Raw genomic sequence first — 57,671 nt, 5'->3', positions numbered from 1 at the left:
CGGTCCTCTCGAAATTCGACCTCGACTTCACTTTCGTGGAGGACCGCAGCAGTGCCGGGCTCCCCCTCGGCATCAGGGGAACGGTGCTGTTCGCCACGAGCCTGTTCGACCGGGCGACGGCGCAGCTGATGGCGGATCGGCTGCAGCTGGCCCTCGAAGCTGCGGCGGCGGATCCGGACTCTCCCATCGGATCGCTGCGGGTATTCGAGTCGGTGGAGGCGGAGCGGGCCTGCCTGGCACGAGCCGAGCAGCTACGGTCCGCGCTCGCGGCCGGCGAGGACGGAGCCGAAGAGGAGGCGAAGACGAAGGCCGAGCGGTCCGAGCGGCTCGGTACGCGGGGCCCTCGCTCGGCACAGGAGGAAATCCTCTGCGGCCTCTTCGCCGAGGTACTCGGCACTCCCGTCGTCGGAACGGAAGACAACTTCTTCGCCCTCGGCGGGCACTCCCTCCTCGCCACACGCCTCATCAGCCGCATCCGCACCGTACTCGGCGCAGAACTCGGCATCCGCGACCTCTTCCGCAACCCCACCGTGTCCGCAGTCGCCCAACGACTGCGTACAGCGACAGACGACGCCCGCACAGCTCTCACGGCACGAGAACGCCCCGAGGTGCTCCCGCTCTCCTCGGCACAACACCGCCTGTGGTTCCTCGAACGATTCGAGAAGCAAGCCACCTACAACGCGCCCTTCGCCTACCGGCTCCACGGCCACGTCAACGTGCAGGCCCTCCGAGCCGCAGTAGCAGACGTCGTCAGCCGCCACGAGGCACTCCGCACGATCTTCCCCACAGTCGAGGGCGAACCGCAGCAGCTGGTCCTGGACACCGACGACTTGCCCATGGACTTCACGGTGCTGGAGTGCCCGGAGGAGCAGCTCGCGGAGCGGATCGCGGAGGCGGCTTTCGCGGCGTTCGATCTGACGACGGCGCTCCCGATTCGGATCGCGCTGTTCCGCCTCGGTGAGAGCGAGTCCATGCTCGTCCTCACGCTGCACCACATCGCGAGCGACGGCTGGTCCGAGCGGCCACTGTTCGAGGACTTGGCCACGGCGTACCGGGCGCGGTGCGCGGGTGAGGCTCCGGTGTGGGAGCCGTTGCCGGTGCAGTACGCCGACTACACCCTCTGGCACGAGGAACTCCTGGGCGAGGTGCTGGACGACCAGCTCGCCTACTGGCGGCGGACCGTGGCCGGCATGCCCCAGGAACTGGACATCCCCACGGACCGGCCCCGGCCTCCTGCGGCGAGCCACGAGGGCGGTCTCGTCGAGTTCGAGCTCAAGGCCGGCCTGCACGCCCGCCTGGAAAACCTGGCCCGCAGGCAAGGCGTGACCCTCTTCATGGTGCTGCAGGCAGGCCTCGCCGCGCTCCTGTCCCGGCTCGGCGCCGGCACCGACATCCCCCTCGGCACCGTCGTCGCCGGACGGTCGGACGAGGCCCTGGACGACCTCGTCGGCTTCTTCGTCAACACCCTCGTCCTCCGCACGGACCTGTCCGGCGATCCGTCCTTCACCGAACTCCTCACGCGCATCCGCGACACCGACCTCGCTGCCTACACCCACCAGGACATTCCCTTCGAGCGCCTCGTCGAGGAGATCAACCCTGACCGGTCGGCGGCCCGGCACCCGCTCTTCCAGGTCATGCTCGTGCTCCAGAACAACGCCGAAGGAAGCATCGCGCTCGATGACCTGACCGTGGAGTCGGAGTCGGTCGGTTCGATTCCGGCGAAGTTCGATCTGAACTTCGCCTTCGTGGAGCAGCAGGATGCTGCCGGGCATCCGTCCGGAATCCGTGGGGACCTGTTGTTCGCGACGGATCTCTTCGACCGGTCGTCGGCGCAGGCGATGGCGGATCGGCTGGTGCGCCTGCTGACCGGTGCTGCCGCTGACCCCGAGGCGACCGTGGGATCGGTCGAGCTGCTCGGCTCCGACGAGCGGAAGACGATCGTGTCGGTGTGGAACGACACGGACCGGGTGGCGCCGGAAGTTCTGGATCGGACGCTCCACGAGGTCTTCGAGGAACAGGTACGGCACACTCCCGAGGCCGTTGCGCTGGTCTTCGGAGACGAGCGCGTGACATACGCCGAGCTGAACGAGCGGGCCGACCGGCTCGTGCCGTGGCTGGTGGACGCGGGCGCGGTCATCGGCATCCATCTTGAGCGCGGGGTGGACATGGTGGTGGCACTCCTGGCCACCCTCAAAGCCGGCTCCGGATACACCTTGCTGGACCCGGAATTCCCCGCCGAACGGGTGGCGAGCGTCCTCTCCGAGGCAGATGTGCGGTTGGTGATCACCCGCACCCGACTCCACGGGGCGTTTTCTGCTCTCGGCGCCGCGACCGTGTGCGTCGATGCGCTGACCGAGCAGCCCGGCACGGCAACCCGAGTCCATGATGTGCGTGCGGATGATGTGGCGTGCGTGATGTTCACTTCGGGCTCGACAGGGCGCCCGAAGGGTGTCGCCTCGTCGCACCGTGCCCTGCTGGGCACCTACCTCGGCCAGGACTACGCCGACTTCGGCCCCAGTGAAGTGTTCCTGCAATGCTCACCCGTCTCCTGGGACGGCTTCGCACTGGAACTCTTCGGTGCCCTTCTCCACGGCGCGACATGCGTCCTCCAGCCCGGACAGAGCCCCGAACCCGCCGCCATCGAGCACCTGGTGGCCGAGCACGGCGTCACCATGCTCCAGCTCTCCGCAAGCCTCTTCAACCACCTCGTCGACGAGTACTCCGACGCCTTCCGCGGCATACGCATCGCCTTCACCGGCGGAGAAGCCGGATCGGTCGCCCACGTAGCCAAGGTGCTGGAACTCTTCCCCGGCCTGCGCGTGGGCAACGGCTACGGACCCGTCGAAAGCATGGGCTTCACCACCTGCCACACCATCACCACCCACGACCTCACGGCAAGCCAACTCCCCATCGGCCGCCCCGTCGGCAACAAGCGGGCCTATGTCCTGGACCGCAGACTGCACCCGGTCCCGGCGGGCGTCGTAGGCGAGGTGTATGTCGCCGGCGCAGGACTGGCGCGCGGGTACGTAAGCCGTCCGGGTCTGACGGCGGAGCGCTTCATCGCCTGCCCCTTCGGCGCCCCCGGTGAGCGCATGTACCGCACCGGAGACCTCGCCCGCTGGACCACCGACGGAACACTCGAATACATCGGCCGCGCCGACGACCAGGTCAAGATCCGCGGCTTCCGCATCGAGCCAGGGGAAATCGCCGCGGCCCTCACCGGCCACGAAGCCGTCGTCCAGGCCGCCGTCATCGCCCGCGAGGACCGGCCCGGCGACGTACGACTCGTCGCCTACGCCGTCCCCGCCGAGCACCACACACCCGACCCCGAAGAACTGCGGCGCTACACAGCTGCCCTGCTCCCTCGCCACATGGTTCCCACCGCAGTCGTCCTCCTCGACGCCCTGCCCCTCACCGCGAACGGCAAGCTCGACCGCCACGCCCTCCCCGTACCCGAGGTCCGAAGTGAGGTGGGTGGTCGCGGGCCGCGTTCCGTTACGGAGGAGATCCTGTGCGGGATCTTCGCGGAGGTTCTGTCGATCCCGGCTGTGGGTATCGACGACGACTTCTTCGTCCTGGGCGGTCACTCGCTCCTGGCGACGCGGCTCATCAGCCGGATCCGCACCGCACTCGGCGCAGAACTCGGCATCCGTGACCTCTTCGACGCCCCGACCGTCGCCGGCCTGGTGCAACGACTCGACGGCGCGGCCGCCGCACGCCCAGCCCTCCGCACAGCACAACGCCCAGAGCCCCTGCCCCTGTCCTCAGCCCAGCACCGCCTCTGGTTCCTCGAACGCTTCGAACAGCAAGCCACCTACAACGCACCCTTCGCCTACCGACTCCACGGCCACATCAACGTGCCCGCCCTGCAAGCAGCGCTCAACGACGTCATCACCCGCCACGAAGCACTCCGCACCACCTTCCCCGCCACCAACGGCCAACCCCGGCAGCACGTGCTGTCTCCCCAGGAGGTACATCTGAAGCTCACGGTGGCGGCGTGCGGAGAGGAACAGCTCGCGGAGCGCATCTCGGAAACAGCGTTCGCCCCGTTCGACCTGGAGACGGAAATCCCCCTCCGAGCCACGCTGCTCACCCTCATCGCCAAAACCACCATCACGTCCGAGCCCGAGACCGAGACCGAGACCGAAACCGATCCTGAATCCGTGCTCGTCCTCGCCCTCCACCACATCGCCAGCGACGGCTGGTCCGAGCGACCGCTCCTCAACGACCTCGCCACCGCATACCAAGCACGCTCCACAGGAAACCCCCCGCCCTGGGAACCACTGCCGGTCCAATACGCCGACTACACCCTCTGGCAGCGGGACCTGCTCACCGAAATCGTCGACGATCAGCTCGCCTACTGGACGAAGACGCTCGCCGGCGCACCCCAGGAACTGGCACTCCCGACCGACCGCCCACGCCCTGCCGCAGCCAGTCACGCGGGCGGGCTGGTGGAGTTCGCACTCGATGCCGACCTGCACACCCGCCTGGACGGCCTGGCCCGTAGGCAAGGCGTGACCCTCTTCATGGTGCTGCAAGCCGGCCTCGCCACCCTCCTGACCCGCCTCGGAGCCGGCACCGACATCCCCCTCGGCACCGTCGTCGCCGGACGCACCGACGAAGCACTCGACGGCCTCGTCGGCTTCTTCGTCAACACCCTCGTCCTCCGCACCGACACCTCCGGCAACCCCGCCTTCACCGAGCTCCTCGCACGCGTCCGCGACACCGACCTCGGCGCCTTCGCCCACCAGGACGTCCCCTTCGAGCGACTGGTCGAGGAGATCAACCCCGACCGGTCAGCGGCACGCCACCCTCTCTTCCAGACCATGCTCGTCCTCCAGAACAACACCGAAGGAACCGTGGACCTGGAGGGGCTGGCCCTGGAAGCCGAGCCGTTCGGGGCGGGCGCGCCCAAGTTCGACCTCGACTTCACCTTCTCCGAGGGGCGCGACGCCACCGGGACTCCGACGGGGATCAGTGGTTCGGTGGCGTTCGCCGCGGACCTGTTCAGCCGGGCGTCCGCCTGCTCGATGGCGGACCGGCTGCGGCTGATCCTCGAAGGCGTAGCGGCGGATCCGGAAGTCCCCATCGGCGCCGTCGAGCTGCTGGGTGCCGGCGAGCGGGACCGCATCGTCACCGGCTGGAACGACACCGTTCGCGCCCTGCCGGACGCCCGGCTGCTGCCCGAGGTCTTCGAGGGCAATGCGCAGCGGACGCCGGGGGCGACCGCCTTGGTGGCCGACGGTACGGCCGTCACCTTCGCGGAGCTGAACGCGCGGGCGAACCGGCTGGCCCGGTTGTTGCTCGGCACGGGGGTGGGCCCCGGTGGCCCCGTGGCGGTGCTGCTGCCGCGCTCGGCCGAGCTCGTCGTGGCGCAGCTGGCCGTCATGAAGGCCGGTGCCTGCTACGTCCCGGTCGATCCGGAGTACCCGGCCGACCGCATCGGGCTGATGCTGGCCGATGCCGTGCCGTCCGTCCTGCTCACCGACGTCCACGGGGCCGAGAGACTGACACCGGTTCCCGGGGAGCCGACCGTGCCGACCGTGGTGCTGCGGCTGGACGACCCCACTGTCCGCGACTCCGTGGACCGGCAGCCGGGCGGCAACCTCGCGCCCGGCGAGCGCACCGCGCCGCTGAGCCCCGGCGACCCTGCATACATCGTCTACACCTCGGGGTCGACGGGCCGTCCGAAGGGCGTACTGGTCGAGCACCGGGCCCTGACCAACCTCTTCCACCAGCACATCGGTGCCGTGTACGCGGACGCACACGAACATGTACACTCACCGGCGGTTCCGGACGGGCGTCCCCTGCGTGCCGCGCTGACGGGGGCGACGACCTTCGACGCCGCGTGGAGCCCGCTGCTCTGGATGGTGGCCGGTCACGAGCTGCACCTCGTGGACGACGAGACGCGCCGTTCGCCCGAGGCCCTGGTCGCGTACGCCGCGGCGGCGGGCATCGACTACATGGAGATGACACCGACGTACTGCCGGCAGCTGCTGGAGCTGGGGCTGCTCGCGGACGACCGGCCTTCCCGCCCCTCCTTCCTGGAGATCGGCGGCGAGGCGGTGGACGAGGCGCTGTGGTCGGAGCTCGGCCGGGCATCGGGCACGGTCACGTACAACACCTACGGCCCCACCGAGTGCACGGTCTACACCACGTACGCGCGGGTGGACGGGCACGAGCGCCCGGTCATCGGACGGCCGCTCGGCAACCACCGGGCCTACGTGCTGGATGCGGGGCTGGGTGTGGTGCCTGCCGGTGTGGTCGGCGAGCTGTACATCGCGGGCGCGGGACTGGCGCGCGGGTACGTGAACCGTGCGGGTCTGACGGCGGAGCGTTTCGTCGCCTGTCCCTTCGGCGCCCCCGGTGAGCGCATGTACCGCACCGGAGACCTCGCCCGCTGGACCTCTGATGGCGTCCTGGAATACATAGGCCGCGCCGACGACCAGATCAAGATCCGCGGCTTCCGTATCGAACCCGGCGAAATCGCCGCCGCTCTCACCGGCCACGAAGCCGTCGTCCAGGCCGCCGTCATCGCCCGCGAAGACCGGCCCGGCGACGTACGACTCGTCGCCTACGCCGTCCTCGGGCAAGAGCCCGGGCAGGAACCCGGGCAGGACACTGCGCTCGCGGTCGGACCGGCTGATCTGCACCGGTACCTGTCCGGGCTGCTGCCGCGGCACATGGTTCCGGGGGCGGTCGTCGTCCTGGACGCGTTGCCGATGACCCCGCACGGGAAGCTCGATCACCGCGCGCTGCCGGCACCGGAGGCCGGGGGCGAGCCGGGCGGGCGCGGTCCGCGCTCCGTCGAGGAGCGGGTGCTGTGCGAGGTGTTCGCCGAGGTCCTGTCCGTCCCGGCCGTCGGCATCGATGACGACTTCTTCCTCCTGGGCGGGCACTCCATCAAGGCCGCCCAGCTGGTCAGCCGGGCCCGTACGGCGCTCGGCGCGGAGATCGGCATCCGTGACCTGTTCGACGCGCCGACCGTCGCGGGCCTGGCCGAACGGCTGGCCGCCGGGGGCGGTCACGACCCGCTCTCCGCGCTGCTGCCCCTGCGCAAGGGGACGAATGGCGGAGACGGGGACCGGGACCGGGACAGTAGTGGGAACGGGAACGGGGGCACGGCATCCGCGCCGCTCTTCTGCGTCCATCCCGCGGCCGGCATCAGCTGGGTCTACTCCGGGCTGCTGCGTCACCTGGATCCGAGCCGAGCCGTCTACGGCCTCCAGGCCCGCGGTCTCACCGATGAGACCGCGGCGCCGCGGAGCGTCGAGGAGATGGCGAAGGACTACCTGGCCTCGATCCGGTCCGTGCAGCCGCACGGCCCGTACGCGCTGCTCGGCTGGTCCTTCGGCGGCATCGTGGCGCACGAGCTGGCCGTCCGCCTGCAGGAGGAAGGTGAGGAGGTGACGGCCCTCGTCCTGATGGACAGCTACCCGAACGGGCCCGCCGACGCTCCCGCCGCTACGAGCCCGGAACTTCCGGGCCTGCAGAACCCCCGGGACCCCGCCACCGTGCTGGCGGTCTTCGAGTCGCTGGGCCACGATCCGGACGCGGCCGCGGCGCCCGACAGCCCGCTCGCGCTGCTGGGCGCGGGGAAGCTGGAGGCGGTGACGCGCGTCTTCACGGAGAACGCGGCGATGCAGGACGCCTTCACGCCCCGGACCTTCCGGGGGGACGTGCTCCTGATCGAGGCCACCGAGGGAAAGCCGGAGGAGGCGCTCAAGCCCGACGCGTGGGCGGCCCATGTGACGGGAGAGGTGCACGTGTACCAAGTGGCGGGGCTCCACGGTGAGCTGACCCAACCTGTTCACCTGGCCGCCTTCGGCCCGGTCGTCGCCGCCTGGTGCGGCGGGGAACGGCAGCCGTAGCGAGGCGGGCGGTGGTGCCGTCGGCCGGCTGGGGCGTCCGGTCAGCCGGCCGACGGCCCGGGGCGGTATCCCCGGTTCCCGTCGAGGCGGTACCCCGTGCCCGGGTCTCGGTAGTGTCCCGGGGCCGGGTCGAGGCAGTGGCCCGGGTCCGGGTCCGGGTCCGGGTCCGGGTCCGGGTCCGGGTCCGGGTCGCGATGGTGTCCCGGGCCCCCGCCCAGGCGGTGTCCCGCCTCCCGGTCCGGACGGTGTCCCGCCTCCCGGTCCGGGCGGTACGACGCACCCCCGTCATGGCGGTGTCCTGCATCCTGGCCCGGGCGGGATCCCGGGTCCGGGGCCGAGGCCGGGGGCGGGGCCGCAGTCGCAGCCGGGGCCGGGGCCGGATCCGGACGGTGGCCCGCTTCGTGTCCGGCGGTGCCGAGCCCCAGTTCGTACTGGAGACTGGCCGCCGCGGCGAAGTGTTCCTCCGCCGCCCCGTCCCCGACCGCGCGCAGGGCCCTGCCGAGCACCCGGTGGCTGCGCGCCATGAGCAGGTTCTCCTGGGCCAGGAGGGCCGCGGAGAGGGCCTGGGAGGCCTCCTCCAGGGCGGCGGCGGTGTCCCCCGTGGCCAGCAGGGTCTCGGCCAGCCGGTAGCGGCACTCCGCCTCGGTCCGGATCCGGCCGCTGACCCGTATCCGCTCGAGGACGTCACCGTAGAGCCGCGCCGCGTGCGTGTACTGCCGCTCCTGGAAGTAGCTCTCGGCCTCTGCCAGGCGTACGGCGAACAACGACTCGCGGTCGCCGCTCCTGGTGAACTCGGTTGCGAGGGCCCGGCATTCCTTCCTGATGCGGGTGAGGTCCATGCGGCGGCGGGGGTCGCGGACCTCGATGCGCAGCAGGACCGTGCGCCTCCGCTGCACGAGTCCGTGGTCGCCCGTCGTCTCGGCCAGGGACACCGCTCGTCGGCCGTAGTGGCGTGCGGAGTCGAAGTGGCCGCACTGCAGGTGCAGGTCGGACAGCATCGACAGGGCGAACAGGACGCAGAGGAAGCGCCGGGCGCCGTCGGTGAGGGTGGGCGAGTCCCCGAGGTAGTCGAGTACCCGGGTCAGGTAGTGCTCGGCGCGGCTGGACGAGGCCCGGTTGCGGTGGAGCACTCCGGCCGCGTAGTAGGCCGTGCCGGTCACGTCCTCGTCGCAGCAGCGTTCGGCCGCGGGGACGAGCTCCATGGCCGCGCGTACCGCGACCGCCAGGGGCAGCGTCTCCTCGAAGGCGGGGAGCAGGGCGAGGATGTCCACGCCGTGGGCGACGGCGTCCGGGGAGCCGGTGGTCGCGGCCTGTTCGGCCAGTGCGGCGAGTGTCGGCACCTCGCGGCGCACCCATTCGACGGCCTCGGCCCGTACGCTCAGGTCGGCGCCCCGGGAGCGTCGTGGATGGGCTTCGCGCGTCAGCGGGCCGCCCAGCGGGTGGGTGGCCCGTACGGCGTTGACGATGCAGGCGGCGGCGTGGTCGACCGCCCGGAGGACGGCGTCGAGGCGCTCGTCCTCGGTCAGTTCGGCGTGCGCCTTGCATCGGGCGTAGACGCCGACCAGGTCGTGGTAGCGGAAGCGGCCGGGGGCCGGTGACTCCAGCAGCGCGGCGTCCACGAGGGTCTCCAGGACCGTCTCGGCGTCCAGCTCCGGCAGGCACAGGACCGCTGCCGCGGAGGAGACGCCCCAGTCGAGGCTGTGCGGCAGGGAGAGCATCAGGAACGCCCGGGTCTGCTCCGGATTCAGCTGGGCGAACGACAATTCGAAGGCCGCTTCGACGGACAGGTCCTCCACGCGGAGCTCGCGCAGCAGCCGGACCTCGTCCGAGAGCCGGGAGACCATTTCCGCGACCGTCCAGGACGGCCGGGCCGCCAGCCGGGCCGCGGTGACCCTCAGTGCGAGCGGCAGGTGGCCGCACGCGCGCGCCAGGGCCGAGGCCGACTGCGGTTCGCGCTCCATCCGGGCCTGCCCGGCGAGCCGGCTCAGCAGGGCGAAGGCGTCCGCGCCGCTGAGCCCTCCCAGGGGAAGCCGGAGCGTGGCGGGTATGGAGGCGAGGGCGCGGGCCGTGACGAGGACGGCGGTGTGCGGCGCACCGGGCAGCAGGGGCCGGACCTGTTCGGCGCCGGCCGCGTTGTCCAGGACGATCAGCATCGAGCGGTCGAAGGCGAGGGTACGGAAGAGGGCTGCCCGGTCGTCGACCCGCGGGGGTATGCGGCCGGGCGGGACGGCCAGGGCGCTCAGGAAGCGTTCCAGGACGTCCGCCGGATCGTTCGGGGCCCCGTCCGCTCCGCGCAGCTCGGCGTACAACTGGCCGTCGGGGAAGTGCGATGCCACGGCGTGCGCGGCCCGAAGGGCCAGCGAGGTCTTCCCGACCCCTCCCATTCCGGTCACGACGGCCACAGCGTGGTCATCACCTTCGGTGAGCGCCGTGGTCAGCCGGGTGATCTCCTCGTCGCGTCCGACGAAGTCGGCGGGCGGCGGCGGGAGCTGGCGGGGGACGGTGTCGTCGGTCTTTTGGGTGTCGCCGGTTGCCGGGTCGGGCCTGCGGATGCCGACCGGTGCCGGGGCGGGGATCTCCAGGAGCGCGGGGTCCCCGGCGAGCACCGCCGCATGGAGCTCCTTGAGCTCCGATCCCGTGTCGATGCCCAGCTCCCCGGCGAACACCGTCCGGGCCCGGTCGTACGCGGCGAGGGCCTCGGCGCTGCGGCCGGACCGGTAGAGGGCCAGCATCAGCGTGATGTACAGCCGTTCCCGGTAGGGGTGGATCTCCAGGGCGGCGAGGACGCCGGGGATAGCGGCCATGTGCCGCCCGCACTGGAGCATGAGTTCCAGATGGCATTCGGTGGCCGTCGCCCGCTGTTCCTCCAAGGCGCGTCGCTGGGCGTCGGCGTAGGGGCCGGGCACGCCGGCGAGCGTCGATCCCTGCCACAGGCCCAGTGCCTCCTCCAGGAGGGTCACGGCCGTCGCGGGCGCTCCTCCCGTGATGGCCGGCCGGGCCTGCTCGACGAGGTCGACGAACCTCAGGGCGTCGACGGCCTCGCTCGGCAGCCGCAGCCGGTAGCCGCCGGCGACCGATTCGATGACCGACGCCGCACGGCCCGCCTCCGGCCGGACGGCCCCGGCCTCGCTGCCGGAGGCGGCGGAGGTGACGGAGGCGGCGGACGGATCGGCGGCGTCGATCCGCGATCGCAGGCGGTGGACGTAGTTGACGATCACGCGGCGTGCGGTGACGGGCGGTTCGTCGTCGTAGAGGTCGTCGACCAGCTGGTCGACGGACACGAGGTGCCCGGCCCGCAGCGCCAGGGCGGTGAACACGGCCTGCGGCCCAGGGGCCCCCGGGGAGACGGCCGATCCCCCGGCAGGAACCCATCGCACCGGCCCCAGCACCTGCACACGGGCCCCACGCGTAACTGGCACCACCACAGGACACCCCTCAATAACCCATCACGCATTAGCCGTTGAACGGCTCCTTTTCCTCATGTGACCACGCTGTACGTGCAGAAGCCATGCTTCTCGACGTCATGATCCGTAGATGCGACCGCTTTCGGCCACCGCGGCGGAGGGAGTACCGATCGGACGCTCAACACTCCCAGCGGAATAATGTTTTCGCAGTTCCCTCGCAAGAGGCATTCGCGCCACCTCCTGCTGCACCGCCATGATGAACCCGACGTCGGATATCTTTAACTCGACGACCGACCAGAACAGTTGTGATAGGGGACGGATCCCCGAATGGAGAGCCGGGGGAATCCTCGGATAAGGCAAAATCCGCATTGATCAGGGACGCCCTGTGCGGAACTCCTGAGCAGGGCGGCGAGTTCTCCGCGGCCCGCAAACGACGGCGGAACAGGACAAGGGCGCCGACAGCTCCGGGATCAGGGGCGGGGAGTGCCATTGACGGGCGACGTAGGCACAGGCGTAGGTAGAGGCGCAGGCATAGGCGCAGGCATAGGCGCAGGCGCAGGCCGGTTCAGCCGCCAGACCACCTCGATCCCGCTGCCTGAGGGAGCTACGGGCGGCGTTGCCCGTTCCCGCAGGACTTCGGTGAAGCCCAACCGGCGCGGAACGGCGGCGCTGGAGGTGTTGGCCAGGTCGTGCGCGATTTCCAGGTACTCCACGTCCGGCAGGGTGAACATCTCGGTGGCCAAGGCCGCCGTCGCTCTCGTGGCGATGCCCTGGCCAGTGGCGGCGGGGTGCAGCCAGTACCCCATGCGCCGACCCTGGGGTTCGGCCCCGCGGTAGGTCTGGCACATGCCGAGAAGAGTGCCGTCTTCGTCGATGGCGTAGTTGTACACGTCACCGCTCGCCCACTTCGACTCGGCCTTGGTGAGGAAGTCCCGGGTGCTCTCCTCGCTGTGCGAGGCGACCCACGGCTCCCAGGGGCGCAAGTGGTCCAGCGACTCCTCGATCAACGTGAGGGCCGGAGCGAAGTCGCTCAGCCCCCGCCAGCGTCGCAGGACGAAGTCTCCGCACTCGATGATCTGCCTCGGTCGCTCCATGACGGCCATGATCGTACGTTTTCGGCGGCTGCGGGCGGCTGCGGGCGGGGGCCTTGTGTACGAGGTCCCCGGGGCAGCCCGTGGCAAGGTCTTTCAGGTGTCCGTGGCGCGTGCCCCGGCATCGGCGACGGCATCGACCACGGTGCCTCCGGCCTCGGGGCTTCAGTAGGCGGGACTGCCCGACGGAACGGGCGCGACCGTGCGGTCGCCGAATGCGGTCCACGGGAGCCAGCCGCTGCCGGGCCGGGCCTGTACGCGGGTGCGTATCCGTCCTTGGGTGGTGACGGCGAAGACGTGGATCCGTCCGGTGGCGTCTGCCGTGGCCGTGGGCAGGGCGGCGAGCTGGACGCCCGGCTCGCCGAAGTCGTCGGCAGGGTCCCAGCTGCCGCCGGGGGTGGCCTGCCGGCGGTGGCTGAGCAGGGCTCCGCCGGGCGACAGGGCGAAGGCGTCGAGCCTGCCGTCGGCGTCGGTGACGAGCGCCGGGGCGGTGGCGGTCCAGCCGAACATCGGCTGCCAGGCGTCCCAGCCTCCGCTCGGCACGGTCTGGCGCCGGGAGAACGTCGCCACACCGGACGGGGCCGTCGCCGCGACGGTGAGCCTGCCGCTGCCGTCGCGTGCCACGCGCGGCGCGGTGCCGGCCGCGGTGCCGAAGCGGCTCCACTGCGCCCAGGCGCCGTTGGGCGTCTCCTGCCACCGGTGGTAGATACCGGCGCCACCGGGCGCGAGGGCGAAGACTTCCAGCCGCCCGTCGGCGTTGGCGGTGACGACGGGCGGTGCGCCCGCGGGCCCGCCGAAGCCGCCGTCCCACGCGCCCCAGGTCAGTGATCCGGGTGACGTCTGCCGTCGCCGGGCGATGGCGGTGCCGCCCGGGGCGAGCGCGAAGGCGTCCAGTCCGCCGTCGGCGTTGCGGGCGACGGCGGGGGCCGCGCCTGCCGGGCCGCCGAACTCCTCCCAGTCGTGCCAGCCACCGTCCGGCCGCTGCACCCGGTGGTGCAGGTTGGCACCACCGGGTGCGAGGGAGAACACCTCCAGCCTGCCGTCGGCGTTGCGGCCGAGCGTGGGAACCGCCCCGGCCGGTCCGCCGAACGGCTCCCACGGCGACCACGTGTCGGCCTGCGGGTCGAGCTGGACGCGTTGCAGCATCGAGTGGTCGCCCGCGTCCAGCGCGAACACGGTCAGCCGGCCGTCGACATCGAGTCCGGCGACGGGGTTGTCGACGCTCTGCCAGGGCGGTGGTGTGTCCCGCCACTGCAAGGGAGCGAGGGAGATCCCCTGGTGAAACCAGCCCGCGGCACTGCCGTACCACTCCGGTCCGTCGGTGACGACCTCGACGGCGTGACCGGGCACGTGGCCTGCATAACCGCCGAGGTCGAAGGAGAACGGGTTGCGGGACGCGAACACGTCGGTGCCGTCGTAGCCGTTGCGGGGCCCGATGAACAGGTAGTACCAGCCGTCCCGCTCGACGACGTAGGGCGACTCGGTGACCGATACCGTCGCGGCCGTGGTCGCGTCGGTGAACGCGATTCCCGGTTCGCTCCAGTGCAACAGGTCGCCGGAGCGCCGGAAGGCCACCACGTGCCGGCCCGACCGGTCGGCCTGTCCGTCCTGGCCGCCCCGTCCGTCCTGGCCCTCTTGTCCCTCTTGGCCGGACAGTTCGGTGTAGTACATCACCCACTGGCCGGCGATCCTCACCACCATCGGGTCGCGCGCCACGCGCCCCCGGAAGAGCGGGCCGGTCGGGATCCGCGTCCAGGTGAACAGGTCGGTCGAGGTGGCGAGGTTGATCGCGGCACCGCTTCGGCCGCCGGCGGCGTAGAACATCCAGTACGTGCCGCCCGCCTCGATGACGTGCGGCGCCCACAGGTGTTCCTCCCCGAAGTAGGCCGGGTCGGCGGTCAGCGCGTCGGCGTGCGTGGTCCACGGTCCGTACGGGTCCGGGGCGGAAGCGTGGGCGAAGGAGACCTCGGCCGCGCTGTCGGGGGCCTGGCCGGGAGGCGCACCGGCACCGACGATGCTGAACAAGTGCCACCGGCCGGCCGCCTTGATGAGCGTGTGGTCGTTCAGGTAGCGCCGTACACCGGAGGTGGACGGATCGTAGACGTGCGTGAAGGGCCCCGCGCCGATCCACTGGTGGGGCGCGGGCGGCGCGGCGTTGGCGACGGTGCCGCCCACGGCTCCCGGCAGTGCGAGGGCGCCCGCCGCGGCGCAGCCCTGGAGCAGACGGCGTCTGCTGATCGGATGCATGGGTTGGTCCTCCCGCAGGGGGTGCCGCGGCCGGCCGGGGCGTCGTCGTCCCGGCCGGCCGCGGGTGTCGGTTCACTTGACGGGCGGGCCGGCAGTGCTGTTGAGCCAGGCCCATTCGGACCAGGAGCTGAAGCCGGTCTGCCACCTGTGGTAAACGCCGGCCTGGCTGGTCCCGAAGACCTCGATGCGACCGTCGGCATTGGCCGTGGCGCTGATCTCGGTTCCGCCGGTTCCGAAGTTCTCCCAGTCGGCATAGGGGGCGTTCACGCCCTTCTGCCAGATGTGCGCGGCGGTCTCACCGTTGATGGCGAAGACCTCCACCCGCCCGTCGGGGCTGCGGTCGCTGGTGAGCTGAGAATTGGCGGGACCGTGCGCCGGCTCCCAGCCGGACCAGTCGGTCGGGCTCGTCTGGTACCGGTGGAAGACCCCCACCGGACCGGAGGCGAACACCTCGATACGGCCATCAGCGTTGTGGTCGACGGTCACGTCGTGGCCGCCACCGCCGAAGTCCTCCCACTGCGACCAGCCGCCGTTGACAGCCGTCTGGTACTGATGCTGGAACGTGCTCCCGTTGAGCGCGAACACCTCCAGCCGGCCGTCGACAGCCTTCTCCATCTTCACCCGGCTGTCCGCAGGACCGCCGCCGGAAGGCTCCCAGGTCGACCAGCCGCCGTTCGGAGCGGCCTGATACCGGTGGAACACTCCCTTCGGCCCTGAAGCGAACACCTCGATGCGACCGTCGCCGTTGACTCCCGCGGCCACGCTGCTCCCGCCGGTACCGAACGCCTCCCAGTCGGACCAGGCGCCGGACGGGGAGAGCTGATAGCGGTGCTGGGCGACGTCGCCGTTGATCGCGAACGCCTCCAGCCGACCATCGGCATTCGGCGCGATCGCGAGCTGCGCGTTGCCGGGACCGCCCAGCCGCTCCCACTCCGACCAGCCGCCGTTGACCTGGGTCTGCCAGGCGTGGTGCACCCCGTCGGCCCCGGCCGCGAACACCTCCAGCCGGCCGTCGGCCGACCGCGCCGACACCACCCGGCCCGACTCCACCGGATACACCAGCGGCGCGGGTCCGGGGCCCGGATGCCCGAGGCGCGCCACCGCGGCGCGGGCCTCGTCCATGTGCCGCAGGTGATGGCCCATGACGTACGTGGACCACGGCTGCCAGTTCTTCCCCTCGTTGGAGATGCGGTAGGCCGCGTTCGCGTTGCACTGGGCGTCGTAGGCGCAGGCGTCGTCGACCTCCGCGTGCCAGTAGTTGTTGATCTGCCACAGCCCGCGGTCGGTCGAGGCGGGGGTGTTGCCCGTCGTGTTGGACGCGGACGGGTTGCAGCTCGACTCGGCCAGCGCGACGGCGACGGCGAGTTCCAGGGCCTCGCCGCGCCAGCCCGCGTTGTAGCCGACTTGGGCGCACAGGTCGCTCGCGTCCGCGTGTGCCGGTGAGGCACCGATGACCAGGCCCGCCGTGGCGAGCAGGGGAGCCAGCACCGTCACGACGATGCGGCGGCAGGCGCCCGGCACGGCGACGCGGTGGCGAGCACGCGAGACGACAGTACGGTGGCGGGTACGCGAGACGACGGTACGGTGGCGCGTACCCGGCACGACGGTACGGTGACGAGCGCCTCCGGTCGGCTTCGGCGAAGCCGTTCTCGCTCGCCGGGAGCCCAGGATCGATATCAACTGCTGCCCTTTCAGGTGGCCGGTCATGGGATGGGGGGACCGGAGGTGCTGTTCACCCAGGACCACGGCGACCAGGTGCTGAACCCGGTCTGCCACTTGTGGTAGACCCCCGCCTGGCTGGTGCCGAAGACCTCGATGCGGCCGTCGGCGTTGGTGGCGGCGGTGATCTCGGTGCCGCCGGTGCCGAAGTTGTCCCAGTCGCTGTAGGCGGCGTTCAAGCCGTTCTGCCAGATGTGCGCGGCGGTCTCACCGTTGATGGCGAAGACCTCCACCCGCCCGTCGGCAGTGCGGTCGCTCGTGAGCCGGGAATTGGCAGGCCCGCGCACGGGCTCCCATTCCGACCAACTGGTGGGGTTCGTCTGGTACCGGTGGAACACCCCCACCGGCCCCGAAGCGAACACCTCGAGACGGCCGTCGGCATTGTGGTCGACGGTCACGTCATGGCCACCACGGCCGAAGTCCTCCCACTGCGACCAGCCGCCGTTGACAGCCGTCTGGTACTGATGCTGGAACGTGCTCCCGTTGAGCGCGAACACCTCCAGCCGGCCGTCCGGCGCCTTCTCCATCTTCACCCGGCTGCCGGCGGGGCCGCCGCCCGTGGGCTCCCAGGTCGACCAGCCGCTGTTGGGCGCGGTCTGATATCGGTGGAAGACGCCCACCGGACCGGAAGCGAACACCTCGATGCGGCCGTCGGCGTTGACTCCGGCAGTGACCGTGCTTCCACCCGTACCGAAGTCCTCCCAGTCCGACCAGGCGCCGGACGGCGACCGCTGGTATCGGTGCTGGACGGTGTCGCCGTTGACCGCGAAGGCCTCCAGCCGCCCGTCGGCATTGGGAGCGATCGCGAGCTGCGCGTTGCCGGGGCCGCCCACCCGTTCCCACTCCGACCAGCCGCCGTTGACCTGGGTCTGCCAGGCGTGGTGCACCCCGTCGGCCCCGGCAGCGAAGATCTCCAGCCGACCGTCGGCCGACCGCGCTGACACCACCCGGCCCGACTCCACCGGATACACCAGCGGCGGAGGCCCGGGGCGTTCGCCCGGCGTGCACGGGATGGTCACGCCGCGTTCTGCGAGGTAGGGAACCGGGTCGATGCCATGACTCATGCTGGTGTCGCGTCGCACCCGCAGGTGGAGGTGGGGACCGTCGGCCTGGCCCTCGGCACCCACGAGCGCGATGCGCTGACCGGCCGTGACCCGTTCGCCCACAGCCACGTCCCGCCGGTACATGTGCCCGTACTCGGTCACCGTGCCGTCGGCGTGCAGGATACGGATCCACTGGCCGTAGCCGTCGGCGGGGCCCGAGTTGATGACCTCGCCGTCGCCCACGGCATGGATCGGAGTGCCGTAGTCGGCGGCGATGTCGATGCCGTCGTGATCGCGGGCGCCGCCGAAGCCGTCGGAAATGAAGCCGACCGTCGGGCAAGCAGCGGCGAATCCGGCCACCTGGGCCCGAGCGGCGGCCGGGGATGTCGTCACCAACGACGGCAATACGGTGACTGCCGCCGCGAGAACGAGGCGCAGCGCACGTCTGGAAAGACCGTGTAGCACGTGGCGTCCTTCCCCTCTCGGGGTCATGTAGGAACGGACGGTTGAGGTACTGTCGGGGCTCGCTGAGCGACGGCTCGCGCGCACCGGCGGGGAGGACGCTAGCCACGGCCGCCCGGCGAGGGCACCGGGAACGCTACGGATTGACGCTGCGTAGCTGAGCTGTTAGCAGCAAGCATCGCCGGGCCTCTCTTTACCCACGAGGGGCAGGGCGCCCAGGCCCTCGCTACGATGCCGGCATGCTGTCGATGGTGGTGGCACCGTGGGGACGCGATCCGGTGGTCCTCCGCAATGCGGACGTACCTCATGATGCGGCGAGCATGATGAAGGTGGCCGTCCTGGCGGCGCTCTGCCGCAGCGGTGTCGACCTGGACGCGCAGATACCGGTGGTCAATGAATTCCGGTCGGTGGCGGGCGGCAGCTACGGCAACAGCCCCGCATGGGACAGTGATCCGTTGCCCTGGGAACGGGTCGGCGGCTGCGCTTCGGTGCGCTGGCTTGCCGGGCGTATGGTCACCCACTCCTCCAACCTGGCGACGAACCTGTGCCTTGCGCAGGTCGGGCACGAGGCGGTGGCCCGGGTCTGGCGGCGGGCGGGTGCCACGGCCGGCGGCAGCCCGCGCGGGATCGAGGACTACGCGGGGCGCGACGCCGGTGTCCACAACCGCGTCTCCGCCCGGGACCTCGTCCGGCTGCTGGAGTCCCTGGAGCCGGAGGTGCTGGCGCTGCTGGAGCACAACGCGCACCGCGTGGACATCGCGGCCGGGCTGCCCCCGGGGACTCCCCTGGCCGGGAAGAACGGCTGGTTTCCCGGGATGCGTCACAGCGCGGCCGTCATCCGGCCCGCGGACGCGGCACCGTACGTCCTCGCCGTCTGCTACACGGGGCGGCTGGCGAACGGCCACGCTGCCGACGATCCCGCCGCTCGGCTGCTGGCCCGTGTCTCAGCCGGAGTGTGGCGGCACCGCCACGCCCTCACCGGCCGCGGCGCCTGACGCCGAGCGGCCGCCCGGGGACCCGCCGTTCCCGGATGAGCCGAAGGCATCGTGGCCGGGGACGGTGGCCGTCAGGGCTTCGAGGGCGGTGGGGTTGAGCAGGTTGATGCGGACGTAGCCGGGGTGTCCGTCGAGCTCGAAGTACCGCTCGTCGAGCGCCAGGAACCAGCGATGCGGGACGCGTGGCCGGCCGAAGAGGAAGAATCCGGTCTCGGCGGGTGTCCGGGCGGCGAGCGCGCCGCTCGCGGTGAAGCGGGCGTGGTTGTCCCGGATGTGCCCGACCAGGTCCCCGTTGCCGTGCCCGATCATGAGGTCTGCGGCGCGGTGGGCGAACAGCCGGTCGGAGACGGCGACGTCGCCGTGGAGGTTGATGTGCAGGTCGGCCAGCTCCTGACGCAGCGCGGCGGGCACCAGCAGGTGGGCACAGCGGTATCCGTGGAGGGACAGGTACTTGGTGGGGCACACCATGCGCAGCGTGTGCTCGGCCGGGAGCAGGGCGCTCGCCTCGCCCGGCCTCCCGTCCCAGGGCATGTACTGGAATGTGCCGTCCACGAACACCAGCGACCCCGTGGCCTGCTGCCACGCCGCGATCGCGTCCAGCACCTCGGCCGGCACCCGACGCCCGGCGTACCAGACGGGGTCGGTCAGTACGAGCACCGTTCGTTCCTCGGGCAGGCTCAGGTCGAATTCCGGCTGATACGCGTGCCCGGAGGCCACCGGAACCGGCTCGATGCCGAACCGGCGTAAAAGGTAGGCCAGTTTGTAGTAGACGGGTGCCACGTAGTGGATCCGCCGGTGTCCGTTCACGGCGAGCCAGGTGACGAAGGTGCCGAGCACACTGCTCGAACCGCCGGCCGGGACGACGTTCCGCTCTCCGTAGGCCACACCGTCGTACCGCTGATGCATCGCGGCGATCTTGGACCGGAGGTCCAGGTCCTCGTCCAGACCCGCGTACCGGGTGATGTCCGCCAGATGACGCGGCGCGGTATGGGCGAGCGGCCCGAGATACCGCTCCACGTAGGGATGGCCGCCGTTGTAGTCGGAGAGGAACACGCGGGCGCCCGGTTGCTGCCGCTCCGCCTCGATGTGTTCGTGCAACTCCAGCATGCGGAACAGCGAAGGGCGCGCAGTGCGCCCGGAACCGGTCTGCATTCGTCCCCCTACGGAATACGGAACCGGGCCTCGGCCGACCGCAGGTCCTCCTCGATCATCGCCGCCGGCCCCGCCGCGAGGCGTTCCCGCAGACGGGCCTTGTTCGCGTCCCACTCCGGCCCGGCGACGTAGTGACGCGGATGCTCCAGGTGCAGGCAGGTGAGGGAGGGCTCGGCCATCCAGGCCCGGACCGGCGGAACGCGCGAGGCGATCTTCGTCAGCAGGTCGTCGTCCTCGCAGCCCCAGCCCGTGTAGGCGGGGCAGTACCCGCCTACCTCCGCGAACCGCTCGGCCGGCATCATGAGCTGGCCCCAGTGGAAGGGGGCCTGGCGTTGCATCCACGACGGCAGGTCGGGGTCGTACGCGGGCGGTGGCGGCCAGACCATCGGGGTGGGCATCCGTACGCCGCCCGCCCCCATCAGTTCCCGCTCCATCCGCTCACCCCCGTAGGGGACGAGCGCGGGGCCGGGGGCCGCCGTGACGTAGCAGGTCCGCCCGGCCGGGGCCGTCACCCGGATGTCGACGGGCTCCGGCAGGCCGGCACGCTCCAGGGCCGCGGCGCCGCCGGGCAACCGGTACATCCAGGGCTGGGCGAACGCGGCGCCGTCCGCCAGCCGCAGGGCCCGCCGCACGTAGTCCCGGCCCAGCGGGAGGACGTCGGAGTCCGTCAGGCACAGCACGGGCGACCGGGCTTCGGCGGCGGCGATGTTGCGCAGCGTGCCCGCCGACCGGATGCCCGGGTCGGCGTGGACGACCCGGACCCCCGGGAGGTCAACGCCGAGGTCCCCGGCGGTCGCCACGACCACTTCGCAGGGCACGTCCTGCGCCAGCCAGGCACCGGTGACGGCGGCGAGGCCGGCCCGGCCGCCGTGGTCCCCGTACAGCGGTATGGTCACGGTCACTTCGGGCATGAGGTTCCTTCCTGCCGGGCACGGCGCCAGCGCGCCGAGGGGCTGAACTCGACGCCGTTCTTCCACAGGTGCAGCAGGTGATGACAGGCGGCCGGCCCCTGGGCGGCCAGCAGGTCGGCATGTTTGGCGAGGATGTACTGGTGCTCGTCCACGAACTGCTTGCCGGGGGAGGCGAAAGTGAGCGACTCGGCGTGCCGCCGGTAGGAGAAGAGGGCCCGCGGGACGATGTCTCCTTCCTGCCCCGAGCGCTCCAGCCGGATCAGCAGTTCGACGTCGTCGAGCGTGGGCAGGCGCTCGTCGTAGCCGCCGACGACGGCCAGGGCCGAGCGTCGCAGGAGGCGGGTGCGTTTGCCGCCGGTGCTGAGGAAGGGCATCAGGGCGGGGACCGTCCCCAGAGGCGCGTCCATGGTGTTCACCAGTCCGAAGTGCCGTACGTAGCAACTGACATGGCCCAGCTCCGGGGCCCGTTGGAGCGCCGCCAGGGCGGTGGCGACGCAGTCGGGCTCCAGCAGGTCGTCGCCGTCGAGGGGGAGGACGAACTCGCCGCTCGCCGCGGCGATGCCCGCGTTGTACGCCGACCCGGGCCCCCCGTTGGGCTTGTCGACCTTGACGACGCCGGTCAGCGCGTGGAAGGCGGCACGCGTCGCGGGATCGGTGGAGCCGTCGTTGACCACGACGATCTCGGTCCGGGGGTGGGTCTGCGCCCGGACGGAGGCGATGGTCTCGGCGAGCCAGCGGCCCTTGTTGTAGACGGTGATCACCACGGAGACGACGGGGGTGCCTCCGGCGCGCTCCTTCCGGGGTCCTCGGCGCGCTTCGCGGTAGGCGTCGGCGAGGAGCCGCACAGCGGTGACGGGGTCGCTGTGGGACCGCGCGACGGCGGACCCGAGCCGGGCGGTCGCGTCCAGGAGGTGCGCGTCGGCGCCGGTGAGCCGGGCCAGCAGCCGGACCAGCGCGTCCGGATCGCCCGCCGGGGTGACGAACCCGGACACCCCGTCCGCTACGAGCTCCGCGGTGCCACCGCCGGAGGCGCACACGACCGGGCAGCCGTGGCTCATCGCCTCCAGCGCCTCGTAGGGGCGGTTGTCCCAGCGCGCGGGGACCACGCACAGCCGCGTGTCCCGCCACAGGCGCCCCCGGTCGGGGACTGCGGCCGGGTCGAGGAACGTGACGCGTCCGCGCAGCGGACCGGTGACGAGACCGTCGAGGTACCGGTCGAGGTACCGGTCACCGAGCAGTCCCGCGCCGGGGCGGCCGGCCCTGCGGCCGAACAGCGTGAAGGTGAGGTCCGGGTCGGACTCGGCCAGCCGGGCGGCCGCGGTCAGGAACACGTCGGCTCCGCCCAGGGCGCTGACCGGTCCCGCGAACGTCACCTGCCGCAGCGGTTCGTCGCCCGGCGGCCGCGTGAGGAGATCAGAGGGGGCGAGCGGGCAGGGGCTGTAGCGGCACTCGCGGTTGAGGGACCGAGCGAATGCGGCGACCCGGTGCGAGGGGAGCAGCACCAGGTCGGCATGGCGGAGGCAGTACTCCTCGGCGTACACGGCCATCGCCCGGTCGGTGTCCCCCGGCTGTTCTCCGCTGAGGGGACCGGTCAGCGAGGCGGGCGCGTGCGCCCGTACGGTCAGCGCGGTGTCCGGGAATTCGCCGAGGAGTCGCTTGGCCCGGATGGTCGTCAGCCCCTCGCCGTCGCGGTCGGGGAATTCCACCGCGTCCAGCCCTGATGCCGCGGCGAGCGCGCGCAGGGCCTCGTAGATCCGGTCGGCGTGGGCGTGCGCGGGGGTGAAGTAGGCGTACCCCTCCGGCCGGGTGGCGAGCGGGACGGGGCGTAGGCCGTGCCGTTCGGCCTCGCCGAGGTCTCCGGTGGCCGACAGCAGGTGGACCCGGTGGCCGTCACGCACCAGTTGCCGGCCTGCGTTGAGGACGTAGCGGCTCACCTGATCCCACGAGGGGCGGAAGTCACGGACCACCAGAGCCACCCGTAAGCCTCCCCCCTGCCCCTGCCCCGCCCTCGCCCCCGCCGTCACAGCCGCCGGTAGCACTGGTCGCCCACCACCATGATGTCCACACCCCGCTTCTGGCAGTACCGCGTCAAGTCGGACATGCGGTTGATGAAGCCGAGGCCGTTGAAGTTGAGCGAGGTGTTGCACAGCACCCCCGCGCCGTACTGCGCGGCGAAGGCCGAGAGCAGGGTGTGCAGAGCTGGGTTGGTGTCCGGGGTGACGGTCTGCACGCGGGCCGAGCCGTCCACGTGGGTGACCGCGCGCAGGTCCGCCGAACGCACCTTGCGGAAGTAGAGCATGTACGGGTCCTCGAAGCCGCCGTGGAAGAGGCGGTCGGTGTCCTCGGCACGGCAGCAGGGCGCGATGGGCCGGTAGCCCTCCCTCTTCTTGATGGCGTTGAGCCGACCCCTGGTGCTCTCCCGGAACGGCTCGGCCAGCAGCGACCGATGCCCGAGGGCACGGGGCCCGATCTCCCAGCGGCCCTGCACCCAGGCCACCACCGCGCCCTCGCCGATGGCCCGGGCCAGCACACTGTGGTCCAGCGGGGACCGCTGCCAGATGGCGGGATCGGCCTCGATGTCGTGGACGAAGTCCAGGCCGCGGTAGACGTCCCACTCGATGCGCGGGTCGCCGGTGAAGTGGGCCAGGGCGTCGGCGGCGGTGCCGATCGCCGAGCCGGAGTCGTTGGCGACGGGCGGCACGAACACGGAGGAGAAGTGGCCGAGCCCGGTCCACATGGCGTTCCAGTCGCAGTTCAGGCCGCAGCCGCCGGAGACGAGGAGCGGTGTGCCCGCGGGCAGGTGCGCGCGGGCGGCGTCGGCGAAGATCCTGAACAGGCGGCTGCTCAGCAGTGCCGCCGCTGCCTTGGTCCGGGGCGATTCGACGCCCGCGTCGTACAGCGGGGAATCCCGGAAAGCGTGTTTCGGCGGCGGGTAGACGGTGGGCAGGGCGAGAATCCGGTCGACGGCCTCCGTGGTCTCCCGGTCCGCGTCGCCGGGATCGGCGTAGGCGGCCAGTGCCATCAGCTTCCCCGCGTCTCCCAGCCGGGGCGCCTTGGCCTCCGCGGGGAAGGAGGGGTCGGCGAGCGCGAAGAGGAAGGCGTAGCGGCCGCCCGGCTCGTCCAGCACCGGAACGTGGCGCACGATGCGGCAGTCCCGGTCGACGAGGTAGAAAGCACCCGTCTCGCCCTCCCACACCAGGACGCTGCGCCATTCCGCGTCGTCCGGTGGCGCCAGGGCGAGTGCCGCCATGATGTGCGAGCGCTCGTGGGAGGACGAGAACCAGCGGACTTCTTTGCCGAAGAAGCGCGAGGTCCGCTGTTCCACAGCGTGCGGTCCGGTGTACCCCGCCCCGATGGCCCGGTGCGTGACCTGCCAGTCGGGCTTCCAGCCGCCGAGCGCAATGACGTCGGGCAGGTCACCGGCCAGCTCGGCTGCCTGGAGCAGCCCCGGGGCGCCCACGGGAGCATAGCGCTTTCCGGAGTCCTTCTCCGCCTCCAGCGAATACAGCAGCTTGCGGTCCCGTACGACGGCGATCGTTCCGTCGTGATCCGGCTTCATGGCGAATATCAGCAATTTCGGACCCTTCTCGGCAGGGGGCGGACATGGCTTCCTCCCGCCGGGTTCGGCGGTTCCCGGGCCCGCTGGCCGAAAATCCCGCGGCCGTGTTCTGCGGAATGATCCGTGGACCTATCGTTCCGGAAATGACCGGGAACACGACTGAAGTGAGCGTGATTATTCCGCTCTACGGAGAGCACCGAGGACGGACGAGCATCCCCGCCGTGACCGCAGCGTGGCTGGCCCAGGACGTGCCCTGCGAGGTGGTCGTCGCCACCGCGGGCGACCTGTCCCTCGGCGACACCGGCGGTGCCCGGCTGGTGCGCGCCGCTCCCTCGCTGCGCGCGCCCGGGCTGCTGCGCAATGCAGGGGCGGCGGTGGCCCGCGGCCGGATGCTGTACCTCTCCGACGCCGACGTGGCACCGCTGGGGCGCGACTACCTGAGCCGGGCCCTCGCGGCCGCCCGGCGCCACGGGGGCGCCTGGGCGCAGCCGTGGATGTACCGGATCGACGCGAGCGCGCCGCACACCGGAGCCGTCGATCTGCGCCCCCGGCCCAGCCGCGACGGCCGGCCCTACTGCATGGTGACCGCGAGCCCCGGCGGGGTGCTGCGCCCACTCTCCGGCGAGGTCATCGTCCGGCGCAGCATGCTGCACTGCGGTGCGGTCACCGAGGTCCCCGTCATGTACCCGACTTCGGGGCACGCGCCGGACCCGGAGGACCGGCGCGACTGGCGGGCTCCCTTCCACTGGGGCGCGATGCTGCTGGAGCACCGGCTGTTCGACGAGGTCGGTGGCTATTGCAGGCGCTACTACGGCTGGGGCGGCGAGGACGACGACCTGTTCGTGAAGGTCGCCTCGCGGACGCCGGTGACCATGGCCTGGTCCGACGCCGGTACGGACATCAGCTGTCTGCACTTCGAGCATTCCTACCCTTACAGCGGCACGCCGGAGCGGGAGGCCAACAGCGCTCTGTACGCGCGGCGGACGGCCGAGGGGCCGGACGCGATGATCGAGCAGGACGTCGCCGACGTGCGGTCGGCGGCCCGTGCCTGAGCCCGCCGCGGCCGCTCGCCGGACTCACGGCACCAGCTCGTAGCACTCGACCCCCTGCCGGCCGGCTGCGGCAGTGCGCCGCAGCCGGTGCCGGGGGAATCGCCGTTCGGTCAACGGTCGTCGCAGCATGCGCCGGTAGCGGTCGAACGCCTGCTCCAGGCGGGCGCGCTCGACCGCCCGTGGCACGCGCCGGCCCTCGTGGCGCAGATGGAAGGACACCCATTCCGGCGCGGGCACGACGAAGATGCCACTGGCCGCCATCAGAGCCCCGAAGGCCAGGTCCTCCGCGCCCCAGCGGGTGGCGTACTCCTCGGGAAACCCGCCGACGGCCACGGCGTCGGCGCGCTTGGCACAGAGGCTGTGGCTGCTGACCATGCCGGGCAGGTCCCAGAAGCCGATCACCCGGCCGCGCCCGAAGTCCTTGTAGTACCTGCTCTCCTTGACGAGCTCGAAGGAGGTCCGGTCGCAGCGCGGGACGTCCCGGTCGGCGGTGGTCAGCAGGTACCGGTCGCCGCCCCGGTCGCTGATCCACCGCCAGTCCCGTTCGATGCGCGGCGTGTGCACACCGTCCGGGGCGAAGAAGACGTCGGGGCCGGTGTCGTCCCGGAATCCCGTAAACAGGCAGCCCTCGGTGTGCTGCTGGCGCAGCGCCAGCAGGCCCGTCATGGTCCGCGGAACCCGCATGTCGTCGTCCAGGAAGATCACCGTGGAGCCCCGGGCCACGGTCAGGCCGATGTTGCGGGCCGCCCCCGCGCCCAGGCTGACGGAGTTGCGGACGACCGTCACCGGCACCGTGAGGCCCGCGCCCGCATCGAGCACCGCGCGGCGCACGGGCGGGTCGGAGCCGTCGTCGACGACCACCACCTCGAAGCCTCGCCAGAGCTGGGACTCCAGCCCGGCCAGCGTTCCGGCCAGCGACCGGGCGCCGTTGTAGGTGGCGATGACCACCGAGACCGGTTCCGAGATCCCCTCCGGCATACGGTCGAGGGGGCCGGCCAAGGCCGGGCCGGTCGGGGCGGGACCGGTCAGGGCCATGGCCGTCAGGGCGAGGCCGGTGCGGGCGCGGAAGGCTCGTTCAACCGCGGAATAGTCGTTGCCGTGCGCCCGCAGGCCGTCCAGAACAGTGGCTGTCGCGACCGTCCTCGTCACGAACGCCTGACCAGGTAGGGCGGCATGGCGAGCAGATCGATGTCCGGGCTCGCCACCACGAGGTCCACCCCCTGTTCGGGCGTGAGCACCATCGGCTCCCCCTTGATGTTGAGCGAGGTGTTGACGACCCCGGGCAGTCCGGTCTCCTCTGCCACCGCGGCGAGCAGCGCTCCGAACCCGGTGTCCGCGTCGGGGACGAGCTGCGCCCGGGTCGTACGGTCCACGTGCACTCCCGCGGGCGCGCGCTCGATCCGCTCGCGCCCCACCAGGTGCATGTTGAGCATGTAGTCGCTCAGCCCCTGGACCGGGGGCTCCATGTCCAGCGCCCGGAAGCCCTCGGCGGTCAGCGAAAGGGCGGCGGGCCGCCAGGGCTCGCGTCCCTTGACCCGGTTGAGGCGGTCCAGCGTCGTACGGTGCCGGGGTGAAGCGAGCAGGCTGCGGGCGCCCAGCGCCCGGGGCCCGAACTCGTTCGGGCCGTCGAACCAGGCGACCACCTCGCCCTGCGCGATCGCGGCTGCGACCTCAGCCAGCAGCCGGTCCTGCTCCAGGGCGACAGCGGTGCAGCCCGCGCGCTCCAGCGCCTTCTCGACCGCCCCGGTCTGCACCGGTGGCCCGAAGAAGACGGGCTGTCCCACCTCGGCGGGAAGCGGGGCGGGCATGGTGCCGAACAGTGCCTCCGCGAGCAGCGCGGCGCCGAAAACCGTCCCGCCGTCGTTGGGCGCGACCGTGCCGGAGACCCTGGCGTACCCGCTCTCCAGCGCGATCCTGCGATTCATGTGAGCGTTGAGCGCGACGCCGCCCGACAGCAGCAGGGTGTCCTCGCCGGAGAGCCGACGGGCCCGGGCGGCCAGGGCGAGCCCGGCCTCCTCCACGGTCAGCTGGGCGTCGGCGGCGAACGGCGCGTAGTCGAAGGCGTTGGCCGAGGAGTCCGTGTACGGGAACACGTTCTCCGCGAAGGCGGCGAGCCACTGTTTGCCCAGCTTCTCCCAGCTCGGGCCGCCCGCCAGATCGCCCCGCAGCCGGGGGTCGAGGGAGAAGCCGCCGGTCGCGGCGTCGAAGGAGATGAACCGCATGTCGCTGGTGCGGCCGTAGGAGCTCAGCCCCATCAGCTTGCCAGCGCCCCACCAGCCCAGCTTCGCGTACGCGGCCGCCGCGCCGTAGAACATTCCCAGCGACCAGCACTTGTCGTAGCGCTCCAGCAGCCGGAAGCGGCCGTGGTCGACGTGGAAGAGCGAGGTCGAGCCGTCACCGCCCCAGCCATCGGCGACCAGGATGTCCGCCGTCGCGTACGGGTTGAGGAAGTAGGCGCCCGCAGCGTGGCACAGGTGGTGGTCAAAGAACGTGATGTCACGTGTGCCCAGACGGGAGGCAAGGTTCGGCAGGATCGTCTCGGTCAGGGCATCGGTGACGTGCACCCCGCAGGGAATGCCGGGTGCCTGGGTGACCGGGGTGCCGGGTGGTGCGTCCGCCCACGCGTAGCCGATCGCCTGGATCTCACGTGGATGCACGCCAAAAGCGTCCAGCAGCACGCGCACGGCATCCTCCGGGCCCTCTCCCTGGGCGTGCCGTCGGCGGCTGACGCGTTCTTGCTCCAGCGCACCGACCACCTTGCCGTCGACGGCGAGACAGACTGCGCCGTCGTGACAGCCGGGGACATCGGGGCGGCCGACGAGACCGAGGACGATCATCCGCACCTCCAGGAGGACAGGGCATGACCTGCCGCACCAGAGTGACGCGGCGTGGCCGCGCGACCCCGCGCCTGTTCGACGGATGTCCCGTTTCACTCCTCAATCGGCCGGTTCGGCGGACTTGCGGATCGCAAACAGGCGGGCGATGCCGTGGCGCTCCGTCGGCGCCGGCGCCTGCGCTCAGTCGTAGGGTCTGCCCATGAGCCGCTCGGTGACGCGGAGAGTCGGTTCTTGCGGATCCCGCCTGCCGTCGGGCGGGCGCCAGCCCAGCCTGGCCACGGCGATGAAGGCGACGGCCTGCCTCCAACCACCTCTCCCCGAGATCCGCAGGACGTCCTCGGCGAGCACGTCCACCGGATCGTCACGATGCCCGGCGATCCGCCCGTCCCCACCCCTCATCCGCCCCCGCAGAAGCTCGTACTCGAAGGCGAGACGTGCCAGGTCAAGGCACCGGTCTCCGGCGTTCAGCAGGTCGATGTCGACGATCCCGGAGAGCCTGTCGCCGGCCACCAGGACATTGGTGAAATTGAGGTCACCGAACACGAGGTCGGTACGCGGTTGCGGAGCCGGAACCGCCGCCAGCCACGCCCCGAGACGATCGCACAGCCGGGCCGCCCGTGCCGAACGAGCCCGTGCGGCGGCCCACCAGCCCATGGCGTCGTCGCGCACGGCGGCCGCGATCCAGCACTGCTCGCGCGGGCCCCCCTCCCCCGCTCCGGCCTGCAGCTCCACCGCGGCCCGTAGCTCCTGCAACGCTTCCGGGCCCGGCCCCCTCACTGCCGGAGCACCCGGCATCCGTTCCTGCACCAGCGTGTACCCGCCGGGCGACGGCCCATGGACGAGCGTCCGGGCCGTCGGGTGACCACGTCTCCGCAACTCGTCGCTGCGCGCCACCCGTTCCGTGATGCCGTGACCGTCACCGGCGTACCACTTCACGACCACCGGCCCCTCGTCCGCCGTCACGGCGAAGAAGGTCGTCCCCCTACCCCGGGGCGCGGCCGTCACATCGGCTACATGGAGACCGAGCTGCCGGGCGGCAGCCCGAGCCCGCTCCGCCATCGCATTCGACATGCCGGTGCCCTGCCCCGCGCGCAACAGCGGTATGCATGAGAGACAACGCCCCCTCGCAGGAGGGGACATTGCGGACTACTTGGCGCGTACCTTGCGCCCCTTCGGCGGCTCACATTCCTTCGCGGCCGCGATGAAGGGCTTGAGCGCATCATGGAGCTTATTCAGCGAGTCGGGCCCGAGCTCGATCTGGTAATACTGGACAGACGGGATCAACCTGGTTTCGAATTCGCCGCTTCCGTCCTCATCATTCTTCGCCGCTCCCACCCGCACTTCCATACCCGGGACTGCGAACGTGTGCAGATGGACGTCCCCCGTCACGGTCGGATCGAGGTCGTCGTAAGCTTCCACCTTCACCCATGCGTCCTGGGTGATCGACTGATCTCCGACCGTCAATGTTCTGTCCCCCTTCCGCACACCCGGCTCGCTTTGCCGCGATTCGTCTACCTCGATAAACCTGGTACCCATCAACGCCCCTTCTCAAGAACAATCAAATCCTAGCTGCTGCTGGGGAGTTGCACTCAATCGGGAAGACGCCGCGATGCCGCTACTGCTCCCGGACACCCTTTAACTGCCGTCTCAATGGGTGAGTCGGCGGCAGCAGATGAGGGTGTGCGCACGATGCCGGCGAAGGACAGGAGGCGACTGGCTTTGCGTTCGCAGCACCGGTGGGGGTGCGGGTGTCCGGCGAGCCGAGGGTAGGTGCCTGGTATCCCGGCGCGGCAGACCGTGCAGACGTTGTCCGAAGCAAGGAACGAGCCGCTGACGAGAGATCGGAGCCGCGTAGGCAGGTGGTGACCATCCGCACGATGTCGGACAAGGCCGGCACACGACCGGCGCACCTGTACTGCCGGGGCGGCCGGGTGCACCGGCATCTGGCAGTTCCCGGGGCCTATGCGGCGGGGGGACCCGGCCTCACTACCCAGAGCTGCGTTTGGCCATCCGGACGGGATCACCCGGCCGAGACCGGCAACGCCCGCTTCCGGAGCATGGTCAACCGGTAGCCCCAAACCTGAGCTGGGCGGCACGGCACCAGACAGGTTCGGCCTGCCGACGAGGAGCCCACCCTCCCCATGCGACCGGGTCCGACCCGGTGGGGCATGGCCTGCCCGGCTCCGTGACCGGCACGAGTTCCCGCCTTCACGAATGCCGCACGCCGCCGTCGGAGAAGGAAACGGGAAACAGCATCGATCGCCTTGCCCGTCCAGGAGGGGTTGCCGCACTCTTTCGTGCAGCAGCACCTCGGCCTGGACGGACGGGCTTGGGAGGTTTCCGTGCCACAGCCGTCCACCGAGTTCGGCGAGGAGCTGAGGAAGCGGCGTCTGGACGCCGGACTGAGCCTCACGGCCTTGTCCGGTGCCGTGCATTACAGCAAGGCGCAGTTGAGCAAGGTCGAGCGAGGTCTCAAGGCACCCAGTCGTGACCTCGTTCGGCTGTGCGACGCCGCCCTCGGTGCCGGCGGAGCGCTGACTGCCCTGGTCACCCAGGTTGCTGCTGACACACCTGACGAACCAGCGCCAGGCCGAGTGGACGAGGAGGAGTGGATCATGCAGTTGTCGCCGGGCGGCCCGAACCGGTTCCACCCCATGGGCCGACGAGAAGTCATGAGCGCCGGCGCCGCATCGCTGATGGCATGGCGGTCGGACCCGACGGGCCCGGCCTCCCCGGCCTCGGGCGCCGGCATGCTGGAAGCCTCCCGCTCGTTGTTGACGCACTACCGGCGGCTCGGTCAGACCGTGGAGCCGGGTCTGCTCCTGCCCGTTTTGATCGCGCAGACGCACACTCTGCGGGAACTGTCCGCTCACACCGACACCGGCACCCGTCGGCAGCTGCTGGCGCTCGGATCCCGGTACGCCGAGTATGTCGGCTGGCTGGTGCAGGAGACCGGGGATGAACGTGCGGCACTGTGGTGGACGCAGCGAGCGGTCGATATGGCAGCCGCCGGCGGCGACCCGGCCCTGGCTGGCTACGCGCTGATTCGTAGGGCCTTGGTCACGTTGTACCGGGATGACGCCGAGCAGACGATCGCCCTGGCCCGCCGCGCTCAAGACGGCACGCTGCCACCACGGATCCGCGGGCTTGCCGCCCAACGTGAAGCACAAGGCCACGCGCTTGCGGGCAATCTCCGCGCCTGTCTGCGCGCCCTGGAGCGCGCTCGCACGCTTCTCGAACGCCAGGAGGACGGCTCCGACGAGCCGGTGATCGGCACCATGCACCTTCCGGACCCGGTCGGCATGGTCACCGGCTGGTGTCTGGTCGATCTCGGTCGGCCGCGGGAAGCGAGCGAGGAACTCGAGCAGCAACTCGCCCTGGTGAGTCAGGACGCAGTGCGTACGCAAGTACGGTACGGCGTGCGCCATGCGCTCGCGTATGCCTCGGCCGGCGAGATCGACCACGCGTGTGCGCTGACGACCACACTGCTCGACGGCGTGGCGACGGTGCGCTCAGCGACCGTCACGATCGATCTGCAGCGCCTCGCCCGAGTCCTGGCCCGGCATTCGACTCACCCTTCGGTTCGTCGGCTGGGGCCGCGACTCGGCACGGTATCGCACCTATCCACTTCATGAGGGAGAACATCGCCATGACCGGAGTCTTCATCAACTACCGCACAGGCGACGGGGAAAAGACCGCGGCCCTGATCGACCAAGAACTGACCCGTCGCTTCGGCCGGGAACACATCTTCCGTGCGTCGAAATCCATCGCCCCGGGCCAGAGCTACCCGGAAGCCCTGCTGACCACGCTGCGACGCAGTTCCCTCCTCCTAGCCGTTATAGGTCCGGACTGGACGAGCTTCCAGTCCCGCCTGCACGACCCGGAGGACTGGGTGCGCAGGGAGATCGTCGAGGCGTTCACCTGTGAAGTCCCGGTCGTTCCCGTTCTGGACGGCCGGAAGACCGACCGGCTGGGCAAGGCCGACCTGCCGCCGGAACTGGAGCGGCTCGCCGACCTCCAATCCATCCGGTTCGACACGCACGAGACCGAGACCGGCATCAGGCGCATCGGCGATCTGGTGGCCGAGATGGTCCCCGGGCTGCATGACCTGGCCGAATCCGATCGGCCGTCCCTCGAGCCGGGCACTGTGGCCAACTCAATCGGGGACGTGGGCGGAACAGCCGTGCAGAGCCGTGACTTCACCGGCGACGTCGGCACCGTCGTGAAGGGCTCTCGTGGCCCTGTCCACACGGGCAACGGCCACATCTACCAGAACTCCCGACACGTATCAGGTGACCGGCACATCTCAGGCAACGGGATGACGTACTTCGAGGGCGACAATCACGGCAACATCCAGCACCGGTTCGGTGAGCCGGACCGGCGCGAGGATGAGAGCAGGTGAACCAGCCCGGCGGTACATGGGTCGAGAACCCGCGGGGTGTCACGCACACGGGCCCCGGCAACATCTACGTCAACGTCGGCGCCCAACTGCAGGACTCGGACAAGCCGGCCTTCCGGCGGGCCGCCGAAGATCAACTTCGCTGGCTGCGGCGCGTCTTAGTCGACCCCGTCAACATGGGCAAGGCCCGCGCCACGCTGGCCGAGACCGGCAGCGTCATCCTGGACGGCACCCCGGGCAGCGGCCGCACCTCTGCGGCCCGCGTGCTCCTGCGCGAATACCACCAGGACAGCGGTGTCTTCCACGAACTCCTGCCCGGCGAGGAAGACGAACTGTCCCTCCACGACCCGGCTCTGGTCGAAGCCGGTGACCAGCTGCTGCTGGACCTGTCGGCTGCCGACGACCGCCAGTGGTCAGCGGCGCGGGCCGACCTCTCCGCCCTCCGCAAGGCCGTCCATGAACAGCACGCACATCTTGTCGTAGTCATGCCGCACGGCGGCATCCTCGACCCTGGCCTCCAGTACTACCGGGTCGAAATCCAGCGGCCACCCGGCCTGAACGTCCTCAGGCGACACCTCCGCGTGCACGGCGTGCCGTACGAGCAGTACATGCAGTCCGATCTCACCGTCGCCGAGTTCTTGGATGAGAAAAGGCCCATGCGGGAAATCGCGGACTTCGCCGACCTGGTCCGCCGCGCCCGCGATACCTCTCGACCGGACAAAGGGTTCGCGCAGTGGTGCGCGATGGCCAAGAAGGCACGGAACGACCAGCGAAAGCAAGTCACCACACTCGTCGCGAGATTGAGCGAGGCTTCTCAACGAGCATTGCTGATCACCGTCGCCATGCTTCACGGAGCGCACGCCGACGTCATCCACCGTGCGGCCCAGATTCTACTGCGCGCCCTCGACTCCCCGGCAGACGGGATCCCGCTGCTCCAGCACAAGGACCTCGCCAAGCGGCTCGACGAGATCTCAGCCGATACCGGGCCGGATGGACACGTACGGTTCAAGCAACTGGACTACGACTCCGCCGTCCGGGCACATTTCTGGGACTTCATGCCTGACCTACGGCCGCACCTCGGCACTTGGACCGCGAGCGTCGTGGATCTCAACGACCCGCACGTCGTCCCTGCCGTTCGTGACGATCTGGTAGCGCGCATGTCCGATCAGTATTTACGGACCGGGCGCTGGGACGGTCTGGCATCTCTCGCCGAACGATGGAGTTCCGAGTCAGCGAGCAAGGAGCGGCTGGAGGCTGCCGTCCATGCGCTCACCTGTGGTCTCACTGATCCGGCCCACGACAGAGAATTCCGCAAGCGGATCTATCAGTGGTGTGCTGAGCGTCGTCTCAGGGGGGAGTTTGCGCAAGTACTCGTCCAGGTCTGCGCCGATGTCCTTGCGGCCAGTCATCCGGATCAAGCCCTGCTCAGGTTGTACTACCTGGCCCGGCGTGAACGCGGCACAACACATGCCCTGCAAGCGTTGTGCGACCTGGCGTCCAGCAGCCGGCGGCTGCGAAGAAGGCTCCTCGACCGCCTGGCTCGATCCGACCTCTCGCTGCCCGACCTCGGCATCTTCCTGCGAGCCTGCGATCCGGTGCCGCTGACGGACCCCTCCGGCACCTCACGCGCACTGGTGGAGGAGAGCGGCGTGCAGCGCTCCCTGACCACGTGCTGGCATGCGGTACTGGTCGAGCTGCCGCGGGCGACGTGGCAGCCACGCGCAGAACACTGGCTCCACCTGGCGGCCGACGACACCGGACACCTGGGTGCGGTTCTACTCGACATCCTCGTCAACGCTGCGGATCGGTGCGAGGGAAGGCGGGGTGATGCCTTCGCCGCACTGTACGCGAGCGCCCGCAAAGCCGAACGCACTGCTCCGGGTCGCCCCGCTCGCTCCGTCGCAACCACCGAACTGCTACTCCACAAGATCAGCGTGGCACAGGGCCTCGGCCCAGCCGCCCCGCCGCCAGCATCAGCCGGGGAGACTCGACCGTGACGACCGCACGAAAGACGACAACCGTCTTCCTCACCATTCTGTGCGCCCTCCTGCTGACCATCGTCGGCCTGACACAACGGTGGCCCGCGTGGACGTGGCCGACGCTGGCCGTGCTTCTTCTCGTTGTCCCCGCTGCAGTATTCCGGGTCGCCTCGCTGCGCCGCGGCTCCATGCCGGTCAGCTTCGAAGAACAGCTCACTGCCTCCCCCGTGGAACGCACCGACTGCCACGTCGGCCAAGTGGCACTGCCAAGTCTCTGGGCCGACTACGACTTCCTCTTCTCGGCGACCGTACGGTGGTACCTCATCGAATCCCCCGGAAAAGCTCCACTCCTCAATCCGGCAGGGCTGGCCAGCGAGGCAGTCCTGAACCGCGCCCGCGCCATCACCAAGAATCGGGAACCGGGCCAGGCCTCGCTCGTTCAGCACGAGCTCAGCGGTGCCCTGAGTCATATGTGTCCGGACTCCACAGGGCACCTCCAAGCCATGGCGGAAAACATCAACCTCACTTTACTTGAACAGGACCAAGAGCGTTTAAGCAGGCTAGCCAAGGTACGCAAGGACAAGGCGGTGTGGGAGCACCAACGTAAATATGAGCAGAGCAAGCGCCAGTACTTGGGCGAGGACGTACTCAAGGACACCGGCAGTGCAGTGGTCTGGTGGCTCGCCAAGAACGACGAGCACGTGGAAAGGACGGTGGCGGACCTTGCTCTAATCGCACAGCTCACCTCCGCAGCCAATGACAGTGACATTCCCGAGCGGCTTCAAAACCTCCTGTCGCAGCAGTCTGAGGGACTGGCCGATCCGGAATTATTGGAGGAGAGCCCCACTCCAGCGCCCCACGAACGGACAGCCGTGGACCATCTCGCGGGGTTCTTCGACGCCGTGGGCTTCCTGGAGGGAGACGTTCGGCGAGCGATGGTGGCCAAACAAATATCCGGCATCATCAAGCAGCAGAACCGCTATGAGACAGCCGAGAGCTTGCTACGTCGGTTCGATCCGCCGACGACTTTCACGCCCGACGACGGCGAGCAGCCGAATCACGAAACGGACGATCCCGACGAGACGTCCGGGCCCCCACTCACCTAGGAGAAGACGATGGACAGCGAGTTGGCCGCTATCGCCGCGACGGGAGCAACCACGCTGGTCTCCCTCATGGTCACCGATTCATGGACACGCGCCCGTGAACTTGTCGGACGATTCCTATCACGTACTGGTTCGGACGCCGCAGCAATCGCCGACCTGGACAACGCCAGGACCCAACTGCTCGCTGCCGAAGCGGCAGAAGACGAGCAGGCGGCCTCCGACGTAAGGACCCACTGGCACGCCCGCCTGCAACCGCTCCTCGAAGCCGGGTCTCTCACCAGCGACGACCTGCGCGTCCTGCTCACCTCGTTACAGCAGCTCGCCGCTACCTCAGCGACGCGTCAGGGGACCGTTCACAACAGCGTCAACGGCGGCGTTCAACACAGCCCCGTCATCCAATCAGGCCGCATTACCGGCCTTACCTTTCACGTCCACCACCCGCCGAGCGACGGTCACTGAGGCCGACGTCCCCACGATGATTGCCTGGAACCGGCCCGAACGCGCCCAGTCCATCGCCGAGCCGGCCGCCGACGACCACAACCCCGAGGCGCCTCACCTGCTCCTTGAGTGAGACGGGACAGCCTGGGCCATAGTCGGCGTCGCCGACAACGCCGACGAGGCCCGGAAGCCCCTGCGCGCCGACCCACCGCTCGCACCCCCGGCTCGGCCAGGGCAAGGGGCGGCACCGGCGGACTCCCAGGGCCGGGTGAGGGCCTCCCGCTACGGGGTTCCACTCCCCTACGGGGTCATTCATGCGAGCGGTCGTCGACGCATGGCGGCGCCCACACCAGGGAAATCATGCGGTGCCATCACCCAGTTGATAGAGAAGGGTGTTCCATGCGACGCCACATCCTCAAGACCCTCGGTGCCCTGGCCGCCGCGCTGACGATCTCCTTCACCGCCCCAGGGCCGGCCTCCGCCGCATCCGGTCAGCTCGTCCTCAACGGGCGCGCCTTCACTAACCCGTCCGGGTGCTACCGCAATCTGAACGCGCCGCTTTCCGTCCAGAACCGCACCCGAACGGTCGCATTCGTCCACTCCTCCCCTGACTGCACCGGCCCCGCCCAGTCCGTCCCGGCCGGCGGAACCTTCGCAGCAAGCTCGGGACACAGCGTCCGTATTTAAGGGGCGCGCTTCACGACCACGACATGCGCCCCTCACACCGGACTCCGAAGCAGACCTCAGGCACCTGGTACCGAGGCCTGACCGCTGATCATCAGAGCGGGTTGAGGCGGGCCTTGAGCAGGCAGAACTCATTGCCTTCGGGGTCGGCCAGGACATGCCACTGCTCCTGCCCCGTCTGACCGATGTCGGCCGGGCGCGCACCGAGCTTCAGAAGGCGTTCGAGCTCGGCGTCCTGGTCGCGGTCGGTGGCGTTGACGTCGATGTGCAGACGGGACTTCCCCGGCTCCGGCTCGTCCCTGCGACTGAGGATGATCGTCGGCTGCGGGCCACCGAACCCTTCTCGCGGCCCGATCTCGATGCAGTCCTCCTCGCGATCGAGCACGACGAAGTCCAGAACCTCGCACCAGAACCGCGCCAGCACCTCGGGGTCGCGGCAACCGAGCACGAGCTCACTGATACGACATGCCATGACGAAACCTGCTCTCAGCCTAGGATCTGCCGGGAACGCCACACACGAACCTCACGGGCTTCCCGGCGGCGAAACCAATCCCGCGACCGTACCTGACGAGGTGATCACTGGCGAAGTGTTTTGGGCGGGGCCCTATCCGGCAGCCGGGCGTGGAGGCCGGCCACTGCGCGGGCCCGCGCTCCGGCTTCCTGGCGGATGGCCAGGCTTGATGGACGACCCCCGTTCCGGGCCGAGGCTCGAGGCGGGGATAAACAATGGACCAACGCCTGCCGTCTCCGGCCGGTCGCCAAGGTATTCCGGCCGACCTCCGGCGCGGAATCGCGGTGCCGCGTCCGTCGGGACAAGCGGTGCTCGTCGCGCGGTGACAGCAAATACCGGATGAATCGCCCGGCACGGACATCCGGCCTGTGGCGAGGCTCACGACGGGATCAGGACCATAGTGGCGCGCGGCTCCGGAGGACTGGCGGGGACGAATGCACTTCTCCGCGATTCGGCATGCGGGTGGCAGGTGGCCGCGTTGGAGGAAGGGCCCCCGCCCGCCGGGTGAGCGCCGTGACAACCGCCCGGGAACGGACCCGGGCCGGTGCCGGTGGCGGTCACCGGAGGTCGCTCCACCAGCGTTCGACCACGTGTGGGTGCGAGCGCAACCAGCCCATGAGCGCGTTCTCCCCGTACGCCGTCGGCAGAGCCGCCGACCATGGCGAGCAGGCGGGCGCTGGCGGTACGACCAGGAGGCCCGGCAGCAGTCGCCGGACGACACATGAGCAGTGGCATCCGTAGCAGGTGACGCGACGGCTTCTGCTGTTACGGCCTGAGTGCGCAACCAGTCGGTGGTGCACGCAGCCCTTTCGACGCGCGGTGCCCGCACGGGCGTACCTACGGACACCGGATGTCCTGTCAGCACGTTCCATACGTCCAAAAGCCTGCTGTCCAGTCGCCGTCGAGGGTGCCCTGCCGGACCGGCCAGTGACGAGCGGCCGCCGTGTCGGTCCGGTGTCGCCCGCGGTGATGCTCCAGGGCGGATATCACGTGAGCGGTCGCGTCGGGAACCGGTGGGTCACCGGCGGACTGCCAGGTCGGCCACAGCCACGACGCGTCCTGTCCGAAAGGAGCCGTCCGGCGCCTGCAGGCCCTCCAGATGCCGGACGGCATCCCGCGCTTCGGAACGGTCGCCGAAGCGCCATTCGTCCAGGGCGTGTTCGGGCAGTGCGCGCTTGCCGGACGGCCGCCCGGAACTCCGCATCGGCCTGTACGAGAGTGCCAGGCAGGCGAGACCGTTGTCCGTGATCCTAGGATCCGGCGGCACGTGCCATCCACCGTCCGCCGCCTGCAGCCCTATGGAGTAGGTGACGGCCCGAGTGTGCGCGGTGTCAGCACGTCGGGCGGCGCCCCGGCACCGCAAGCCGGAATCTGTTCGTATGGTGTGGACACCACGCGTCTTGTCCGGAAATCGCCGCGCCAGTTGGTGGCCGTTGCGGGGGCTGATTTTTGCCGACGGCCCGCACTTCGACTGGTTTCGGCGCTGCCGGGCGACGCTTCCACAGGCCACTGTGACGGCGAATGACCTGCCGAGAAGGGTGAGGATCATGCGTGAACGCAGTCGGCGCGTCGTCGCCGTTGCAGCACTGACCGCCACACTGGGGACTATGGGCGTCGCCAACGCCGCGACCTCCGGTGCGAGACCGGGACCGCCCGCCACCGAGGGGCGGTCGCTCGATACGTACAGCGTCTTCACGTCCCGCTACAGCGGCCGGTGCCTCGATGTAGCGGGTGGCAGCAGCCTGGACGAGGCGAACATTCATCAGTGGGACTGTGTGGGCGTCGCCAACCAGCACTGGAAACTCGCACCGACCGGTGACGGCTACTACTACATCACCGCTCAGCACAGTGGTAAGTGCCTGGACGTCGATACCCGCGCGGCCAACGGCGACTACGGGGGCAACGTGCACCAGTACCACTGCTGGGGAGGTGCGAATCAGCAGTGGCGACTGGACTACATCGGCGATGGTTACTACTACGTGGTTTCACGGTACAACAGCAAGTGTCTGGATGTGGACACCCGCAGTGGCAATGTGAACGGTGCCAACATTCACAACTGGACCTGCTGGGGCGGAAACAACCAGATGTGGAAGATCGCCCCGGCCTGAAAAAGGGACGGCGAGCCCTGGCAGGCTCAGCTCGGCCATCTGCTCTGCAGCTTCCCCCGCGGGTCGGGGTCTTCCTCCAGCGCGGCGGTCGCCGCCTTCCAGCTGATGTCCTCGGAGCAGAGGGCGCTGCGCAGGAAGGCCGTGGTGAGTTGCTGGATCAGGGCGACGCGGCGGGGTCAGGTCGTCGCCGAGGCAGGTCAGGGCGAGCAGCACACCCGCCTTGACGCGGGGGTCGGACATGTCCTCGCCGGGTATGCCGTCGGAGCCGAGGACACGCGCGCAGCAGCGCGCTCGCCGTCTGGGCGCCCCAGGAGTGGCCTGCCACGGCGATGCGGCTGCGGTCGAGGCGCCCGGCGAGACCTGGTACGGAGGCTTCCAGGATGTCGAGTCCGTCCAGTACAAGACGATGACGGGCAGTTCGCCGCCGGTCGCGGGAGCGGAGACACGGACCTGGAGGTCCTCGCCACGGCCCGGGGCGGGCAGGACGACCGGTTGCAGACCCTGCTGGACGCGGCCGCCGCGGTCTTCGTCGCGTCGGGCGTGGAGGCGCCGGTGCGCGACATCGCCGCCAAGGCCGGCGTCGGGATGGGCACGATCTACCGCCACTTCCCCACGCGGGCGGACCTCGTCATCGCCGTCTACCGCCATCAGGTCGACGCGTGCGCCGAAGCCGGTCCGGCCCTGCTGGCGACGAGCCCGACTCCTCACGCAGCCCTCGGACAGTGGGTCGGCCTCTTCGTCGACTTCCTGGTCACCAAACACGGCCTCGCAGCCGCACTGCAGGCCGACAGCTCCGGCTTCGAGGCGCTGCACGCCTACTTCCTCGACCGCCTCCTGCCGGTGTGCACCCAGCTCCTCGAAGCCGCCACCGCGTCCGGCGAGATCCGCTCCGGTCTCGACGCCTACCAGCTCATGCGGGGCATCGGAAACCTCTGCATCGGCGCCGACAGCGATCCCCGCTATGACGCACGCCAACTGGTCACGCACCTCGTCGCCGGACTACGCCAACCCTTCTGACCAGCCACACCCTTGCCCCGGCCGGAGGCCTTGACCTGGCAAGGTCACGTTGAGATCAGATCTCCCGGTCAGCACCGGCACCCGTGCCGCCGAGCAGGATGAACCGGGCCGGGCAGTGCCGTGGCTGCGACCACTACCCGGCCCGGAGGCCTCAGCCCTGCGACACGAGCGCGAAGGGATCACGCTCGTGCTCGTGCTCGTGCTCGTGCTCGTGCTCGCAGGCGTCGCCGGTCCCGTAAACGTCCCACGCGGGGAACGGGTCGACGGCCGGGATCCCTTCGCCGTCCCGCATGAGGCAGTCGGCGAGGGCGGCCCGGAGTTCCTCGCTGCGCAGATCGGTGCCGATGAAGACCAGTTCCTGCCCCTGCGCACCGTCCGCGTCCGCGCTCCGGAATCCGGAGGGCTCGAAGCGGGCGACGGAGCCGGCCTGCGACCACAGGCCGGTCACCCGGGGACGGCTCACCAGCCGGAAGAACCCCTTGGAGCGCAGGATCCGGCCGTAGGCCCCGCTGTCGAGGCCTTCGGTGACGAACTTCCACAGGCGGCCCGGGTGGAACGCGGCGTCCGAGCGGAAGACCATGCTGGAGATGCCGTACTCCTCCGTCTCCGGGACGTGGTCCCCGTTGAGCTCCATGACCCATCCCGGGGCCTGCTGCGCCCGCTCCAGGTCGAACAGCCCGGTCCCGAGCACGTCGCCGAGGGCCACGCGCCCACGGGTGGCGGTCACGATCCGGGCGGGCGGGTTGAGCCGGGCGAGGGCGGCCCGCAGCCGTTCGGCGCTCTCGGCGTCGACGAGGTCGAGCTTGTTGAGCACGATCACGTCGGCGAATTCGATCTGGTCCATCAGCAGGTCGCTGACGGTGCGCTCGTCGCCCTCGTACTGGTCGAGCCCGCGCTCGGCGAGCCCGTCCCCTCCTTCCAGTTCGGGCAGGAAGCCTGCGGCGTCGACGACGGTGACCATCGTGTCGAGGCGCGCCAGATCGCCCAGGGTGGCGCCGTCGTCGCGGGGAAAGGCGAAGGTCGCCGCCACGGGCATCGGTTCGGAGATGCCGCTGGACTCGATGAGGAGGTGGTCGAATCGGTCCTCGCGGGCGAGCCGGCCGACCTCTTCCAGCAGGTCGTCTCGCAGGGTGCAGCAGATGCACCCGTTGGTCATCTCGACCAGCCGTTCCTCGGTGCGCGACAGGGCGGCCTCGCCGCCGCGCACGAGCGCGGCGTCGATGTTGACCTCGCTCATATCGTTGACGATCACCGCGACGCGCAGGCCCTCGCGGTTGCTCAGCACGTGGTTGAGCAGAGTGGTCTTGCCCGCCCCGAGGAAGCCGGACAGGACGGTGACCGGCAGTCGGCCGCGCACGCCCGTCAGCCTTCGGGGCGCAGCAGGCCGCGCTCGTAGGCCTTGACCAGGCGCTGCGGCACCAGGTGGGCCACGCCGTCGACGGTGACCGGCACGAGGTGCGGCACGGCCGCCTTCCACTGAGCGCGGCGGTGGCGCGTGTTGCTGCGGGACATCTTCCGCTTGGGTACGGCCATGGGTTTTCGGGATCCTCTCCGGTCGGTGCGCAAGCGACGCTATATGAAAATGGATCCCATTACCAACTCTGTCGGCGATCGTCGCCGGCCTTGCCCGTGCGAACGGTGAGCCCTGTCCGGCGGGGACGATGACGGCGGGCGGAATGAGAGCTCCCGGAGGACCTGACCTGACCCGTCGACGACGGGAGGCGAGTTCCGGCCGGAGAGGGTGAATCGCGTGATGCGGACGCTGCGCCTGTTTCATGCTGCCGAACACCCTCGCCGGATCTCGACACCCGACCCTCGGAAGAACCGGAGTTCGCCGATGCGCCCGCGCCCGTGCACCCTGTTCGCCCTGGCTCTCCTCCTGGCCGTGACCACCACCTCCTTCCAGCCGACGGCCGCCGCCCCACCACGGCGGACGGCCTCCCTGAACCACGCCTGTGACTGCGCAGGCCACGGCTACGGCTACGGCTACGGCTACGACGACGTCCTCGATCTACGCGGCGCCCCGACGGCAGCGCTCCCCGGACTCGAAAAGGACAACAACTCGATCAACGTCTTCGCCGACCGTGGGGCTTGGCATGCCTACGCCCTGCCGGCAGCGGGCGCCCCGGGCGGCTACGGCGGATTCACCGGCCCCCTCTACATCGCGCAGGAGTACCCCTGGTGGCTGAGCACCTCCTTCAGCCGCATCCGGCTGAGCCAGGACGGCCGCCCGCTCGACCTCGCCGGCGGCGGACCGCCGCGCTTCACCTCCCGGCCCGGGTCCCTGTTCCAGGCCTACGACCTCGGTGGCGGCCTTCGGCTCACCCTTGAGCTGCGGTACGCCACGCACCGCACCGCGCTGGTAGGGGCCGTGGTGCGTAACACCGGACGCGTCCCGCGCACCCTCGGCGCCGCCTGGACCGGAAGTCTGCTGCGGCCGGCCGAGGCGCCCATGAGTCAGGCGCCGTCGCTGGCCGTCGCGTCCCGGGGCGTCGCGGTCGACTTCGCCAAGGTGCGTGCGGCGGACGATTTCCTCACCGACGGCACCGAACGGTTCGAGGTCCGGCACCGGGACCGGGTGCGTACGACCGTGTCGGAGGACGGGGACTCCTACCGTACGGAACTGGCCGCGCCCTTCACCCTCGCGCCCGGCACGACCCGCTCCCTGGACTGGACCGAGAGCTACACCTTCACGGAGGCCGAGCGCACCGCGGAAGCCGCTGAGGTGCGGCGGGTGCTCGCCGACCCGGCGCGGACCGTCCGGGCGGCGGACGCCCGCTGGCGCGGGTACGTCGACGGCGTGACCGCCGGGGTACCGGCCGGCCGGCGGCGGCTCGCCGTCAAGGCGCTGGAGACGCTGGTGACCAACTGGCGCAGCGCCGCCGGGAGCCTCGCGCACGACGGGATCACGCCGTCCCTCTCGTACAAGTGGTTCGCGGGCGGACTCTGGGCCTGGGACACCTGGAAGCAGGCGGTCGGCACGGCGCGCTTCGATGCGGGGCTCGCCGAGGCGCAGATCCGCTCGGTGCTCGACCACCAGGTGCGTCCAGGCTCCACGACCCGCCCGCAGGACGCGGGGATGGTCCCGGACGCCGTCTTCTACAACGATCCGCGGCGGGGCGGGACCAACTGGAACGAGCGCAACAGCAAGCCGCCGCTGGGCGCCTGGTCGGTGTGGCAGGTCTACGAGCGGAGCGGGAACAGGGACTTCCTGCGGGAGGTGTACCCGAAGCTGGCCGCGTACCAGGAGTGGTGGTATCGCAACCGGGACCATGACCACAACGGGCTCGCGGAGTACGGCGCGACCGTGGACCCCGCCAACGGCTCGCCCGGGCAGCAGCGGCTGGCCGCGGCCTGGGAGAGCGGTATGGACAACGCGCCCCGGTTCGACGCCGCGTCGGGCACCTCGGTCGTGCCGAACCGGGACGGCTCGGGGCGGGTGATCGGCTACTCGCTGACCCAGGAGTCCGTGGACCTCAATACCTATCTCGCCGTCGACCAGGAACACCTGGGCCGGATCGCCGCGGAGCTGGGGATGCGGGCGGCCGCCGGCGCCTGGCGGGCCAAGGCTGCCGCCACCGGCAGGGCCGTACGGGAGAGGATGTACGACCCGGCGACCGGTTGGTTCCACGACACCGCGCTCGGCTCCGGCGCCCGGCTGACGGAGCGGGGAAGGGGCATCGAGGGCGCGATCCCGCTGTGGGGCGGCGTCGCGACCCGGGCGCAGGCCGCCGCTGTACGCGGGCGGCTGCTGGATCCGTCCGAGTTCGGCACCGAGATGCCCCTGCCGACGGTCTCCAAGAGCTCGCCGTACTTCGCCGCGCGGCAGTACTGGCGCGGCCCCGTCTGGCTCGACCAGGCGTACTTCGCGATCGCCGGGATGCACCGTTACGGATTCGGCCGCGACGCCGACGCACTGGCCACGAGGCTGATCGAGAGAGCGGCCGGTCTGACCGGCAACGGACCGATCATGGAGAACTACGACCCACTGAGCGGGGCCGCTCTCAACTCCCCCAATTTCAGCTGGTCCGCGGCGCTGCTGCTGCCGCTGATCGCGGGGCGGCAGCCGGGACCCCGGTTCTGAGGACGGCCGGGCCCGCCCCGCGAGCCGCAAAGGGTCCTGCGGCGTCCGGCGGTCTACTGTCGGATCCGATACCGAGGAGGGCTTCGGATGCGCAGCGTGACCTATTCGATGGGCGTCTCACTCGACGGCTACATCGTCGGGCCGGACGGCGACTTCGACTGGACGGCGCCCGACGAGGAGGTCTTTCGCTTCTGGATCGACGAGATCCGAGAGGTCGGCGTCCATCTGCTGGGGCGACGGCTGTACGAGACGATGCTGTACTGGGAGACCGCCGACCAGGATCCATCGCTCGACGACTCCATGCTCGAGTGGGCCGCGCTCTGGAAGCCGCTCCCGAAGGTGGTGTTCTCCACCACGCTGTCGTCGGTGCAGGGCCACGCCCGCCTGGCCTCCGGCAGCCTGGCGGAGGAGATCGAGCGGTTGCGGGCCGAGCCGGAAGAGGGCGACATCGCGATCGGCGGCGCGACTCTCGCCGCCGAGGCCGCCGCATCGGATCTGATCGACGAGTACCGGGCCGTGGTCCACCCGGTACTCGTCGGCGGTGGCATCCCGTTCTTCCCCCGGCGCGAGCGCCGGGTGGACCTCGAACTCGTCGAGACCCGCACCTTCAGCTCGCAGGTCGTCTACCTCCGCTACCGCGTGGCGCGCCGGCTGTAGCTGCAGCAGCCGGACTCTGCGGATCCGGACCGAACGGCTGCCCGTGGAATCCAGCGAAGGAGGCTGGGCCCACCGCACGCTGTCCCTGCGGGTCCACGAGTCCCAAGAGGACGTGGTGGTGTGGCTGCCGATGGTTCGTCGCCCGCATACGCACGCAGGCCATGGATCTGCCCACCGAGATGCTGCGCGGTGGATCAGACACTCACCCAGTGGCTCCTCGAACAGTTCTGCACGGGAGTGGTGTGCCAGCTGGACGTGGACACCGGCGTGCTGCGGTGGTGCAACTGCGGTCACCTGCCTCCCCTGCTGATCCGCAATGAGGGCGTGCTGGAGCATGCCCTGGAGAGCCCGCCCCAGCCGCCCATGGGGCTGCCGTTCCAGCTCGAACCCACCCACCGCGAGGCGTACAACACGACGCTGGAACCCGGTGACCGGGTGCTCCTGTACACCGACGGCGGGCACCTTTGTCGCCGGTGGGTGAGGTGTCCTAGATCACTGAGGTGAGTTCCGTCAGGAATCCCTCATTCCGCCTTCCGTCGCCCTACGCTCACCGAACGCAACAGGAGCACCACAGAATCGACACAGACTCTCCACAGAAAGCCATCATGAACAGAACCGTAAAGAGAGCGGCGAAGCTCTTCACCGCGCCGGCCGCCGCCCTGGCCCTCCTCTTACCCGTCCTCGCCGTGACCGCGACTCCCGCAGCCGCAGCCGCGACCGACGCCTACACCTTCACCAACACCGACGGCACCCTCAACGCGACCGGCAATCGCGACGGGAACCAGATCTCCGTCACCCCCGACGGCACCAACTACACGAACTGGCGGCTGATCAAGCTCAGCGCCCCCGGCACGTTCAACATCGCCAGCACCTCCTCCGGGAAGTGCATCTACGCCTCCCAGCCCGCCGTGCAGCAGTCCTGCGGCAAGGACGGCGAGCAGTGGCACTTCCGCCCCGTGGACGGCAAGCCCAACGCCTTCGGCATCGTCCGCCGCGACGACTCCAGCGGCACCGAGTACTGCATGGACAACCGTGGCGGCCTCCACCTGTGGGGCATCCTCGCCCAGCCCAACGCCTGCAACGGCAGCGCGAGCCAGGAATGGACGGTCCCCGCGTCGAAGGCGGCCGAGGCGAAGGGCCTCGCCCTCGACTACTACGCCGACCTGTGCGCGAAGAAGACCTCCACCTGCTCGTGGACCCAGAAGTCCGAAGGGCAGCCCGAAGTCCTCCCCCGTCAGCCCGCCTCGTCGGTCTGGTACAACGACACCAGCGGCACCATGAAGCAGGTCTTCACCACGATCTACCACTCCGGCTGGGCGCAGTCGTACTCCGTAGGCTTGTCCTCCTCCGTCGGTGTCTCCACCCCGGTCCAAGCGATGATCGCCAACCAGCTCACCGCGACGCAGACCTACCAGTCCGACGAGACCACCGTGAACGGCATCGCGATCGACGTCCCGTCCAAGCACTACGGATGGGTCGACTTCGCCGCCGTCGGCAAGAAGGTCACCGGCACGTGGACCTTCAACACCGACAACCAGCCGTGGACCACCGACGCGACCGTGACCGTCCCCGTCATCAACTCGGCGGTCGGCTCCACGATGTACGTCGCCCGCACCAGCACGGACGCGCCCGGCAGTGGCACCAGCAGCACGGACGTCAAGCCTGCCGCGCTCGCGAAGACCGCGAAGGCCACCATGGACGTGCCCGCGGGCGGCAAGCTGACCGCCCACAACGGGAGTGTCCAGGTCAGTGACGCCGGCGGCAGCACGATCGCAACGGTGCAGCCCGGAACCGTCACGGACACCAACGGCACGACCCACAAGGTCAGTCTCTCGGTGGACGGCAACACCGTCACCCAGACCGTCGAAGGCGTCACCGGCGACACCATCACCGGCACGATCACGCCCCCGACCTACTCCCTGGGCGGCGGCACCTCCGCCGCCGCGGAGAAGGCGGTCAAGTCGATGACGTCGGCGAAGTCCTTCCTGGCCGCTCCCGCTTCCGCTCCGAAGAACAGCGACGAGCACGACAAGTGCATGGCCAAGAAGATCGGCACCAGCATCGTCGTCTCAGGTGCCATGGGCGCCCTGGCCGGCCCCGAAGGAGTCGCCATCGGCATGCTCCGCGGCGCGTTCACGGGCATCGCCAAGGGTGTCATCGAGTGCTGACCGAGCACGTGAACTGACCACTTGAACAACTTGAACGACCGCGTCCCCCTGCCTACGGACCGGCAGGGGGACGTAGCGCACATTCCCCCGAACCGCCGAGATACCTGCCGATGGGGAGCACATGGGCGCCGATGACCAGCGGTTTGCCCATCGGCGTAGTGGTTTCGAGTCTCGTCCTCCCCTTGTCGAAGTCGGCCTTGTTGGTGACGCCGTCGCCGGTCGGAACGAAGAACGGCCACAGGCCGGCAGCCGCCTCGGCCTTGATGACCTGCTGGTCTCCGGAAGTGAACGCGGCATCCGAGGTGACCACGCTCGTGAGTCCCTCCACGACCAGCAGCGAGGCGATCGCCCGCTGCAGCCTCCCGGACTTCTCACCGAACGCCATGTCCCAGTGCAGCTGAGGCTGGGAAGCCCAGGGTGGACTCGTGCGCTTCGCGTACGCCTCGTGAAGCCGGCTCGAGTCGTACCAGCGGGGGTCGGGATTGACCGGCCAGACCGCATACGCACCCAGTTCGGCTTCGACGGTCACCGCGCTGCGGGCAAAACCGGTGGTGATCGCGTCAGACCGGCCGGCACCGGCCCACAGTCCCGAGCAATCCTTGTTGACCCCGCCGGTCCAAGTGCCGGAGACATCCCCGCTCGTCGTCGCACTGCCGAAGGAAACCGTCGCCGGTGGGGAGTCCCTGAGCATGCCCAGCAGTTCCCTGCTGCCGCCCAGGTACTCGGCAGGTCGCGGGGGCGGCCCCTGGTAGGAGCGCAGAAACCTCTGCAGGGCCCCCAGGCGCACGATGTCCCGCAGTGCGGAGGCGCCCTCGTTCGCGACATCCGGGTGGTACGTCATCGCCCAGGCGTAGAAGACGTCGGGCAGCCTGTCCTCGTCCGGCCGGGGTGTCAGTCCCCTGAGGTACTTGAGCCATTCCTGATGGATTCCCGGGCCGATCGCTGTCACGAAGGTGCTCTCCGGGACGGACAGCACCTGAATCACGGCGGCGTACGCCTCGAAGAACAGCGCGCTCTCCGCCACCTGCCGATTGAAGGTGAGAGAGGCGGGCGGGACGGTGTTCTCACGGGCCCACAGGGCGGTGTCGGACGGGGCCAGTGGAGGCGCGGGCTGGATGAGCTGGGTGGTCGACGGAGAGGCCGGCAAGCTCTTCTGCACGGCGTTGTACCAGCGGTTCTGGAGCTCGGTCATCGGGTCGGGCGGTGAAGGCGGAACGGTCGGCATGGCGCTGGCCTTTCGTCGGGCGCTCCTGACCGGCCGGGGACCGCCGGCCCCTGGCCGGTCAGGTCGTCTGCGTCGCCTCTGAAGCGGGCGCTACTGCTCAAGCGCTGCCGACGTATAGCCGAGGAACCGGCCGATCGGCAGGACGTTGACTCCGATCAGCACCGGAACGCCGGGAGCGGATTTGGTGGTGATCGTGGTCTCGCCCCGGTCGCTGAATTGCGTATTGGTTGTCATGCCGTACTCCCGGCTGCCGTTGTAGAACGGCCAGAGCCCGAAGCCCGAGTTGCCCCGGATTATTTGCTGGTCCTGTCGGCTGAACGAAGTCCTGGCGGTCACGCTGATGTCCATGGCGTCGGCCACCAGGAGATTGACCGTGACCCGCTGGATGTTTCCGGAGGGCCCGAATGTGCTGTCCCAGGTGATCGCACTACCGCTGCGCCACGGGGGGTCGCCCTTCTTGCTGTAGGCGGTGCCGAGGGCGGATGAGCCGTACCAGGCCCCGGCGTTCGTCTGGAAGCTCAGGACGTGCCCGAAGGAGGCTCTGATGCTGATCTCGCTCTGCGCGAAGAATTCACTCAGGCGCTCGGTGCTCTCACTTCCCCTCCACAGGCCGAACAGCACGGAACGCCGCCCGGAGGACCATGTTTTGCTCACGTCCGAGCTCGTGGTCGAGCTGTGCATCTCGAAAGCCCGCTGGGGCGCTTGCGAGAGGTCCCGCACCAGGGCGTCGTAGCCGCGGGCCCAGTCCGGTGGCGCGGGCGGTCTCTGCATGTAGGGCATCAGGGCCTGCTGCGCGGAGCCGATCGGGTCGAGGATGATCGCCGCGTACGCCGACGCTCCCTGTTGCGCGACGTCGGGCGCGTTCACCATCGCCCAGTTGAAGAAGATGTCGGGGAACTGGTTCACCGGAGGTATCGGCTTCAGTGACTGCAGGTACCTCACGAAATTCTGGAAGTTCTCCTCGCCGACCTCCTGCTTGACGTCGATCCTCGTCGCCGACCGCAGGGCGGACAGGACCCCCTTGTAGTCGGAGAAGAGCTGGTTCCCGCCGCTCTGGGTGTAGTTCTGGTCCAGCGAGAGCGGTGGGATGTTGTTGAGGAAGGACCAGAGGAATGTGTCCCCGCCCTCTATGGAAAGAGGGGCTGCCGGCTGGAGGAGCTGGAAGGTTTGATTCGACTGGCCCAGCCCGTGGGTCAGTGCGTTGTAGAGCTGGTTCTGTACCGTGATGAACGACATGGGACGTCTTCCCTTCGTGGGTACTGGACGGGAGGAAAGTCCGGACAGCTTCCTTTTGCGGGCCATGGTCGGTTCTTTGCCACCGGGAGAACCAGTTCGGACATGATGCTCGCGCGCGTGACGGATAACAACCGTTCCTTTTCAGGATCATCACGTATTGGCCACGTTCACTCATGCTCTTTGCGCACCGCGCTCACCGGGCCGCGGTGCACGTGAGCCGTACTGATCGGGCCGGACGGCAGTCGAAAAGGCGGTGCGGCCGACGCTCGGCCCGCGTCAGGTGCGTCCTGAGAGGAGGGTGTGCCGTGAGAGATGACCGGTTGGGCTCTGGCGGGACGTCAACGTCCGGGAACGCGACGCCGGGAGCCGAGGGAGATCACTCCGCGGTCGGCAGGGGCTGCTCGGTCCAGATGGTCTTGCCGGTGGAGGTGTAGCGGGTGCCCCACCGCTGGGTGATCTGGGCGACGATGAACAGGCCCCGGCCCCCCTCGTCGTCGGCGGCGGCGTGGCGAAGGTGGGGCGAGGTGTGGCCGGTGTCGGCGACCTCGCAGACGAGGCTGCGGTCGCGGATCAGCCGGACCTGGACCGGCCCGCCGGAGGCGTAGCGGACGGCGTTGGTGACCAGCTCGCTGACGATGAGCTCGGTCGTGAACGACAGGTCGTCGAGCCCCCACTCGACCAGCTGCCCGCTGGTGACGGACCGGGCCCGCGCGACGCTCTCGGGGTCGGCGTCCAGCTCCCAGACCGCCACCTGCTGCTCGTCGAGCATCCGGGTACGGACCAGGAGCAGGGCCGCGTCGTCGTCCACCGGTCCGGGCAGCAGCTCGGCCACGGTGCGGTCGCAGAGCTCCTCCAGAGGGCGCCGGCACTCGGCGAGGACACCGGTGAGCAGGCCGATCCCCGTCTCGGTGTCGTGGTCCGGGGCCTGGACGAGACCGTCGGTGAACAGGGCGAGCAGGCTTCCGGCGGGCAGCTGGAACTCCACGCTCTGGAAGGGCGCGCCGCCCAGGCCCAGGGGCGGGCCCTCCGGGAGGCCCGGACGGCTGACGGCACCGCGGGCGGGGTCGACGACGACGGGCAGCGCGTGGCCCGCGCGCGCCATGCTGCACCGCCCGGACACCGGATCGTAGACGGCGTACAGGCAGGTGACCCCCAGGGCCTCGTCGCCGCCGGCCCCGGGCGTGCCCCCGCCGCGGCCTTGCGCCCGCTCCTCGGCGGCCCGCTCCTCGGCGGTCTGCCCGACCACGTCGTCCAGGCGCGCGAGCAGTTCGTCCGGGGCGAGGTCGAGGCGGGCCAGGACCCGTACGCTCGTCCGCAGCCGGCCCATGGTGGCGGCGGCGCGCAACCCGTGGCCGCGCACGTCCCCGACCACCAGGCCGACCCGGGAGCTCGACAGCGGGATGACGTCGAACCAGTCGCCGCCGACCCCGGAGCGGCTGTCGGCGGGCACGTAGCGGCTGGCCGCCTCGGCCCCGGTCAGCGACGGCAGGTGGTGGGGCAGCAGACCGCGTTGCAGTTTGAGGGCGGCGGTGTGTTCCCGCGTGATGACCAGCATCAGGACGACGCCGACCAGCAGGGCGCCCAGGCCCACGACGCTCACCCCGCCGGTGCGCCCGAGGATCGGCAGGTCGTAGGAGGTCGAGCCGTAGTCCGGGGCGGCGTAGACGACGAAGGCGGCGTAGCAGAAGAGGCTGAGCATCAGGAGCCCGCCCAGCCCCGGAAGCACCCCCTTGAACAGCAGGTCCCGGGGGCTGCGCGTGAGCAGCCCGCGGTACCACCAGACGCAGGCGAAGCCGGTGAGGCCGTAGTAGAAGGCGATCGCGAGGCCGACCGCGCTGATGGAGTCGGCCAGCACGTCGTGGCTGATCACGGTCAGCAGGACGAGGAAGCCGATGGAGACCAGGCCCATGCCGACGGTCGACCAGGTCGGGGTGAGGAACCTGCTGTGCACCCGGGCGAAGCGCGAGGGGACGGCCTTGTGGGCCGCCATGGAGAAGACGGTGCGGGCCAGCGGCAGGATGGTGGTCTGGGTGGACGCGACCGCCGAGGTCAGCACCATGAAGATGAGCAACTTGGTGAAGAACCAGCCGGGGCCCGTCGTGCCGAAGACGGCACCGCCCAGGCCGGAGAGCACGTCCCCGGAGTTGGCCGTGTTGCCCAGGCCGGTGCCTTCGGTGCCGATCCCTGCGAACGCCTGCGCCGACGTCGCCACCAGGGCGTAGATGCCCAGAAGGAGCACGGTGGAGACGACCGCCGCCCGTCCGGGGGTGTGCTTGCTGTCGGCGGTCTCCTCGTTGACCGCGACGGCGGTGTCCCAGCCCCAGTAGATGAAGACCGCGGCCAGGAGGCCCGCGGTCAGCTTCTCGGCCGACGGCACATGGAGGGGGTTGAACCAGGAGGCGGAGACGTGGATCGCCGCCGGCGGCCCGTCGGCGTAGACCCTGACCAGGGCCATCACCGCGAACAACGCCAGCACCGCCACCTCGGCGCACACCAGCCAGCGCTGGAGGGCCGCCGACACCTCGATGCCCACGTAGCAGACCGCGGTCATCACGGCGATCCAGCTGACCCCCGCGACGGTGGTCCACAGCCGGCTCTCGGCGAGCGAGTCGAACCCCAGCAGCCGGAAGCCGTAGATGCCGGCGATCTCGGCGAGGTTCGCCATGGCGATGACGTCGGCGACGATGATGCCCCAGCCGCCCATCCAGCCGATGCGCGGGCCGAAGGCGCGGGAGGCCCAGGTGAAGGTGGTGCCGCAGTCGGCGTCGCCCGCGTTGAGCTCCCGGTAGGCGTACGCGATCAGCAGCATCGGGACGAAGGCCAGCATCGTCACGATCGGCGCCTGGAGGCCGACCCCCGCGACGATCAGGCCGAGCGTCGCCGCCAGGCTGTACGCCGGAGCGGTGGAGGACAGGCCCATGGCGACCGAGGAGACCAGTCCCAGAGCACCGGCTTTGAGCCCCTTCTCGCCCGCGCCGGGGCCGGGCGCGAGCGGCGCGGCGGGCTCGGCCGGACCGCCGGAGGACTGCACCCCTGCGTTCATCTCCGCTCGATCTGCATTCATCTCCGCATCTCGCCTGGAGGGCCCGCGCCCTCGGGAGAACTCAGATCACCATTTTCCCCGGAGTCGATCAGGTCCGCCAGGCGATGGCGCGCCGGGCGGGCTCACAGCCGGCCCTGCCCCCGGCTGCGCCGAGCCGATACGCCACGGCCCGCCCGCACCCGGCGGTGCGGGCGGGCCGGAAGTGACCGCCGGGTCAGTCCTGGCGAGCGGTCACCTCGATGAGGTGGAATCCGAACTGGGTCTTCACCGGGCCCTGGACCACGTTGGTCGGGGCCGAGAAGACGACCGTGTCGAACTCGGGAACCATCTGCCCCGGACCGAACGAACCCAGGTCGCCGCCCTGCCGACCGGAGGGGCACGTGGAGTGCGCCTTGGCGAGCTCGGCGAAATCAGCCCCGGCCTCGACCTGCGCCTTCAGCTCGTTCGCCTTGTCCTCGGAACTGACCAGAATGTGACGCGCAGAAGCCCTAGCCATGAGTTGCATCCCTTCGATTACCTATCAATATCGCCGGGAAGACGCTCCGGGGGACCTTCTCAGGTGCAACGCTTACGGCGCCCACCTGTCATCGATCCCCTCGTCTCCCGTGAGCCGGCCTCATCGGCCGGCCGCCGTGGCATCGTCTCATGTGCCGCCCCCGCCGCCGGGCCACCACGCGTTCACAGCCCTGGTGACATGCGCGGGCAGAGGCGACGGCCGGGAGAAGCCGCGACGGGGCACGGCCCCTCGGGAGCTCACCGGCGCGGCGGTCCGGCCCGGGGTCGCTCTCGGCGCAGGGTCAGTGTTCTCGCCTCTCCCGGGTCGATGGTGAGCGAACGGTCCGGCAGGACGACCCTGACAGGGGATTCTTCCGAGTCCGGCACGCTGACGGTCAGTCGTTCGCCCCGCAGCCGTACTCCGATCCCCCAGTGCCCCCGGTAGCGGATGGTGAAGCCGAACTCGGACAGCTCGGGAAGGTGCACCGGGTCGAGCCAGAGGGCGTCCTCGCGGGTCTCCAGCCCGGTCAGGCCGCGCTGCACCAGGTCCAGGGTGCCGGCCATCGCGCCGAGGTGGATGCCCTCGGCCGTGGTGCCGCCCTGGAGGTCGGCGACGTCGCCCTCCAGGGCTTCCCGGCAGTAGCGCCAGGCGTCGGCGCGGCGGGCCCGGGCGAGCACCCAGCCGTGGACCAGGCCGCTGAGGGTGGAGCCGTGGCTGGTGCGGCGCAGGTAGTAGTCCACGGTGCGCTGCCACGTCTCGTCGGTGAGCTCGTATCCGAGGCGGGCGAAGACGGCGGACAGCTCGGCCGGTGAGAAGAGGTATCCGAGCATCAGTGCGTCCGCCTGCTTCGACGCCTGATACCGGTTGACGGAGTCGCCTTCGGCCTCCAGGATGCGGTCCAGCCGGCGGATGTCGCCGTACTGTTCCCGGTAGCCGTCCCAGTCGAGCTCGGCCAGCCGCTCGTAGCCCTCGAACTGGCTGATGACATTTTGGTGGAACGGTACGCGCAGGTGACGGGAGACGTCTTCCCACAGGGAGAGCTCCCCGGCGTCCGGGCCTCCGTGTTCCAGCAGCTCCTGCCGGCGCCGCGGCGGCAGGGTCCCGATCAGCTCCAGCGCGCGGGTGATGACCCAGGCGGCCGTGACGTTCGTGTAGGCGTTGTCGTCGATGCCGGGCCGCACGGCCCCGGGGTAGCCGTCGTGGTATTCGTCCGGCCCGACGACGCCGCGGATCCGGTAGCGGCCGCTCGTGGGATCGTGCTCCGCGCTCGCCGCCCAGAAGCGGGCGATCTGCAGCAGCATCTCCGCGCCCCTGGTGTGCAGGTATCCGGTGTCGCCCGTCGCCTGGCAGTACTGCCACACGTTGTAGGCGACGGCGGAGCCGACGTGGTGCTGGAGGCCGGAGCGGTCGGGCAGCCACCGGCCGGAGTGCGGGTTGAGGTGCAGCGTCTGGGTCTCGTCCCGGCCGTCGCTGCCGCTTTGCCACGGGTACTTCGCCCCGGGACGGCCCGCTTCCCGTGCGGCCGCCACGGCCCTGGGCAGGCGGCGGTGGCGGTAGTCCAGCAGCGCGCGGGAGACCTCCGGGAAGTGCAGGTTCAGATGGGGCAGGACGAACAGCTCGTCCCAGAAGACGTGCCCGCGGTACGCCTCGCCGTGCAGCCCTCTGGCCGGAACGCCCACGTCCAGGTCGGCGGTGTGCGGGGAGAGCGTCTGCAGGACGTGGAAGAGGTGGAGCCGGAGGACCCTGCCGGCCTCCCCCGGCACGCTGAGGTCCGCCTGTCTCCACAGTTCTTCCCAGGCGGCCTTGTGGGAGCGCAGCAGCGTGTCGAAGTCAGGTGCTGACGATGCCCGTTCCACAGCGGCGGAGAGAGGGTCGCTGATCGCCCGGTCGCGGGCGGTGTGCAGTGCCACGCACTTGTCCACGGTGGCGGACCGTCCGTCATCGAGGGTGAGTTCGGTGTGCTGGGCAGCCTCGTGACCGTCACCGGTTCTGGAGAAGGACGTCGGACGGCATCCGGTGACGACGGCGCGTTCCGCCATGCCGATGCCGATGTCGGAGGTCCTGGTGCGGCAGTACAGCCAGACCGTGCCGGGTTCCGCCTCACCGGTGCGGAAGGCGGTGAGGTGGTTGCGGTCGAGGGCCCGGTAGCGGTGCACGTTGCCGTTGATGACGTGCCCGTCGAGGCCGGATTCGACGTGGATCCGCCCGGACCAGCCCTCGGGGGTGAAGACGGTCCGCAGCGCCGCGAGGTGCGGGTCGCCCATGTGGACCAGCCGGCACTGCTCCACGCGCAGGACCCGCCCGTCGGTTCCCCGGTAGCGGAAGGACCGGGTCAGCGTGCCCTGCCGCAGGTGCAGGCTCTGCCAGTGGCCGGAGACCTCACACGTGTCCATGGCGAACCACGGGCCCGGCGCACCGTCCTCGGAGACCAGACGGAAGCGCAGGAGCAGCCAGTTCGGCAGGTTGACCATGTCCTCGTTCTCGACGCTGCGGCCCGCCACGGTCGAGACCCGGCGGTCGTAGCAGCCGGCCGCGTAGGTGCCCGGGTAGTGCACCAGCCCGGCCCTGCTCTCGGGTGCCGCGCCGCGCGTGGCGAAGTAGCCGTTGCCGAGCGTGCACAGCGACTCCCGCAACCGCTCGCTGTCCGGGTCGTAGCCTTCGTACTCCCACGTCCACTCCGGCATCACCGGCCTCGCCTCCCGTCCTCCGCACCGCGGTGCGGGCCCGTCGTCGCCCGCTACCGGGTGGGCGAAGGCACGAGCGTGTCGTCACCGGTACGGCCGGCCAGGTAGTCGGCGACGTTCCGCGCGGTGGTCGCCACGATCTGGCCGACGGCGTCGCGCGTGAAGTACGCCTGATGGGAACTGATCAGGACGTTCCCGAAGGTCATCAGCCGGGCGAGCGTGTCGTCCGTCATGACGTCGAGCGACTTGTCGAAGAAGAAGACTCCTGCTTCCTCTTCGTAGACATCCAGTCCGACGCCTTCGAGGCGTCCGGCCCTCAGGGTCTCGACCAGCGCGTGAGCGTCCACCAGGCCGCCCCGGCTGGTGTTGATCAGAAGGGCGTCGTCCTTCATGAGGGACAGTGCCCGCGCGTCAACGATGTGATGGGTCTCCGGCACCAGAGGGGCGTGCAGGCTCAGCAGATCGGACTCGGAGAACAGGCGTTCACGGTCGACGTACTCCATGCCCAGGACACGGCACTCCTCGTTCGCGGCGATGTCGTACCCGAGCAGCCGCATGCCGAAGCCCGCGGCGATACGGGCGAAGGCGGTGCCGATCCTGCCCGTGCCGAGCACTCCTGCTGTCCGGCCGTGGAAGTCGCGGCCCATCAGACCGTTGAGCCGGAAGTCGAAGTCCCGGGTGCGGGTGACCGCCCGCGGCACCTTGCGGTCGACCGCGAGGGCCAGTGCCCAGGCGAACTCCGCCACGGAGTGCGGCGAGTAGGCCGACACCCGGGACACGGCCAGCCCCAGGTCACGGGCCGCTTCCAGGTCGATGTTGTTGTATCCGGTCGCGCGCTGGGTGATGAGCCGGGTGCCGCCGGCGGCAAGGATGCGCAGCACGCCCTCGTCGAGGACGTCGTTGACGCTGCTGCAGACCACCTGGCAACCGGCAGCCGTCACAGCGGTGTCGCCGTTGAGGACCAGGTCCAGGCACCGCAGGCCGTGATGTTCCCGGAATGCCTCTTCCAGCAACGGTCTTTCGTCGACCGTCACTCCGTAGGCGACGATGTCCACCATGGCGTAAGGCCTCCTTACCTTTCCCGCCGCCGTCTCCGCTCACGGCCATCATGACTTCTCCGGCGCCCAGCCGGTCATGGACGGCACGCCGGACCGCTTCGTGGTCGCCCGGCGGACACGTCCTGCCCGGCCGCGTACGCGAGAAGCCGCGAAAAGATGCTTGAAACATCCACAGCCGACTCTGCAGCCGGCACTGCATTCCCGCAGCTCCACAAGCGTCACCCCGCCGGCTCCCTGCCTGCCATGGGCCGAAGGGTCCTGGCACTGGGTCCCGAGGGCAGATGGGCTTCGGTCCCGCCGCCCCTCTGGGGTAGACTTGAAAAGTTCTTCAATTCACCAGTTTCCGTAATAGCCAAGTCGTTTCGGGTGTGGAGGTCGGGTGGGCGGGTTCGTCGAGGCACACGGCGTGGAAGCGGAGGGCGAGCAGTGATGAGGGCC

The 57,671-nt window shown here is 70.2% G+C and carries 38 protein-coding genes and 1 pseudogene (1 of these 39 running past the window's edge); 16 read left to right on the top strand and 23 right to left on the bottom strand.

Going from position 1 to position 57,671, the window contains the following annotated elements:
- On the top strand, nucleotides 1–7,871 hold the end of the coding sequence (locus tag NQU55_RS15490; protein ID WP_256790725.1) for a non-ribosomal peptide synthase/polyketide synthase. 11,083 nt of this gene lie to the left of the window's left edge; the window shows 7,871 of its 18,954 coding nt (coding positions 11,084–18,954); its start codon lies beyond the left edge, outside the window; its stop codon occupies nucleotides 7,869–7,871.
- 41 nt (nucleotides 7,872–7,912) lie between these two features.
- Here the strand turns inward: NQU55_RS15490 and NQU55_RS15485 are convergent, their stop codons facing one another.
- The 5 genes from NQU55_RS15485 to NQU55_RS15465 all read right to left on the bottom strand — a co-directional run bounded on the left by NQU55_RS15485 (nucleotide 7,913) and on the right by NQU55_RS15465 (nucleotide 17,840).
- Nucleotides 7,913–11,188, bottom strand: coding sequence for an AfsR/SARP family transcriptional regulator (locus NQU55_RS15485; RefSeq protein ID WP_256790724.1), 3,276 nt, complete (start codon nucleotides 11,186–11,188; stop codon nucleotides 7,913–7,915).
- Nucleotides 11,189–11,745: 557 nt separating this feature from the next.
- Nucleotides 11,746–12,369, bottom strand: coding sequence for a GNAT family N-acetyltransferase (locus tag NQU55_RS15480; RefSeq protein ID WP_240977022.1), 624 nt, complete (start codon nucleotides 12,367–12,369; stop codon nucleotides 11,746–11,748).
- Nucleotides 12,370–12,531: 162 nt separating this feature from the next.
- The gene (locus NQU55_RS15475; RefSeq protein ID WP_168096563.1) at nucleotides 12,532–14,613 is read right to left on the bottom strand and encodes a DUF8189 domain-containing protein; all 2,082 of its coding nucleotides are present in this window, start codon (nucleotides 14,611–14,613) and stop codon (nucleotides 12,532–12,534) included.
- 72 nt (nucleotides 14,614–14,685) lie between these two features.
- Nucleotides 14,686–16,215 (bottom strand): DUF8189 domain-containing protein, encoded by a 1,530-nt coding sequence (locus NQU55_RS15470; protein ID WP_256790723.1) that lies wholly within the window; start codon nucleotides 16,213–16,215, stop codon nucleotides 14,686–14,688.
- 101 nt (nucleotides 16,216–16,316) lie between these two features.
- Nucleotides 16,317–17,840: a DUF8189 domain-containing protein gene (locus NQU55_RS15465; protein ID WP_256790749.1), complete on the bottom strand. Its 1,524-nt coding sequence runs from the start codon at nucleotides 17,838–17,840 to the stop codon at nucleotides 16,317–16,319.
- Nucleotides 17,841–18,076: 236 nt separating this feature from the next.
- On the opposite strand from NQU55_RS15465, the gene NQU55_RS15460 reads away from it, so the two are divergent.
- A complete protein-coding gene (locus NQU55_RS15460; protein ID WP_168096811.1) occupies nucleotides 18,077–18,832 on the top strand; it encodes a serine hydrolase in 756 nt (251 codons plus the stop codon).
- On the opposite strand, the gene NQU55_RS15455 is transcribed toward NQU55_RS15460, so the two are convergent.
- From NQU55_RS15455 to NQU55_RS15440, 4 genes are read right to left on the bottom strand one after another with little or no spacing between them, the layout of a single operon-like run.
- Entirely contained in the window at nucleotides 18,782–19,939 is a 1,158-nt protein-coding gene (locus NQU55_RS15455; RefSeq protein WP_256790722.1) for an aminotransferase class I/II-fold pyridoxal phosphate-dependent enzyme, read from the bottom strand. The genes NQU55_RS15460 and NQU55_RS15455 overlap by 51 nt on opposite strands.
- 53 nt (nucleotides 19,940–19,992) lie before the next feature.
- Nucleotides 19,993–20,895 carry a galactosyltransferase-related protein gene (locus NQU55_RS15450; RefSeq protein WP_168095615.1) on the bottom strand — a complete coding sequence of 301 codons (903 nt, stop codon included), beginning with the start codon at nucleotides 20,893–20,895 and terminating at the stop codon, nucleotides 19,993–19,995.
- On the bottom strand, nucleotides 20,883–22,871 hold the full coding sequence (locus NQU55_RS15445; RefSeq protein ID WP_168095616.1) for a glycosyltransferase: 1,989 nt from the start codon (nucleotides 22,869–22,871) through the stop codon (nucleotides 20,883–20,885). Before NQU55_RS15445 ends, NQU55_RS15450 begins: the two co-directional genes overlap by 13 nt.
- 44 nt (nucleotides 22,872–22,915) lie before the next feature.
- Nucleotides 22,916–24,454 (bottom strand): carbamoyltransferase C-terminal domain-containing protein, encoded by a 1,539-nt coding sequence (locus tag NQU55_RS15440; RefSeq protein WP_277355434.1) that lies wholly within the window; start codon nucleotides 24,452–24,454, stop codon nucleotides 22,916–22,918.
- Nucleotides 24,455–24,675: 221 nt separating this feature from the next.
- Here NQU55_RS15440 and NQU55_RS36820 point away from each other — a divergent pair, with 221 nt between their 5' ends.
- On the top strand, nucleotides 24,676–25,506 hold the full coding sequence (locus tag NQU55_RS36820) for a galactosyltransferase-related protein (protein WP_256790721.1): 831 nt from the start codon (nucleotides 24,676–24,678) through the stop codon (nucleotides 25,504–25,506).
- A gap of 24 nt (nucleotides 25,507–25,530) precedes the next feature.
- Here the strand turns inward: NQU55_RS36820 and NQU55_RS15430 are convergent, their stop codons facing one another.
- Nucleotides 25,531–26,655, bottom strand: a complete 1,125-nt coding sequence (locus tag NQU55_RS15430; protein WP_168095230.1) for a glycosyltransferase family 2 protein — start codon at nucleotides 26,653–26,655, stop codon at nucleotides 25,531–25,533.
- On the bottom strand, nucleotides 26,652–28,163 hold the full coding sequence (locus NQU55_RS15425; RefSeq protein ID WP_256790720.1) for a carbamoyltransferase C-terminal domain-containing protein: 1,512 nt from the start codon (nucleotides 28,161–28,163) through the stop codon (nucleotides 26,652–26,654). Before NQU55_RS15425 ends, NQU55_RS15430 begins: the two co-directional genes overlap by 4 nt.
- Between NQU55_RS15425 and NQU55_RS15420 the strand changes: the two genes are divergently transcribed.
- A complete protein-coding gene (locus tag NQU55_RS15420; protein WP_240976810.1) occupies nucleotides 28,158–28,370 on the top strand; it encodes a hypothetical protein in 213 nt (70 codons plus the stop codon). The genes NQU55_RS15425 and NQU55_RS15420 overlap by 6 nt on opposite strands.
- A 153-nt stretch (nucleotides 28,371–28,523) precedes the next feature.
- Here NQU55_RS15420 and NQU55_RS15415 read toward each other — a convergent pair whose 3' ends face one another.
- Both NQU55_RS15415 and NQU55_RS15410 read right to left on the bottom strand, forming a co-directional pair.
- A complete protein-coding gene (locus NQU55_RS15415) occupies nucleotides 28,524–29,402 on the bottom strand; it encodes a phosphotransferase (RefSeq protein ID WP_240976811.1) in 879 nt (292 codons plus the stop codon).
- Between the two features lie 87 nt (nucleotides 29,403–29,489).
- Nucleotides 29,490–29,879, bottom strand: a complete 390-nt coding sequence (locus NQU55_RS15410; protein WP_168095227.1) for a hypothetical protein — start codon at nucleotides 29,877–29,879, stop codon at nucleotides 29,490–29,492.
- Between the two features lie 728 nt (nucleotides 29,880–30,607).
- On the opposite strand from NQU55_RS15410, the gene NQU55_RS15405 reads away from it, so the two are divergent.
- From NQU55_RS15405 to NQU55_RS15380, 6 genes are all read left to right on the top strand, one after another.
- Nucleotides 30,608–31,978 carry an NsdA family TPR-like regulatory protein gene (locus NQU55_RS15405; RefSeq protein WP_308402239.1) on the top strand — a complete coding sequence of 457 codons (1,371 nt, stop codon included), beginning with the start codon at nucleotides 30,608–30,610 and terminating at the stop codon, nucleotides 31,976–31,978.
- Nucleotides 31,975–32,745 carry a toll/interleukin-1 receptor domain-containing protein gene (locus NQU55_RS15400; protein ID WP_240977007.1) on the top strand — a complete coding sequence of 257 codons (771 nt, stop codon included), beginning with the start codon at nucleotides 31,975–31,977 and terminating at the stop codon, nucleotides 32,743–32,745. The genes NQU55_RS15405 and NQU55_RS15400 overlap by 4 nt, the downstream gene beginning before the upstream one ends.
- Nucleotides 32,742–34,739, top strand: a complete 1,998-nt coding sequence (locus NQU55_RS15395) for a hypothetical protein (RefSeq protein ID WP_256790719.1) — start codon at nucleotides 32,742–32,744, stop codon at nucleotides 34,737–34,739. Before NQU55_RS15400 ends, NQU55_RS15395 begins: the two co-directional genes overlap by 4 nt.
- Nucleotides 34,736–35,827 carry a hypothetical protein gene (locus NQU55_RS15390; protein WP_206330057.1) on the top strand — a complete coding sequence of 364 codons (1,092 nt, stop codon included), beginning with the start codon at nucleotides 34,736–34,738 and terminating at the stop codon, nucleotides 35,825–35,827. The genes NQU55_RS15395 and NQU55_RS15390 overlap by 4 nt, the downstream gene beginning before the upstream one ends.
- A gap of 9 nt (nucleotides 35,828–35,836) precedes the next feature.
- Nucleotides 35,837–36,283 carry a hypothetical protein gene (locus NQU55_RS15385; RefSeq protein WP_168096098.1) on the top strand — a complete coding sequence of 149 codons (447 nt, stop codon included), beginning with the start codon at nucleotides 35,837–35,839 and terminating at the stop codon, nucleotides 36,281–36,283.
- 378 nt (nucleotides 36,284–36,661) lie between these two features.
- Nucleotides 36,662–36,949, top strand: a complete 288-nt coding sequence (locus NQU55_RS15380) for a hypothetical protein (RefSeq protein WP_168096097.1) — start codon at nucleotides 36,662–36,664, stop codon at nucleotides 36,947–36,949.
- Nucleotides 36,950–37,040: 91 nt separating this feature from the next.
- Here NQU55_RS15380 and NQU55_RS15375 read toward each other — a convergent pair whose 3' ends face one another.
- Nucleotides 37,041–37,418: a VOC family protein gene (locus NQU55_RS15375; protein WP_168096096.1), complete on the bottom strand. Its 378-nt coding sequence runs from the start codon at nucleotides 37,416–37,418 to the stop codon at nucleotides 37,041–37,043.
- A 1,586-nt stretch (nucleotides 37,419–39,004) separates the two neighbouring features.
- On the opposite strand from NQU55_RS15375, the gene NQU55_RS15370 reads away from it, so the two are divergent.
- Nucleotides 39,005–39,565, top strand: coding sequence for an RICIN domain-containing protein (locus tag NQU55_RS15370; protein ID WP_256790718.1), 561 nt, complete (start codon nucleotides 39,005–39,007; stop codon nucleotides 39,563–39,565).
- Nucleotides 39,566–39,591: 26 nt separating this feature from the next.
- Here the strand turns inward: NQU55_RS15370 and NQU55_RS15365 are convergent.
- A pseudogene (locus tag NQU55_RS15365) lies at nucleotides 39,592–40,063 on the bottom strand (hypothetical protein).
- Here NQU55_RS15365 and NQU55_RS15360 point away from each other — a divergent pair.
- Nucleotides 40,058–40,582, top strand: coding sequence for a TetR/AcrR family transcriptional regulator (locus NQU55_RS15360; RefSeq protein WP_240977077.1), 525 nt, complete (start codon nucleotides 40,058–40,060; stop codon nucleotides 40,580–40,582). The pseudogene NQU55_RS15365 and the gene NQU55_RS15360 sit on opposite strands and share 6 nt — an antisense overlap.
- Before the next feature lie 151 nt (nucleotides 40,583–40,733).
- Here NQU55_RS15360 and NQU55_RS15355 read toward each other — a convergent pair whose 3' ends face one another.
- Complete coding sequence (locus NQU55_RS15355; protein ID WP_256790717.1) at nucleotides 40,734–41,939, bottom strand: GTP-binding protein; 1,206 nt, start codon at nucleotides 41,937–41,939, stop codon at nucleotides 40,734–40,736.
- Between the two features lie 5 nt (nucleotides 41,940–41,944).
- Nucleotides 41,945–42,115 (bottom strand): 50S ribosomal protein L32, encoded by a 171-nt coding sequence (rpmF, locus tag NQU55_RS15350; RefSeq protein ID WP_168096865.1) that lies wholly within the window; start codon nucleotides 42,113–42,115, stop codon nucleotides 41,945–41,947.
- Nucleotides 42,116–42,419: 304 nt separating this feature from the next.
- On the opposite strand from rpmF, the gene NQU55_RS15345 reads away from it, so the two are divergent.
- The 4 genes from NQU55_RS15345 (at nucleotide 42,420) to NQU55_RS15330 (ending at nucleotide 47,491) form a co-directional block, all read left to right on the top strand.
- The gene (locus NQU55_RS15345) at nucleotides 42,420–44,666 is read left to right on the top strand and encodes an MGH1-like glycoside hydrolase domain-containing protein (RefSeq protein WP_256790716.1); all 2,247 of its coding nucleotides are present in this window, start codon (nucleotides 42,420–42,422) and stop codon (nucleotides 44,664–44,666) included.
- A gap of 87 nt (nucleotides 44,667–44,753) precedes the next feature.
- Entirely contained in the window at nucleotides 44,754–45,323 is a 570-nt protein-coding gene (locus NQU55_RS15340; RefSeq protein ID WP_256790715.1) for a dihydrofolate reductase family protein, read from the top strand.
- A gap of 189 nt (nucleotides 45,324–45,512) precedes the next feature.
- Nucleotides 45,513–45,827 (top strand): PP2C family protein-serine/threonine phosphatase, encoded by a 315-nt coding sequence (locus tag NQU55_RS15335; RefSeq protein ID WP_256790714.1) that lies wholly within the window; start codon nucleotides 45,513–45,515, stop codon nucleotides 45,825–45,827.
- 101 nt (nucleotides 45,828–45,928) lie between these two features.
- Nucleotides 45,929–47,491 carry an RICIN domain-containing protein gene (locus tag NQU55_RS15330; RefSeq protein ID WP_256790713.1) on the top strand — a complete coding sequence of 521 codons (1,563 nt, stop codon included), beginning with the start codon at nucleotides 45,929–45,931 and terminating at the stop codon, nucleotides 47,489–47,491.
- 52 nt (nucleotides 47,492–47,543) lie between these two features.
- Here NQU55_RS15330 and NQU55_RS15325 read toward each other — a convergent pair whose 3' ends face one another.
- The 6 genes from NQU55_RS15325 to NQU55_RS15300 all read right to left on the bottom strand — a co-directional run bounded on the left by NQU55_RS15325 (nucleotide 47,544) and on the right by NQU55_RS15300 (nucleotide 57,230).
- Complete coding sequence (locus NQU55_RS15325; protein WP_168094781.1) at nucleotides 47,544–48,683, bottom strand: hypothetical protein; 1,140 nt, start codon at nucleotides 48,681–48,683, stop codon at nucleotides 47,544–47,546.
- A gap of 123 nt (nucleotides 48,684–48,806) precedes the next feature.
- Nucleotides 48,807–49,952: a hypothetical protein gene (locus tag NQU55_RS15320; RefSeq protein ID WP_168094780.1), complete on the bottom strand. Its 1,146-nt coding sequence runs from the start codon at nucleotides 49,950–49,952 to the stop codon at nucleotides 48,807–48,809.
- A gap of 376 nt (nucleotides 49,953–50,328) precedes the next feature.
- Nucleotides 50,329–53,016, bottom strand: a complete 2,688-nt coding sequence (locus NQU55_RS15315) for a SpoIIE family protein phosphatase (protein WP_256790712.1) — start codon at nucleotides 53,014–53,016, stop codon at nucleotides 50,329–50,331.
- A gap of 193 nt (nucleotides 53,017–53,209) precedes the next feature.
- The gene (locus NQU55_RS15310) at nucleotides 53,210–53,491 is read right to left on the bottom strand and encodes a peptidylprolyl isomerase (RefSeq protein ID WP_168094779.1); all 282 of its coding nucleotides are present in this window, start codon (nucleotides 53,489–53,491) and stop codon (nucleotides 53,210–53,212) included.
- A gap of 257 nt (nucleotides 53,492–53,748) precedes the next feature.
- Nucleotides 53,749–56,175: a glycoside hydrolase family 65 protein gene (locus NQU55_RS15305; RefSeq protein ID WP_256790711.1), complete on the bottom strand. Its 2,427-nt coding sequence runs from the start codon at nucleotides 56,173–56,175 to the stop codon at nucleotides 53,749–53,751.
- Between the two features lie 53 nt (nucleotides 56,176–56,228).
- Nucleotides 56,229–57,230 carry a 2-hydroxyacid dehydrogenase gene (locus NQU55_RS15300; RefSeq protein ID WP_256790748.1) on the bottom strand — a complete coding sequence of 334 codons (1,002 nt, stop codon included), beginning with the start codon at nucleotides 57,228–57,230 and terminating at the stop codon, nucleotides 56,229–56,231.
- Nucleotides 57,231–57,671: the final 441 nt, after the last annotated feature.

The sequence above is a fragment of the Streptomyces telluris genome (assembly GCF_024519335.1).
Lineage (GTDB): Bacteria > Actinomycetota > Actinomycetes > Streptomycetales > Streptomycetaceae > Streptomyces > Streptomyces telluris.
The sequence above is the reverse complement of the archived record's forward strand: the minus strand, read 5'-3'. Positions and strand labels throughout refer to the sequence as shown.

Coding starts and splice junctions, on each gene's coding strand:
- NQU55_RS15305 (WP_256790711.1), bottom strand. CDS start 56,175: ATGCCGGAGTGGACGTGGGAGTACGAAGGCTACGACCCGGACAGCGAG.
- NQU55_RS15345 (WP_256790716.1), top strand. CDS start 42,420: ATGCGCCCGCGCCCGTGCACCCTGTTCGCCCTGGCTCTCCTCCTGGCC.
- NQU55_RS15320 (WP_168094780.1), bottom strand. CDS start 49,952: ATGTCGTTCATCACGGTACAGAACCAGCTCTACAACGCACTGACCCAC.
- NQU55_RS15475 (WP_168096563.1), bottom strand. CDS start 14,613: ATGCATCCGATCAGCAGACGCCGTCTGCTCCAGGGCTGCGCCGCGGCG.
- NQU55_RS15480 (WP_240977022.1), bottom strand. CDS start 12,369: ATGGAGCGACCGAGGCAGATCATCGAGTGCGGAGACTTCGTCCTGCGA.
- NQU55_RS15420 (WP_240976810.1), top strand. CDS start 28,158: ATGCACGCCAAAAGCGTCCAGCAGCACGCGCACGGCATCCTCCGGGCC.
- NQU55_RS15460 (WP_168096811.1), top strand. CDS start 18,077: ATGCTGTCGATGGTGGTGGCACCGTGGGGACGCGATCCGGTGGTCCTC.
- NQU55_RS15380 (WP_168096097.1), top strand. CDS start 36,662: ATGCGACGCCACATCCTCAAGACCCTCGGTGCCCTGGCCGCCGCGCTG.
- NQU55_RS15385 (WP_168096098.1), top strand. CDS start 35,837: ATGGACAGCGAGTTGGCCGCTATCGCCGCGACGGGAGCAACCACGCTG.
- NQU55_RS15455 (WP_256790722.1), bottom strand. CDS start 19,939: ATGCTGGAGTTGCACGAACACATCGAGGCGGAGCGGCAGCAACCGGGC.
- NQU55_RS15325 (WP_168094781.1), bottom strand. CDS start 48,683: ATGACCGAGCTCCAGAACCGCTGGTACAACGCCGTGCAGAAGAGCTTG.
- NQU55_RS15375 (WP_168096096.1), bottom strand. CDS start 37,418: ATGGCATGTCGTATCAGTGAGCTCGTGCTCGGTTGCCGCGACCCCGAG.
- NQU55_RS15330 (WP_256790713.1), top strand. CDS start 45,929: ATGAACAGAACCGTAAAGAGAGCGGCGAAGCTCTTCACCGCGCCGGCC.
- NQU55_RS15410 (WP_168095227.1), bottom strand. CDS start 29,879: ATGGGTACCAGGTTTATCGAGGTAGACGAATCGCGGCAAAGCGAGCCG.
- NQU55_RS15400 (WP_240977007.1), top strand. CDS start 31,975: ATGAGGGAGAACATCGCCATGACCGGAGTCTTCATCAACTACCGCACA.
- NQU55_RS15450 (WP_168095615.1), bottom strand. CDS start 20,895: ATGCCCGAAGTGACCGTGACCATACCGCTGTACGGGGACCACGGCGGC.
- NQU55_RS15340 (WP_256790715.1), top strand. CDS start 44,754: ATGCGCAGCGTGACCTATTCGATGGGCGTCTCACTCGACGGCTACATC.
- NQU55_RS15370 (WP_256790718.1), top strand. CDS start 39,005: ATGCGTGAACGCAGTCGGCGCGTCGTCGCCGTTGCAGCACTGACCGCC.
- NQU55_RS15415 (WP_240976811.1), bottom strand. CDS start 29,402: ATGGCGGAGCGGGCTCGGGCTGCCGCCCGGCAGCTCGGTCTCCATGTA.
- NQU55_RS15315 (WP_256790712.1), bottom strand. CDS start 53,016: ATGAATGCAGATCGAGCGGAGATGAACGCAGGGGTGCAGTCCTCCGGC.
- NQU55_RS15440 (WP_277355434.1), bottom strand. CDS start 24,454: ATGAAGCCGGATCACGACGGAACGATCGCCGTCGTACGGGACCGCAAG.
- rpmF (WP_168096865.1), bottom strand. CDS start 42,115: ATGGCCGTACCCAAGCGGAAGATGTCCCGCAGCAACACGCGCCACCGC.
- NQU55_RS15310 (WP_168094779.1), bottom strand. CDS start 53,491: ATGGCTAGGGCTTCTGCGCGTCACATTCTGGTCAGTTCCGAGGACAAG.